This is a genomic window from Pedobacter sp., from assembly GCF_040513095.1.
GTDB lineage: Bacteria > Bacteroidota > Bacteroidia > Sphingobacteriales > Sphingobacteriaceae > Pedobacter.
The window spans coordinates 1-57,671 of record NZ_JBEVDX010000158.1; the positions used below are offsets into that span (position 1 = coordinate 1).

Annotated in this window: 49 protein-coding genes (1 of these 49 running past the window's edge); 35 read left to right on the top strand and 14 right to left on the bottom strand. The window is 42.9% G+C overall.

The features are described 5' to 3' along the window. The 6 genes from ABWY16_RS17400 to ABWY16_RS17425 form a co-directional block, all read left to right on the top strand. Positions 1-940: S26 family signal peptidase (locus tag ABWY16_RS17400; RefSeq protein WP_353905932.1), on the top strand; the 940-nt coding region annotated here is incomplete at its 5' end. Positions 941-1,041: 101 nt separating this feature from the next. Next, complete coding sequence (locus tag ABWY16_RS17405; RefSeq protein ID WP_353905933.1) at positions 1,042-1,413, top strand: DUF6717 family protein; 372 nt, start codon at positions 1,042-1,044, stop codon at positions 1,411-1,413. A gap of 35 nt (positions 1,414-1,448) precedes the next feature. Further along, positions 1,449-3,005 (top strand): alpha-L-arabinofuranosidase family protein, encoded by a 1,557-nt coding sequence (locus ABWY16_RS17410; RefSeq protein WP_353905934.1) that lies wholly within the window; start codon positions 1,449-1,451, stop codon positions 3,003-3,005. Positions 3,006-3,109: 104 nt separating this feature from the next. Next, complete coding sequence (locus ABWY16_RS17415; protein ID WP_353905935.1) at positions 3,110-3,775, top strand: GIY-YIG nuclease family protein; 666 nt, start codon at positions 3,110-3,112, stop codon at positions 3,773-3,775. A gap of 241 nt (positions 3,776-4,016) precedes the next feature. Further along, on the top strand, positions 4,017-6,497 hold the full coding sequence (locus ABWY16_RS17420) for a TonB-dependent receptor domain-containing protein (protein WP_353905936.1): 2,481 nt from the start codon (positions 4,017-4,019) through the stop codon (positions 6,495-6,497). 104 nt (positions 6,498-6,601) lie between these two features. After that, positions 6,602-7,741, top strand: a complete 1,140-nt coding sequence (locus ABWY16_RS17425) for a PepSY-associated TM helix domain-containing protein (protein ID WP_353905937.1) — start codon at positions 6,602-6,604, stop codon at positions 7,739-7,741. A 4-nt stretch (positions 7,742-7,745) separates the two neighbouring features. Here the strand turns inward: ABWY16_RS17425 and ABWY16_RS17430 are convergent, their stop codons facing one another. Further along, on the bottom strand, positions 7,746-8,708 hold the full coding sequence (locus tag ABWY16_RS17430) for a TonB family protein (protein WP_353905938.1): 963 nt from the start codon (positions 8,706-8,708) through the stop codon (positions 7,746-7,748). 403 nt (positions 8,709-9,111) lie between these two features. Here ABWY16_RS17430 and ABWY16_RS17435 point away from each other — a divergent pair, with 403 nt between their 5' ends. After that, positions 9,112-10,293: a DUF1015 family protein gene (locus ABWY16_RS17435; protein ID WP_353905939.1), complete on the top strand. Its 1,182-nt coding sequence runs from the start codon at positions 9,112-9,114 to the stop codon at positions 10,291-10,293. Between the two features lie 16 nt (positions 10,294-10,309). Here the strand turns inward: ABWY16_RS17435 and ABWY16_RS17440 are convergent, their stop codons facing one another. From ABWY16_RS17440 to ABWY16_RS17455, 4 genes are all read right to left on the bottom strand, one after another. Then, positions 10,310-11,227, bottom strand: coding sequence for a DUF5777 family beta-barrel protein (locus ABWY16_RS17440; RefSeq protein ID WP_353905940.1), 918 nt, complete (start codon positions 11,225-11,227; stop codon positions 10,310-10,312). 67 nt (positions 11,228-11,294) lie between these two features. Beyond that, positions 11,295-11,837: a YceI family protein gene (locus ABWY16_RS17445; RefSeq protein WP_353905941.1), complete on the bottom strand. Its 543-nt coding sequence runs from the start codon at positions 11,835-11,837 to the stop codon at positions 11,295-11,297. A 41-nt stretch (positions 11,838-11,878) separates the two neighbouring features. Continuing rightward, on the bottom strand, positions 11,879-12,232 hold the full coding sequence (locus ABWY16_RS17450) for a cytochrome c (protein ID WP_353905942.1): 354 nt from the start codon (positions 12,230-12,232) through the stop codon (positions 11,879-11,881). An 18-nt stretch (positions 12,233-12,250) separates the two neighbouring features. Continuing rightward, positions 12,251-13,111: a hypothetical protein gene (locus tag ABWY16_RS17455; RefSeq protein WP_353905943.1), complete on the bottom strand. Its 861-nt coding sequence runs from the start codon at positions 13,109-13,111 to the stop codon at positions 12,251-12,253. A 229-nt stretch (positions 13,112-13,340) separates the two neighbouring features. Here ABWY16_RS17455 and ABWY16_RS17460 point away from each other — a divergent pair, with 229 nt between their 5' ends. The 7 genes from ABWY16_RS17460 to ABWY16_RS17490 all read left to right on the top strand — a co-directional run bounded on the left by ABWY16_RS17460 (position 13,341) and on the right by ABWY16_RS17490 (position 21,207). Then, positions 13,341-13,910 (top strand): RNA polymerase sigma factor, encoded by a 570-nt coding sequence (locus ABWY16_RS17460; protein ID WP_353905944.1) that lies wholly within the window; start codon positions 13,341-13,343, stop codon positions 13,908-13,910. A 2-nt stretch (positions 13,911-13,912) separates the two neighbouring features. Then, a complete protein-coding gene (locus ABWY16_RS17465; RefSeq protein WP_353905945.1) occupies positions 13,913-15,271 on the top strand; it encodes a hypothetical protein in 1,359 nt (452 codons plus the stop codon). 142 nt (positions 15,272-15,413) lie between these two features. Next, a complete protein-coding gene (gene fucP / locus ABWY16_RS17470; protein ID WP_353905946.1) occupies positions 15,414-16,658 on the top strand; it encodes an L-fucose:H+ symporter permease in 1,245 nt (414 codons plus the stop codon). 9 nt (positions 16,659-16,667) lie between these two features. Then, positions 16,668-17,498 (top strand): amidohydrolase family protein, encoded by an 831-nt coding sequence (locus ABWY16_RS17475; RefSeq protein ID WP_353905947.1) that lies wholly within the window; start codon positions 16,668-16,670, stop codon positions 17,496-17,498. A gap of 9 nt (positions 17,499-17,507) precedes the next feature. Further along, entirely contained in the window at positions 17,508-18,530 is a 1,023-nt protein-coding gene (locus ABWY16_RS17480; RefSeq protein WP_353905948.1) for an aldo/keto reductase, read from the top strand. Beyond that, positions 18,531-19,544 carry a zinc-binding alcohol dehydrogenase family protein gene (locus tag ABWY16_RS17485; protein ID WP_353905949.1) on the top strand — a complete coding sequence of 338 codons (1,014 nt, stop codon included), beginning with the start codon at positions 18,531-18,533 and terminating at the stop codon, positions 19,542-19,544. 16 nt (positions 19,545-19,560) lie between these two features. Beyond that, complete coding sequence (locus tag ABWY16_RS17490; protein WP_353905950.1) at positions 19,561-21,207, top strand: M28 family metallopeptidase; 1,647 nt, start codon at positions 19,561-19,563, stop codon at positions 21,205-21,207. Between the two features lies 1 nt (position 21,208). On the opposite strand, the gene ABWY16_RS17495 is transcribed toward ABWY16_RS17490, so the two are convergent. From ABWY16_RS17495 to ABWY16_RS17505, 3 genes are all read right to left on the bottom strand, one after another. Next, the gene (locus tag ABWY16_RS17495; RefSeq protein WP_353905951.1) at positions 21,209-21,394 is read right to left on the bottom strand and encodes a hypothetical protein; all 186 of its coding nucleotides are present in this window, start codon (positions 21,392-21,394) and stop codon (positions 21,209-21,211) included. Continuing rightward, the gene (locus ABWY16_RS17500) at positions 21,375-22,193 is read right to left on the bottom strand and encodes a TspO-related membrane protein (protein ID WP_353905952.1); all 819 of its coding nucleotides are present in this window, start codon (positions 22,191-22,193) and stop codon (positions 21,375-21,377) included. The genes ABWY16_RS17495 and ABWY16_RS17500 overlap by 20 nt, the downstream gene beginning before the upstream one ends. 74 nt (positions 22,194-22,267) lie before the next feature. After that, entirely contained in the window at positions 22,268-22,927 is a 660-nt protein-coding gene (locus ABWY16_RS17505) for a metal-dependent transcriptional regulator (RefSeq protein ID WP_353905953.1), read from the bottom strand. Between the two features lie 120 nt (positions 22,928-23,047). Here ABWY16_RS17505 and ABWY16_RS17510 point away from each other — a divergent pair, with 120 nt between their 5' ends. The 9 genes from ABWY16_RS17510 to ABWY16_RS17550 all read left to right on the top strand — a co-directional run bounded on the left by ABWY16_RS17510 (position 23,048) and on the right by ABWY16_RS17550 (position 36,574). Beyond that, positions 23,048-25,300, top strand: a complete 2,253-nt coding sequence (locus ABWY16_RS17510; protein WP_353905954.1) for a TonB-dependent receptor — start codon at positions 23,048-23,050, stop codon at positions 25,298-25,300. Positions 25,301-25,339: 39 nt separating this feature from the next. Beyond that, positions 25,340-25,549, top strand: a complete 210-nt coding sequence (locus tag ABWY16_RS17515) for a hypothetical protein (RefSeq protein ID WP_353905955.1) — start codon at positions 25,340-25,342, stop codon at positions 25,547-25,549. Positions 25,550-25,617: 68 nt separating this feature from the next. Beyond that, positions 25,618-26,868, top strand: coding sequence for a cation:proton antiporter (locus ABWY16_RS17520; RefSeq protein ID WP_353905956.1), 1,251 nt, complete (start codon positions 25,618-25,620; stop codon positions 26,866-26,868). Positions 26,869-26,963: 95 nt separating this feature from the next. Continuing rightward, positions 26,964-27,731, top strand: coding sequence for a TerC family protein (locus ABWY16_RS17525; protein WP_353905957.1), 768 nt, complete (start codon positions 26,964-26,966; stop codon positions 27,729-27,731). Between the two features lie 231 nt (positions 27,732-27,962). Then, positions 27,963-30,965, top strand: coding sequence for a SusC/RagA family TonB-linked outer membrane protein (locus tag ABWY16_RS17530; RefSeq protein ID WP_353905958.1), 3,003 nt, complete (start codon positions 27,963-27,965; stop codon positions 30,963-30,965). Between the two features lie 18 nt (positions 30,966-30,983). Beyond that, positions 30,984-32,582, top strand: coding sequence for a RagB/SusD family nutrient uptake outer membrane protein (locus ABWY16_RS17535; RefSeq protein ID WP_353905959.1), 1,599 nt, complete (start codon positions 30,984-30,986; stop codon positions 32,580-32,582). A gap of 57 nt (positions 32,583-32,639) precedes the next feature. Next, positions 32,640-33,704 carry a phosphatidylinositol-specific phospholipase C1-like protein gene (locus ABWY16_RS17540; protein ID WP_353905960.1) on the top strand — a complete coding sequence of 355 codons (1,065 nt, stop codon included), beginning with the start codon at positions 32,640-32,642 and terminating at the stop codon, positions 33,702-33,704. Positions 33,705-33,707: 3 nt separating this feature from the next. Then, the gene (locus ABWY16_RS17545) at positions 33,708-36,011 is read left to right on the top strand and encodes a GH92 family glycosyl hydrolase (protein ID WP_353905961.1); all 2,304 of its coding nucleotides are present in this window, start codon (positions 33,708-33,710) and stop codon (positions 36,009-36,011) included. Positions 36,012-36,043: 32 nt separating this feature from the next. Further along, positions 36,044-36,574 (top strand): hypothetical protein, encoded by a 531-nt coding sequence (locus tag ABWY16_RS17550; RefSeq protein ID WP_353905962.1) that lies wholly within the window; start codon positions 36,044-36,046, stop codon positions 36,572-36,574. A 45-nt stretch (positions 36,575-36,619) separates the two neighbouring features. Here the strand turns inward: ABWY16_RS17550 and ABWY16_RS17555 are convergent, their stop codons facing one another. Beyond that, a complete protein-coding gene (locus ABWY16_RS17555) occupies positions 36,620-37,093 on the bottom strand; it encodes a VOC family protein (RefSeq protein WP_353905963.1) in 474 nt (157 codons plus the stop codon). A gap of 122 nt (positions 37,094-37,215) precedes the next feature. Between ABWY16_RS17555 and ABWY16_RS17560 the strand changes: the two genes are divergently transcribed. Genes ABWY16_RS17560 through ABWY16_RS17570 form a run of 3 tightly spaced genes read left to right on the top strand, consistent with a single transcriptional unit; the run spans position 37,216 to position 39,865 of the window. Further along, entirely contained in the window at positions 37,216-37,470 is a 255-nt protein-coding gene (locus tag ABWY16_RS17560) for a hypothetical protein (RefSeq protein ID WP_353905964.1), read from the top strand. 26 nt (positions 37,471-37,496) lie between these two features. Further along, positions 37,497-38,996, top strand: a complete 1,500-nt coding sequence (locus ABWY16_RS17565) for an ATP-binding protein (protein ID WP_353905965.1) — start codon at positions 37,497-37,499, stop codon at positions 38,994-38,996. A gap of 47 nt (positions 38,997-39,043) precedes the next feature. Then, positions 39,044-39,865: a glutaminyl-peptide cyclotransferase gene (locus ABWY16_RS17570; RefSeq protein WP_353905966.1), complete on the top strand. Its 822-nt coding sequence runs from the start codon at positions 39,044-39,046 to the stop codon at positions 39,863-39,865. A 533-nt stretch (positions 39,866-40,398) separates the two neighbouring features. Here the strand turns inward: ABWY16_RS17570 and ABWY16_RS17575 are convergent. After that, positions 40,399-40,845, bottom strand: coding sequence for a GNAT family N-acetyltransferase (locus ABWY16_RS17575; RefSeq protein WP_353905967.1), 447 nt, complete (start codon positions 40,843-40,845; stop codon positions 40,399-40,401). Positions 40,846-40,993: 148 nt separating this feature from the next. Here ABWY16_RS17575 and ABWY16_RS17580 point away from each other — a divergent pair, with 148 nt between their 5' ends. Beyond that, positions 40,994-41,986, top strand: coding sequence for a glycerophosphodiester phosphodiesterase family protein (locus ABWY16_RS17580; RefSeq protein ID WP_353905968.1), 993 nt, complete (start codon positions 40,994-40,996; stop codon positions 41,984-41,986). Here ABWY16_RS17580 and ABWY16_RS17585 read toward each other — a convergent pair. Then, positions 41,980-42,360, bottom strand: coding sequence for a MerC domain-containing protein (locus ABWY16_RS17585; protein WP_353905969.1), 381 nt, complete (start codon positions 42,358-42,360; stop codon positions 41,980-41,982). The genes ABWY16_RS17580 and ABWY16_RS17585 overlap by 7 nt on opposite strands. Before the next feature lie 177 nt (positions 42,361-42,537). Between ABWY16_RS17585 and ABWY16_RS17590 the strand changes: the two genes are divergently transcribed. Further along, positions 42,538-45,612, top strand: coding sequence for a ligand-binding sensor domain-containing protein (locus tag ABWY16_RS17590; RefSeq protein ID WP_353905970.1), 3,075 nt, complete (start codon positions 42,538-42,540; stop codon positions 45,610-45,612). A 37-nt stretch (positions 45,613-45,649) separates the two neighbouring features. Beyond that, positions 45,650-46,003, top strand: coding sequence for a response regulator (locus ABWY16_RS17595; protein WP_353905971.1), 354 nt, complete (start codon positions 45,650-45,652; stop codon positions 46,001-46,003). Positions 46,004-46,083: 80 nt separating this feature from the next. On the opposite strand, the gene ABWY16_RS17600 is transcribed toward ABWY16_RS17595, so the two are convergent. The 3 genes from ABWY16_RS17600 to ABWY16_RS17610 form a co-directional block, all read right to left on the bottom strand. Further along, positions 46,084-46,803 carry a DUF4397 domain-containing protein gene (locus tag ABWY16_RS17600; RefSeq protein WP_353905972.1) on the bottom strand — a complete coding sequence of 240 codons (720 nt, stop codon included), beginning with the start codon at positions 46,801-46,803 and terminating at the stop codon, positions 46,084-46,086. Between the two features lie 155 nt (positions 46,804-46,958). Continuing rightward, on the bottom strand, positions 46,959-48,233 hold the full coding sequence (locus ABWY16_RS17605) for a rhamnogalacturonan acetylesterase (protein WP_353905973.1): 1,275 nt from the start codon (positions 48,231-48,233) through the stop codon (positions 46,959-46,961). 46 nt (positions 48,234-48,279) lie between these two features. Further along, the gene (locus tag ABWY16_RS17610) at positions 48,280-49,575 is read right to left on the bottom strand and encodes an alpha-L-fucosidase (RefSeq protein ID WP_353905974.1); all 1,296 of its coding nucleotides are present in this window, start codon (positions 49,573-49,575) and stop codon (positions 48,280-48,282) included. Positions 49,576-49,843: 268 nt separating this feature from the next. Between ABWY16_RS17610 and ABWY16_RS17615 the strand changes: the two genes are divergently transcribed. The 6 genes from ABWY16_RS17615 to ABWY16_RS17640 form a co-directional block, all read left to right on the top strand. After that, entirely contained in the window at positions 49,844-50,527 is a 684-nt protein-coding gene (locus ABWY16_RS17615) for a response regulator transcription factor (protein WP_353905975.1), read from the top strand. A gap of 5 nt (positions 50,528-50,532) precedes the next feature. Then, entirely contained in the window at positions 50,533-51,789 is a 1,257-nt protein-coding gene (locus ABWY16_RS17620) for a sensor histidine kinase (protein ID WP_353905976.1), read from the top strand. Positions 51,790-51,858: 69 nt separating this feature from the next. Further along, positions 51,859-54,309, top strand: coding sequence for a TonB-dependent receptor (locus ABWY16_RS17625; RefSeq protein WP_353905977.1), 2,451 nt, complete (start codon positions 51,859-51,861; stop codon positions 54,307-54,309). 240 nt (positions 54,310-54,549) lie between these two features. Beyond that, complete coding sequence (locus ABWY16_RS17630; RefSeq protein ID WP_353905978.1) at positions 54,550-56,406, top strand: LTA synthase family protein; 1,857 nt, start codon at positions 54,550-54,552, stop codon at positions 56,404-56,406. 29 nt (positions 56,407-56,435) lie between these two features. Then, positions 56,436-56,798: a hypothetical protein gene (locus tag ABWY16_RS17635; protein WP_353905979.1), complete on the top strand. Its 363-nt coding sequence runs from the start codon at positions 56,436-56,438 to the stop codon at positions 56,796-56,798. Between the two features lie 111 nt (positions 56,799-56,909). Beyond that, a protein-coding gene (locus ABWY16_RS17640) for a phosphatase PAP2 family protein (protein WP_353905980.1) crosses the window boundary here: on the top strand, positions 56,910-57,671 show its 5' portion. Its footprint extends 36 nt past the window's final position; the window shows 762 of its 798 coding nt (coding positions 1-762); its start codon is at positions 56,910-56,912; the stop codon falls past the right edge of the window.

Sequence of the window (57,671 nt, forward strand, 5' to 3'; positions counted from 1 at the left end):
GCTTACCGGTGATTATCTGTTTGTAAGCAAAATGAGCTACGGCGCAAGGATGCCATTCACACCGGTTCAGAATCCATTTTTAGAATCTACTATTACCAAATATCAGATCAAAACTTACTGGGACGGTATCCAGCTGCCCTATTTTCGTCTTCCTGGATTGGCTGCTATCAAAAAAGGAGATATTGTTGTATTCAATAAACCTGAAGAAGCAGATCTTTCCTATGACAGGCCGGTTGACGTGAGAACTAACCTGATCAAACGCTGCCAGGCCACCCCAGGAGATGTGCTCAGCATCATGAACGGGCAGGTGTTTATCAATGGAAAGGCTGCGCCAAATGCAGAGAAATCGCAGACATCCTATGAAGTAATTACTGACGGTAATACCATCAATCCTGAAGTATTTCATGATCTGGGGATCGAGATTATCGGTCAGACTGATCCTGAAAATTTTACGATGATTATTCCGGCAGCAAGCCTCGCAGTATTTAAAGGTTATCCGTATATCAGGAAGCTGACCCCAGTAATAGATCCCGCAGGACATTATGATGCAGAGATCTTTCCGCACAATGAAAAGTTCAAATGGAATATGGATAATTTCGGGCCGCTGATGTTACCCAAAAAGGGCATGACTATTACGCTGAACGAATCAACAATGATCTTATACCGCAGAGCGATTGAATTATATGAGCACAACAAGGTAGAAATGAAGGGAAAGAATATACTGATCAATGGTGAAAAAGCTGGCAGTTATACATTTAAGATGAACTACTACTGGATGATGGGGGATAATCGCCATAACTCTCTGGACTCTCGTTTCTGGGGTTATGTACCGGAAGACCATGTGATTGGCAAAGCCATGATCACCTGGCTGAGTATTGACCCGGCAGCGAACCTGATGAACAAAGTAAGATGGAGCAGGATTCTGAAACCTATTATTTAAGCGCAGGACTTAACCCGTATATATAGTCATAAAAGAATATTTTATCGGCTAAGGTATTGCTGGCACAGAATCTGATTGATCCGGGAATACGATGGTGTAATATGAAACGAACATTCAGATTTTATAAAACAGAAGAACAAAAGTGGTTTGTAGACCTGCCGGAATGGACCAAGTCAAAAGTTGATCTGGAGATGGTAGAAGGCGCAGATACCATGCTGGATAAAATATCAGGTAACCAAAACGAATGTTTCTTAAAAATGAGTGATGAACCGATTAAAGGGGCAGATCAGATGAAGCTCATCAAAGACAGGACAAACTGTAAGCTTGGCGGCGGCGATTATTTAATGGAAACCTACAGGGGCAAAGCTTTTAATCACAAATTGTGGTTATGCTCGGTTACCGAAAGCGTATTTGGTGATCTGCCAGAAGTAATTTATGTGGATTATCCGGTGAATTCTGCGCAGAAAGATTAATTTCGGCCTTTTAAGCTATTTACCCGTTACTAAAAATGAAGATTTCTTTTTTCTGCCTTTTCAGTCTAATTACCTTTTCTGTCTTTTCACAAAACATAAAACAGGCATCTGTCAGCGTTGATGCAGCCCAGCAAACAGGTTTGATCAGTCCACTTCAATACGGTCAGTTTATCGAACATCTTGGCCGTGCTGTAAATGGCGGGATCTATGATGAACATTCTGCCCTGTCCGATCAGGATGGGTTCAGAATGGACGTTATTGAAAAAGTAAAAGAACTGCATACGCCATTATTGAGATATCCCGGCGGTACATTTACAAAGATCTATCACTGGGAAGATGGGGTAGGGCCAAAAGCTGAAAGGAAAAAAAGGAAGAACCTGATCTGGGGCGGTGTAGAAGATAACCACTTTGGCACTACTGAATTTATTTCTTACTGCCGTAAAATTGGCGCTGAGCCCTTTCTGGTTGTGAATATGGCTACAGGGACGCCCGAAGAAGCTGCCAACTGGGTAGAATATTGCAACGGTACCGGGGATACTTATTACGCAAACTTAAGGAGGGCACACGGTTTTAACGAACCATTCAATGTGAAATACTGGGGCATAGGGAATGAAGAATATGCTGAAACGGATGCAGGTCGTGATCAGGATGTACAGCAGTATATCAAAGATACCTGGCTTTTTGTAAAACTGATGAAACTGCAGGACCATGACCTGAAACTTGTGCTGGTTGGTAACCAGGATGACACGGAATGGAGCCGTCAGGTCCTGGAAAAACTAAACCCTGTATGCGATTTCCTGGCTATCCATTTGTATTCAATTCCTGCTGATACTTCTTATACTACGCTGATCAAATCTATAGATCAGTTTGAAAAACCGCTACTGGATATGGAATTGCTGCTGAGCAAGTTCCCCGCTAAAGTCACTAATTTCAATGCATGGTACCGCTTCCCTGCGCGGACAGCACCCATACAGCTGGCCATTGATGAGTGGGGGATATGGGATATCAACTCCAAAAAGGGGAAAGGTTTATTCCAGATGGAATATCAGTACAACTGGTCGCACGCCCTTGGGGTAGCCACATTTCTGAATTTGTTTCAGCGGCACAGTTCATCTGTAGGGATGGCAACATGGGCACAGACAGTGAATGTACTTGCGCCGATTATGGCCGATTCATCCGGCTCGTTCAGACAAACAGTTTTTGCCCCGCTGAAAGCATTCAGGGATTATTCTGGTAAATATGCGTTAAAAGCAGCAACAGTATCGCCAGATATGGCACCAGGAATTAAAGCACTTGATGTTTCATCCAGCATAGCTGAAAATGGTAACCAGATCATATTTACTATGGTAAACCGTGATGCAGCGCATTCGGTTAACACGTCGATCAAAGTGGATCACCTGCCCCTGGCTTTTAAAAACGGAACGATAAGGCAACTCACATATACCGCAGGCAATCTTTACGCGGCAAACACGTTCAAACGCGAAAATGCGGTCATTAAAAAAGAGACAGCCAGAAAAATTAATCTGGATAAAATGAATGTTATGCTCGCCCCTGCATCATTCACCGTCCTGATTTTGGAAAAGCTGCTGTAATTTACAGTTAATTGTTACCAAAATAGTTGAAAATCACTGTGTCGCGGATGACCATTCTGAAATGAACATCCATTGAATGCCAATTAATATCAGTAATATTGTACATGATTATTAAAACGCCGTTGACTAAGGAGCAGAAAGATTTTATAAAAAAACACCAGATTTCGGAAGATGTACTGATTGATGCCAATGGTGAGGCAATGTCAGACGAATTAAAACAAAGAATGTTGGAAACCGAAAAGGTGATTGCCTATAATGTCAGCGGATGTATAGAAAACAGTGATTATAACTTTACAGATATTGATGGTGTTTTTGTACAGGGCGATACAGACAGAATCCCTTTTGCATTAAGGACCTATAAAACCGGCTATATCTACATTGCCGGATCCAAAAAGAACCACCTGATTAAAGTGGGCTCTTCAAATGAAGTGAAAGACAGGATCAAAACATTGAATATTGCCACTTCCAAAAGCGGCAACATCGATGATTGGGAATTGATCTTCCAGGCTAAAACTCAAACCTTAGGCAAAGTTGAAAGGATGTTTCAGCAAAAACTAAGCGACTATAAATCATCTTCCCAATACGAAAAAGGAAAACTGCAGAATGGTGGAGAGCTTTACAGGTGCTCTTATAATAAAGCCAAAGACGCAATGACCGCCGCTGAAGGTGAAGAACAATTTGAATTTACGCAGATCAATGAGAAAAAGCATATGATCTCTGAATATCTGTTCAAAAACCTGAAAGTTAAATCTGATACGGTCAACGCCTAGTCTATTTTTAATTATTTTTTCTCATTTCTACTGGCCGGACTGTTACAGGATGTTCAAAATCCCGTTATCTGGCTGGTTAAACTTGCGGTTTATGTTTTCTACGTCAAAATGATGGATTGAGCACACATATATGTGCGTAATCAATTTTTTTTGCTCCTTCAAATGTTAAATTATTATTTGATATCCTGAAAAACTTGTAGTATTGCGGACTATTTATAATTAGTCTAATATTACACATAGAATGAAAACACCATTACCCAATCTAAAATCTATAGGTCTGAAAGCAGTTTTGATGCTGCTTTGCTGCTTTTCCATAGCTGCTGCTGATGGGCAATCCAGATACGGGACAATCAAAGGGACTGTAAAAACTTCAGATAATAAAGCCGGAGAATTTGTAAATGTTTACATTAAGGCACTGAAGAGAAGCACTACTACTGATGAAAACGGAAAATACGAAATTCAAAAGGTAGAAGCAGGTACACAAACTGTAACGGTAAGTTACGTTGGCCTGACTACCAAAAGCCAGTCCGTAGAAGTTATTGCCAACAAAACTGTAACCAGCGATTTTATGCTGGAGCAAAGTAAAGGCGAGCTACAGGAGATCATGGTAAACGCAAGTAAAACGAATAAGTACAAGCGTACCAAGAGTGAATACGTTGGTAAAATGCCCCTCAATAATCTGGAAAATGCTCAGGTTTACAATACCATCACCAATCAGCTGATGCAGGATCAACTTGTATACTCTGTTGATGATGCGATGCGCAATGCCCCGGGTATAACAAAATTATGGGAAGCTACAGGCCGTGGTGGTGATGGTGGTGCATATTACAGTTCACGTGGGTTCGTTACACAGGCTAATATCCGTAATGGTATCGCAGGTAATGTGACCAGCACAATTGATGCTACCAACCTTGATCATATCGAAATCATTAAAGGCCCATCAGCTACTCTTTTTGGCAGTACACTTACCTCATACGGAGGTTTAATCAACCGTGTTACAAAAAAAGCGTATGATTCTGTAGGCGGTGAAGTTGCCGTAAGTGCAGGAAGTTATGATTACTTCCGCACAAGCGTTGATTTTAATACACCATTAGATGCCCAGAAAAAAGTGTTGTTCCGTCTGAATTCTGCTTACAATTACAAAGGAAGTTTCCAGGATGCAGGATTTAACCGTAACTACACAGTTGCGCCAACACTTACCTATAATCCAAATGATAGACTATCGATTACTTTAGATGCAGAGATCATGGCAGGCCGTTCACAGATCTCTCCATATTACTTCATCACATCTACAACAGGCTTAGGTACTGACCGTGCGGATGAACTTCAATTCGATTACAAAAAGACTTATCTGGGTAATGACCTGAGCCAATTTTCGAGAAGTGCCAACTTCTTTGGACAAGCTACTTATAAGATCAGTGATTCATGGACTTCAACTACCAACGCTACTTTAACAAATAGTTATAGCGATGGATTCGGGCCGTACTTTTATATTTTATCTGCTGAAACAGCCACTCAATTTGGTTATCCAAACGCCGTAGCCGGAACCCAGTATATTGCACGTAATGATCAGTCGACCGCAAAAAGTAAAGACCAGACTTTAGAGATCCAGCAAAACTTTAACGGCGATTTCCGTATTGCCGGATTAAGGAACCGCATTGTTGTAGGTTTAGACTACCTGAGAAGAAATTCCGATCAGCATTACCTTGGGGCATCGTATGACATTGTACCTTTGAACAATTCTTCAATTAACTATGGGGCCTTTAATGCTGAAGGGCTCAACGCAGTATATACTGCAGCCTTCGCAAATGGAAGTGTAGGGCAATATCCTTATATTTATACCACCAATACTTACAGTGCCTATGCATCTGATGTCCTGAACATCACAGACAGGTTAATTGCCCAGGCAGCGATCAGAGTTGACCGTTTTAAAAATGGAGGCAGCTACTATCCACCAGCTACTGATCCGGTAGGCGCATTTAATCAAACTGCTTTTTCACCAAAGTTTGGATTGGTTTACCAGGTAATTAAGGATGTGGTATCGGTTTTCGGAAACTATCAGAATGGTTTCACCAACAGGGCAGGCAGTGATTACCAGGGCAGAGCCTTTAAACCGGAACAAGCGAACCAGATTGAAGGCGGTGTAAAACTGAGCGCTTTTGATGGTCGTTTAAGTTCTACCATCAGTTACTATGATATCAAGGTAAAAGATGTTGTTCGTACGGACAATACGCTTCCTGCACCAAACAACCAAGTTCAGGACGGAACACAGTTAAGTAAAGGTTTCGAAGCTGAGATTACTGCCAATCCTTTTTCAGGATTTAATGTAACTACAGGTTTTACCTACAACGATTCCAAGTATGAAAAGACAAGTGCTGATCTGGATGGTTTAAGACCAGGTACGGCAGGTTCTCCTTACCTGGTTAACTTCTGGGCGAGTTACAGACTTCCCGCACATATTGTTAAAGGTATAGGTTTCGGTATCGGTGGAAATTATGCAAGCGATAATAAAATCATCAATTCAAGAGCTGCAGGCCAGGGCGTATTTATCTTACCTGCCTATACTTTACTGAATGCATCTGCATTCTGGGATTATGACAAACACTTCAGGTTTGCAGTAAAAGCAGATAACTTTACGAATAAACAATATTTCATAGGATATTCTACAGCTAACCCTCAGCAATTGAGAAGCTTTATCGGAACAGTATCTTACAAATTCTAAACTATAAGGTTAGAGTAAACAATGAAGCCCCTGGATATTCCGGGGGCTTCATTGTTTGTATTCAATCTAATTAACCCTATATTTACTGTTTTAGCAGCATCCTCATGGCAAAAAGTAGAAGATTTAAAACTGCAATTCTGCAAATACATTTATGGCTGGGTCTGGCAACAGGTTTGGTGGTATTTATAATTAGTGTTACAGGTTCTATCTATGTTTTTGAAGAGGAAATACGGGATTTTACCCAGCAGGAAAAACTTTATGTTCCGGCAGAGCAAAAACCTTTTGTTGGCCTTGCAGCCATCATTAAAAGCTATCAAAAGGTTAGTAAAAACGCAAAGCTGACCACGATAAGAATTAATAACAGCCGTCCGGACGCAACGGTTATGGTCGCCGGCGGTAAAAAAAATGAGTACTATTTTAACCCCTATACGGCAGCACTGGTAAAAAAAGCGCAACCCGACTGGCTTGATATTGATGAGGATCTGCACAGGACATTGCTGCTGGGCGAACCTGGTAAATTTATCATGAACTGGTCCGTCGTCATCTTTGTCATTATGCTCATCAGCGGATGGATCCTCTGGTTCCCCAATCAGATGCGTCTGCTCAGGCAATCGCTAACTATCAAATGGAATGCTTCAGTTAAACGGGTAACCTACGATCTGCATAATGTTCTGGGCTTTTATGCTTCCGGGATTTTAATCGTTATTGCCCTTTCGGGATTATACTTTGCTTTTGACGGTTTCAAAGCAGGGGCTACTTTTTTAACAGGAAGCAAATTGACCAAGCCTGTTTCGGTGGGGCCTGTAAAGGCCACATCATCTGAATTGGATAACCTGCCACAAAAGTATGAAAGCATATATTCAGCAGCTATTGCTGAATATCCAGGTGCAAAGGAAACAGCTTTATCCATCAGAAAAACAGGAGAGCTCCGTTTAAGAATCATTTATCCTTCTGAATGGTTCAGAAAACAGAATGTCTTTTATTTTGATCCTGCCACGCTGCAGATGTCTAAATATAAGCTATACAAAAACTTTAAACTGGCAGATAAACTGGAGTCGACCAATTATGATCTTCATACCGGGCAGTTATTTGGCATTTTTGGGAAAATAGTAGCTTTTATAGCTGCTTTAATTTCGGCGAGTCTTCCTATCACCGGGCTGATGATCTGGCTCAGGAAGCAAAAGAAAACAAAGAAAACGGGAGTTGTACCTATACGGAAAGAAAAGCCTGTTTATTCCGCTTAATCTATTACCTGCTCAGGGTAAATGATATAGGCACATTAAACATCACCCGCACCTTTCTGCCCCGCATCGTTCCAGGCTCCCATGGTGGTGATTGCTGAACTACCCGCAATGCTTCTGCCGCCAGTTCCTGATCTGCATAATTGAACACTTTTAAGTCATTTAGCGAGCCATCTTTTTCTACCGCAAAATTAACAAGTACTACCCCCTGTTTCCATAACCGCTGGGCATTTGGAGGATAACGTATACTCCTGGCTAAATACCGGTAAAAATTGGCTGCACCGCCTTTAAATTCGGGCTTTACCTCTGGTTTGGTATAGCTGACAGTCACATTTTCCAAATCAGTGCTTTCACCGGATATGATTTTGCCTGCTGCATAGGTTTCTTTATAGGTTATACCCAGGTTTCTGTCTTCGCCGGTCCACAATCCATCATATTCCCCATTCTTAATCATTCCTCTGCTGCTGATATACCTGAAGTCGTTATCGTAAAACTCACAGAGTCCGTTACCATCCTTCACCAGCGATTTCCCGGTAGAATCGTTCACCTGCATAACCTGATAGGGTGCCGAATCGGAGCCTGGTGCAGCATCATTATAAATAAGGCAGGAATAGAGTTCTCCGTTTGGATAATAATTCAATACCTGTCCGGTCAGCTTTCCCTTTGCAAAATTTGCTATCTGCTTTTTACTGCCATTGTCATACATGGAGCGGTAAGTCCCTTCATAAAGCGGGGGGTCAACCTTTCGGGACAGTCCGAGACTTTTTAGTTTTCCGTCCTTATAATATTCCTTGACGATGAACAATTCAGATCCTGTATCGGGCTCCTGGACAATGCGTATAAAATCTGCACTATCCTGTTTCTCTACATATTGACCGTTGTTTTTGATCAGATAAACATTTTGTTTCTGTGCAAAAACACCCGTGTAAATAAACAGAAGGAGGAAGAGCAGAAAATCAGATCTTTTCATAGGGGAGACAATTTCATTGCAAGATACTTTATGATCCTTTAATATAAAACTTTATTTACTTAAATTGTAAATGCCACAGAATGAACGCTTAGTGTATTAAGTACGCCTTGTGCCTTTTTTTACATCTACCAGAGAAACTTTATTTTGCACAAGAAAATTAATGTCCTTCCAATCAGTTCTAAATTTTGTCGGATAATGGCTATTCAGTATAATTTTCTTTATTGGAAGACCGGTAATAATATCCAATAATCTCTGTGGAACTTTGTAGTCATACAACCAATCTAACCTTCAAATGACCAGCCAATCCACTCACAACTCTGATGCAGGACAAAATTGTTCCTGTTACAGCGCTTGTATAGGCTGCAATGCAATAACAAACTTGTACGACAATAGCTAGCAATTTATGGCAACAATCAGACCCTTCATGGCCTTGAGGCCTCAGGACGTTTACGTTGATAAAATGATCTCTCTGCGCTCTTCAGCAGTATCCGGCAAATGCAATGGAATAGTTGCGCAGAAACTGGATAAAGGGCACGAAGCCAACAAACATTTAACTAATGATCATATTATTGGAAATCTTAAGAAGATGATCAATGAGGGCGACTTCTATCAGGAGGAGCATCCCTGTATATTTATTTACGAGATAACCGAAGGTAGTAGTATCCAGACAGGTGTCTGGGCTGTGACCGACCTGGATGATTTTGAAAACGGACATATCAAAACCCACGAGGCTACCCTGGAAAGCAATTCTTCAGGACTGGTCAATTACAGGGACGAAGTGGGGCTGGAAGGAGGTCCCTTGCTGATCACCCACCGCCCTACAGCAGCAATCCGCGCAGTCTTGCTAAGAATCAAGCAGGCTGAAGCAAACTCCGTATATTATGCAAATAAAGTATTTCACAGAATCTGGACGGTATATGATATCAAGACCATCCAGCAACTGAGCAGCTGTTTCTCGGAGCTGCAGAATGTATACCTGGCCGACGGGCATCACCGCCTGGCAGCTGCAGTGCATTACCGTAAAACAATGCAGAAGGCAGGAGCAAAATCAACAGATTTCAATTATATCTCTTCTTTTTACCTGGCGAGCGACCAGCTGAGGATCAAAGAGTACCACCGGGTGATCATCCCCTCGGAAGAGATCTGTTTAGATCAGGTTTTCAGGGACCTGAAGAAATCATTTTCTGTCACCAGATCACAGCGCAACGAAATGGTCATGCCAATGAAAAAACACGAATTTGGCTTGTTCATTTCAGGCAGGTGGTATAACATGACCTGTAAGCTGAAGGATACCGGCTCGCTTCCCGATGCCTGTCTGCTCCAGGAAATGGTATTCAGGCCTTTCTTTAATATCGAAAGGCCCGAAACTGACCAGCGGCTTATACCTGTGGGCGGTGCAGGTGCTATCCTGGAACTGGAAAAAATCCTGCTGGAAAACCCTGACGCAATTGCTTTTACTATGGCCGCCATGAATGCAGAACAGCTGATAGAAATTGCACAGCAGGGGATCATGCTCCCTCCAAAATCTACCTGGATAGAACCCAAAATCCCTTTTGGTTTGCTGTTGAGAAAACTTAAAAATTAAGTTGCTGAACAGCAACTTAATTTTTGGCCTTACTTTTTTTATGGAAGGAGAATCTTCTTGCAATGCTGAAACCCCAGCGGAACTGGCCTTTTAACCAGTTGCTCGTAGTTTGAGGGATAAACTGCATTTCTTCTATAGCTGTAGCATTGGTAAAATTGAGATTAAAGACGTGGCCGCCCGTTTCAATTTCCAGACCTGCTCCCAATGCATTACGGTATTTCACTCCGCTGAGGCCTTCCAGATAATCCTGGTCGGACCCATTACGGAAAGGCATGGTATAGTCTACCACCAAAGCCAATCTGTTACTGATCTTGGCCCGTCCGCCGGCACTAAGCGCAAAGAGGTCATTCTGATCCCTGAAGGCGGTAAAATTGCGGTGTACATAACTTGGGGTAAGGGTAAAAGAGAAACTGGAATTAAATTTCCTTGCAATAATTACCTGGGTAACAAAGTTAAGCCTGTCACTAAAATTGCGATAGGCGGTGCCAGAAGAGGGGTCGTCACTTGCGGTAACACCGGTGGCAGTGGTACTTCCAAATAAAGTAACAGCAACAGGAATATAATCATCAGTGGTTTGTTCCAGCAAACGGAATTTCAGGTTTCCTTCGTACAGCTGCTGGACATCAGTGGCACCTTTAGCTCTTGCAAAGCCAACGCTCAGCCGGTCGCTCAGTCCATATTCAAAACCTATCCTTACATCTGTTGCATTGTCTAAACCAAAGAACCGCCTGATGCCGCCGTTACTGCCGGCGATATCTCCAAAGCGGTGATCAATCCTGAAATCAAGCTCGTTTTTAAAAATGGTTTCGTTGGTATGCAGGTTAATGAGTTTGGTAGATTTAAAGGTTGCGCTTACTTTTTCATGTAAAGGGGCAGTACTGCCCAGTTCTTTCTCCAGGTCCTGCTGCCCGAAACTTTTTAAGGTGACCAGCATTAGTATGAAGAATAGAAGGCATTTTTGTTTTAGTAATATCTTTTGAATCATCATGTCGGTTTCCTGATTATTTTGGTTGATAAACAGCTGATATGTGCACATCTACGATCTGCGCAATTTTGGCGAACACCAGGGTTGGTATCTTGATCTGGTGATCTGCTACCGTAACTTTGAAACTGGTTTTGGCAGTGATTGTTCCTTTGCTCACTATAAGCGTGGCTGTCGTCTGATAATTCTTTGTTATTCCGTGAATATCAAGGCTGCCATCTATAGTTACGGTATAGGTACCGTCTTTCTCCAGGTCAATGTCATCCCTGATCTTTCCTTTAAAAGTGGATGCCGGGTATTTATCGCTTTCCATATAGTTTTCATTGAAATGCTCCTGCATTAATTTCTTTGGAAACTGGAAAGTAGTATTGCTGACCTTAAAAATAAGGTTGCGTGTTTTGGTGTCAATCACCGAACTTGCTTTGGTGCTTGTGGCCTCAACATCTTCTGCAGGAGTACTTGCAAAAAAGGAAATTGAAGTGCTTTTGCTCGTGTAAAGGTGTTGTGCATGAACTGAAATGCAAAAGAATGCGCAGATGAGGGTAAACAATAGTGTTTTCATAGTCTGAAGGTTTTGAACTTGGGATTTGTTGTCTGTAGATTTTAGGGTTGCATTCCCTGGTCAAACCAGTCCTTTATCGACTGCAGGTCTGTAGCAGACAGACTGCCGCCCAGTGGCATGGATTTTTTAACCAGAACAGCATTTTTGATTCTGTCTGCGTCGGCAGTCACTGAACTGAGGCCACTGAAAGTCCATGCTACCGAACCAGACCTTCCGGCACTATGGCAGCCATTACATCTGGCCTTAAATATCGGATCTATCACAGCTGCATAACTGACTTTAGCACCGGGTGTTTCCGGTGCTTCAGGTTTAAATTCTTCGGCCTGCTTTTTTGTGCAGGCCATGAGCAGGAGATAGGCCAATACCATTCCTGCGGAGATTTTTCTTTGTTTCATGATCATATGCGTGCTTGGTTAAGGAGTGAGTGCCGGGGTTTTTGGTGTAAGTACAGGCCATGGTGCAGGTCGTGGCTGATTGATGCCGGTTGTCTGGCCTCTTTGTGTGTCTCCCACATAAAAATATAGGGGGTGACCTTTGTAGGACAGTTGCTTTTTGCCCACGGAAGTGATTGTTGCAAACAGGTCTTTCGAAAAAATGGAAGGAACATTCATCACGTCCGACTGATATATGGGCCAGAACCTGTCATTACTTAAATCTGCGGCAGTATATGTATTCAGGTTAAATTTATCCGGCTGATAACCGTACAGGGTTAATCCGGCTCCGTCCGTTAAATACACCGTGTTTGCTGTTCCCTCGACCAGTGCATCTATATAGTTTTTCCCGTCAGAGCCTACCAGTTGTTTGTTGGCCAGCATAATTGAATAATCTGGTTTTGCAATAAACCATATGCCTCCTATACCATCGCCGTTAACGTCGCCTTTAACTTTATCACCTGCATAATAATACAATGGCCATTTCTTGTACGTGGTTTGTTTGGTGCCGTCCGCATGTGTAATCGTTCCGATCAGTGCGGGATCTATTCCAGCCGGCGGAGTTTCACTGCCGGCGCTGTAGGAAGGCCAGGTTACAGCACATTGTCCGGTTTCACAATTTGAAGTACCATTGGGGTCGTTGGCGAAGAAATATAATGTTCTTCCGTTAGCATCAGTCAGAATAGTTCCAAATTTTGCATCAGCTGTAATTGTAAGTTTCAGGGGGCCGGTACTACCTCCGCCGTTTTCGGGAGGCATTGGTGTTTTATTACTGCAGGCAGACAGGAACAGGCTGAAAGCCACAAATACAGGCAGGATTGTTTTTCTTAAAGTTCTTACCATTGTCTTGTTTTTAATTGAATAATAATTTGTCTTAATGTTAAAGCGGTTACGGCAGGTTTTCCTTTAAGGTTGCGTGGATACGAGAAAAAATCCTCAGAATAAAAAATAATGCGCTCTTATACAGTTATTTGTGGTAAATAAAACATTTTTTTATTACGTTTGGCAACCTATACATGGTTTTCGCCGTAGTAGGGGTAAGTAAAATGCGCAACTTATAATCAGGATTAATTTGCAGGGAATAATTAACGGTTGCATCAGGCAGGACAGATCCAGTCAGTACGTGCTCTATAAAGAATATTATAGTTATGGCATGGCTATTTGCCGGCGGTATTCCCTAAACGATTATGATGCTGCCGATGTCCTGAATGATGGGTTCCTGAAGGTCTTTACTCATATTGAAAAATATGACCCGGAAAAGCCGTTTAAATCCTGGCTTGGCAGGATCATCACCAATACGGCAATTGATCATTACCGCTTAAACCTGAAGTTCTCAGATCATGATGATGTAGATACGCATCAGCATATAGGTGATGCAGCCGCCATATATGATCAGCTGGCTTATAAGGATCTGCTTACTTTAATTCAGGGTCTTTCACCAGCTTACCGCACCGTGTTTAACCTGTATGCAATTGATGGGTATTCGCACGATGAGATCGCTGAACTCTTAAAAATATCTGCCGGTACTTCCAAATCGAATTTATTCAAGGCAAGACAAAAACTGCAGGAGAAACTTGCACTGCTGGGGCATAAAAAGACAGCAGATGTAGCTGTTGATGATGATAATAATATTAAAAAATAGGGATGGAAACCGAGAACGAGATAGATCAGTTATTTAAACGCGGCCTGAATGACCCCCAGATTCCTTTCAATGAAATGGACTGGGAAAAGATGGCGCGTAAACTGGATGAAACAAAGAAAAAGAGAATTGTACCCATCTGGGTATTTACAGCAAGCGGAGTTGCCGCCGCATTGCTGATTTTCCTTTTCTGGTTTTTATTAAATCCCTCTGTCTCTGAAACAGGTGTAAATAACCCGGTGACTATTAAAAGGATAGCACCAGGACTTAAAAAACATAAGCAGGCTACGGGAGCTGATGCTGTAACAATCAACCCCAAAGGGCTTTCAGCTGAAAGTACTGCCTCCAATGCAACAGGTACCCCTGCTGCTGTCAGCTCCCCTGGATATCATGGTCAATGGACCGGTAATAACAATGGGGATGCCTGGGCTGGTTATAATGTGATCTCCAGGGATGCTTTTGCTTCAGCACCAATAGTAAAAGACAATATCAAAATCAGCCAGATAGCTCCGCTTAATACTGCAGCCGCTCCATTTAAATTGGCAAACCCCATTGCTGTGAAAACCCCTGAACGGCCTGCTGCTGCGGTCTCGGACAGCGCAATCATCGCACAAAAAGCAATGGCACTGGCACTCAGCAAAGATCCCCTGGAAAAGCTCAATCATACAGCAATCGCAAAAAGTGTACAAAAGAAAATGGACGAAGCCTTCTCTCAGCGGCCTAACCTGATCTTGACTGCCATGGCTGCTCCTGATATTTCTTCAGGGCCATCAGGTTCAAACAGGTCTTCAAAAGTCAGTAAGAACTTTGGTGTACTGGCAACTTACGCCCTTGGTTCAAAATTCAGTCTTACTTCGGGAGCAATTTATGCCAAAAAATATTACAATTATGGCTCAAACCCCGCAGGGGATAATATTTATTCGTCTCCTGCAGGAACAGACTGGGAAGTGAAAGCCGACTGTAATGTAATTGATGTCCCGGTAAACGTAAATTATAAACTGCTGGATAAGAGAAAGTTCTCGGTGAGTGTCAATACCGGTCTTTCGAGCTATTTTATGCTGAAAGAAAAATACGATTATATTATTGACAGGCCGGATCAGCCACAGCAGGTAAGTACTACGGTGATCAACAACCAGAACCAGCATGTTTTTGGTATTGCCAATGTATCTTTAAGCCTGGATCACCAGATCAGTAAAACCATCAGTATTGGTGTGCAGCCCTTTGCAAAATTGCCCCTTACAGGTATAGGCAACTATGACGTAGACCTGAAATCCACAGGGGTCTCCTTTTCTATCAATATCGGACTCTTCCCCTCAAAAAAACCAGGCAAACTGGCGGCAAACCGCTATTCTTCATTATATTAGTCACCATAGGTGCTAGTTATCCGTTTAAGAGGACAAAATAGCTTAATAACTGGATAACCTTGTATTGCTTTTTTTAGCAAAAACAACCTTTCTTTAGCCTGAGCCAATATAAATTGTAAAACCTGTATACAAACGATAAAAAATGAAAAAGAATCATTTTGCTGTAGTACTGATCATCTCCCTGTTTTTCCTCTGGGGATTTGCATTAAACTTAAACCCTATCCTTATTCCGCATCTGAAAAAAGCATGTCAGCTTACCGATACACAATCGGCATTTATTGACTCTGCATCCTACATCGCCTATTTTCTGCTGGCACTGCCTGCAGGCTGGTTTATGAAAAAATTTGGATATAAAGGCGGGATTGTATTCGGGCTTACCCTTTTTGCTATTGGTGCATTTTTATTCTACCCCGCTGCAGCTACCCGGTCATATGTGTTTTTCCTGATAGCCCTGTTTGTAATTGCCAGTGGCCTTACCTTCCTGGAAACGGCTGCCAATCCTTATATCACTGTTTTGGGCGATCCTGAAGGTGCTACGCAGCGACTAAACTTTGCGCAGTCTTTCAATGGTCTGGCGGCAACTCTCGCACCATTACTTGGAGGAATGTTTATCCTTTCAGGACACACACTGAGTGCTGATGCACAAATAGCAATGAGCCCTGAACAGCTCAATACCTATCTGGATAATGAAGCTTCTGCGGTGCAGATTCCCTTCCTGATCATTGGAGCCGTAGTACTGCTGATCGCACTTTTCCTGATCAGAACCCCCTTGCCGGAGATTGAGGACGAAAAAGGTCACCTCGAAGCTACAGGCTCACTACTGAAAGAAAAAAACCTGATGCTTGGCGTTACGGCGCAATTTTTCTATGTAGGTGCCCAAACCTGTGTAAGCAGTTTCTTTATCCGTTTCTCCTCACATGTTGCAGGGATTGAGGAAAAGTCGGCAGCCCTGTTTTTATCTGGCGCCCTGCTTGGATTTATGGCGGGCAGGTTTATCGGAACCTTTTTAATGAAATATATTGCGCCTTCAAAACTGCTGGCAATTTACAGTATAATTAATATTGCGCTGATCGTTGCAGCGGTGATGCTGCATGGCAAAGCATCGGTTTATGCACTGATGGGTGTTGAATTCTTTATGTCTATTATGTTCCCAACCATCTTCTCCCTGAGTATCCGCGGACTGGGATCGAGAATGAAAGAAGGGTCCTCGATGGTCATCATGGCAATCGTTGGCGGCGCAGTTTTCCCTGTGCTGATGGGCAGATTATCTGACCGTACCAACATCCAGGTGGCCTATGCGGTTCCTGCAGTTTGTTTTGCAGTGATCTTTTATTTCGCGCTCACAAATATCAGGGTAGGAAAGATTAAACTCAGTGTGGCCCATTAAGTAAAACATATGGTAACGATCGACTCGCATCAGCATTTCTGGATATATGATCCTGTAAAGCACGACTGGATAGGTGACGATATGGCTGTCATCAGAAGGGATTTTTTACCCGCAGACCTGGAGCCTGTGCTGCAGGAAAATGAAGTACAGGGCTGTGTTGCTGTCCAGGCAGACCAGACTATGGAAGAAACAGATTTCCTGCTGGCATTAAGTGATCGGCATGATGTCATTAAAGGCGTAGTGGGCTGGGCAGATTTGCAGTCGCCAGCCATAGAGGAAACATTGAGTGCATACGCACAGATGCCGGCGCTAAAAGGCTTCCGCCATATCCTGCAGGGAGAAAAACAGCGCGACCTGTGTCTGCAACCCGCTTTTTTAAATGGGATATCCCTGCTGGAAAAGTATAATTTCAGTTATGATATCCTGATTTTACAGGATCAGCTGCGCTTTATCCCTCAGCTGGTTTCCAGGTTTCCGAACCAGCGTTTTGTAATTGATCATCTGGCCAAACCAGGTATCAAAGCCGGCGAGATCAGCGACTGGAAGAGGGATATCGGGCTGGTAGCCAAACATGAAAATGTGCATTGTAAAATTTCTGGTATGGTAACCGAGGCTGAGCTCCAAAGTTGGAGATCTGAGGATTTTATTCCTTACCTTGACGTAGTTTTAAATGCATTTGGCACGAAGAGAGTAATGTATGGCTCAGACTGGCCGGTATGTCTTGCCGCAGGGAATTACACTGAGGTTATCCAGATTGTAAGATCCTGGTTCAGTTCATTTACAATAAATGAACAGGAGCTCTTTTTCGGAAAAAACGCAATAGATTTCTATCATTTATAAAAAACTCCTATGGACAATGCCCCTTCAGCAAGCCTGTCGCTGCCCAAAGTCATTTTTGGTACCAGTGGTTTAGGTAATCTTTATCAGGCTGTTCCCTATCCGGAAAAAAAGGAGATCGTTCGTCAGTGTATCCTTCATTCAGCAGGTAAACCTGTATTTGATTCTGCCGGTAAATACGGCGCAGGCTTATCGCTCGAAGTGTTGGGAGCCTGTCTTGCAGAACTGGATATTCATCCCGAAGATATTTTGATCAGTAATAAACTTGGATGGCTGCGTACAGAGCTGTCTGGTCCGGAGCCTTCATTTGAAAAAGGAGTATGGGTGGATATAAAACATGATGCTGTACAAAAGATAAGTTACCAGGGCATCCTGGAATGTTTTGAGCAGGGAAATGCACTGCTTGGTAAATACAGCGCGCAATTGGTTTCCGTTCATGATCCAGACGAGTACCTGGCAACTGCCAGCAGTAAAGGACATGAAGATGAACTGTATCAGGATATCCTGGATGCTTACATCGCATTGGCAGAACTTAAAAAAAAAGGTAAAGTACTGGCAGTAGGAGTGGGTTCAAAAGACTGGAAAGTGATCCGCAGGATTGCGGCAGATGTGCCATTGGATTGGGTGATGATCGCCAATAGCCTGACCGTGCTTTCCCATCCGCAGGAATTGCTGGATTTTATTGCTTTACTGGCCTCACAAAACGTCCGTGTGATCAACTCGGCGGTATTCAACGGCGGGTTTTTAACCGGGAGCGACTATTTTAATTACCAGCTGGCAGACCCTGATTCGGCCAGCGGAAGGTTGTTATATGATTGGCGCGACCGCTTTTATAAGCTTTGTCTTCAGTATAACATCCAGCCGGCCGAAGCATGTGTGGATTTCGGACTGCATATTCCCGGTGTGGAAAGTATTGCGATGAATACAACCCGGCCGGAAAAAGTACAAGTAAATATTGCTATGGCCAACCAGCAGATACCAGAGGCATTCTGGAAGGCTATGCAAGAGGAAGGATTAATAAACAGCTACAGATAAATGAAAACATTGATTTGCAATACCCCCGGTGAATTTGAATATATCGTTACCGAAATGCCCGAAGAACGGGAAAGTTACAGTTTGTTAAAAGTGTTGCGGGTAGGTATTTGCGGAACGGATATCCATGCTTTTGAAGGCACACAGCCTTTCTTCAATTACCCAAGGATACTCGGTCATGAAATTGCCGCCGAAATTGTACACACCCAGGAAGGCAGTGGATTTAGTACCGGCGAAATTGTAAGCATCAGTCCCTATTTCTACTGTGGCAGATGTGTAGCCTGCAGGAACGGCAAAACCAATTGCTGTGTGAAGATGGAAGTATTTGGTGTGCATATCGATGGCGGTATGAGGGGATATATTTCGGTGCCCAATTATGCGCTTGTGCGCGGGGAAGGATTATCTGCGGACGAGCTTGTCCTTGTAGAACCACTGGCAATAGGTGCCCATGGGGTGAGGCGTGCTGGTATAGAAATGGATGAATTTGTGCTTGTTATGGGCGCAGGCCCCATTGGACTGGGTACCATGGATTTTGCCGCCATAGCCGGGGGAAGGGTAATCGCAATGGATGTGAATCCACAGCGGCTTGAATTCTGCAGGGATACCTTTGGGATTCCATACACGATAAATCCGCTTACTGAAAATGTAATGGAACGTTTAATGGAGATTACCGGCGGGGATATGCCAACAGTTGTTATGGATTGCACAGGAAACCTGAAGGCAATTAACTCCGGTGTGCAGTATCTTGCCCATGGAGGAAGGTATGTGCTTATTGGCCTGCAGAAAGAAGAATTGGTAATCAGTCATCCCGAATTTCATAAACGGGAAGCTACCCTGATGAGCAGCCGTAATGCACTGCCCGAAGATTTTGAGCAGGTAGTATCCTGTATCAGGGACGGTTCTGTTCAGCCTGAAAATTACATTACCCACAAGGTGGAATTTGATGAAATGAAGTACCAGTTTTCAGAACTGATCAATCCTGCAAACGGAGCAATAAAAGCCGTAGTAGTTTTTTAATACATAAGATTATCACATGAAAAAGACCATATTTTGCCTGGTTGCTGCCGGATTTTGTTTTACTGCCTGTAAGCAAAAAGGAAGTACCGAATCTACAGCTGCTGCAGATTCTGCTATCGTTAAAATGATCAGTGATTCCAGTTTTGTGAAACACCTGAGTGTGCTGGCTTCTGACGAATTCATGGGCAGAAAACCTTTTACCATCGGGGAGACAAAATCCATCAATTACCTGAAAGAGCAGTTCAGTGCTCTGGGATTGAAACCGGGCAACGGCGACAGTTATTTCCAGGCAGTACCTATGGTGGAAATAAAGTCGGTGCCTGAGAGCAAAATGGTTTTTAAAGGAACCTCCGGAAGTGTAACGGCAAATTACCTCACAGAATTCGTAGCAGGGACCAGAAGGGTTTTACCAAAGGTAAACCTTGAAAACTCACCGCTGGTTTTTGCTGGTTATGGCATTGTGGCCCCGGAATACAAATGGAATGACTATGCCGGACTGGATGTTAAAGGCAAAACTGTAGTAGTGATGATCAATGATCCGGGATTCTCGGATTCCACCCTGTTTAAAGGCAAAAGCATGACCTATTACGGTCGCTGGACCTATAAATTTGAGGAAGCCGCCCGTCAGGGTGCTGCAGCAATTCTGATTATCCATGATACTGCCCCGGCAGCTTATCCATGGTCAGTAGTGCGCAGCGGATGGTCTAAATCAAAGCTGCAGCTCGAAGAAAAAGACAATAATATGTCAAGGGCAATTGTGGAAGGCTGGATCACGCTGGATGTAGCCAGGCAGCTATTTAAACTCAGCGGACAGTCGGACGCGCTTTTCGCACAGGCGCTAAAGCCTGGTTTTAAAGCAGTAGATTTAAAAACAACAACTTCATTAACAGTCAATAATACCATCAAAAAGTCTGTTTCAAATAACGTGGTAGCCGTATTGCCCGGAACAAAAAGACCTGATGAAAACATCATTTATTCCGCACACTGGGATCATTTGGGTACCGGCGAACCCGTTAAAGGTGATTCTATTTATAACGGAATGACAGACAATGCCACGGGTGTAGCTGCCCTGCTGGATCTTGCTGCGGCTTTCCAAAAAGCAAAACCTGAACGCTCGGTAGTGTTTGTTTCCTTTACCGGTGAGGAACAGGGATTACTGGGCTCTGAATATTATGCCAAACATCCGGTTTTTCCGGTGGACAAAACGGTTGCCGATATCAATATGGACATGATGGGACTTGCGGGAAAAACCAAAGACATTGTGATATATGGGTTTGGCCAGTCAGATCTTGAAGATTATGCTGCAGTGTCTGCTAAAAAACAGGGCCGCGTGACGGTTAAAGATCCAAAACCTTCTACAGGGCTATACTATCGCTCTGATCACTTCAATCTTGCCAAGGTAGGTATCCCTTCTTTATTCACAGGTTCGGGTGTCGATAATCTGGAACATGGAAAAGCCTGGGGACAGCAACAGGCTGATGATTTTTTTAAATCACGCTATCACTCACCACAGGATAACTTTGATCCTAAAGCCGATGTATCCGGCATGGTAGAAGATGTGAGGTTGTTATTCGATCTGGGTTTCCGGTTGAGTAATGAAACAACCTTCCCGAAATGGAAAGAGGGCTCAGAGTTTAAAGCAGCAAGGGAAAAAGGGAAGTAGTTTATACTTCCCCTTCATCAGACTGATCACCGCTGCCTTCTTTTTCAGAAAATTCCCTGGCCTTTTCATCGGCGGTTACATCACCCTCTTTTTCAGGTTCCAGGTTCTCGTCCAGGCGGTCGTTCCATTGATCAATTCCGTCAGGTTTTACCTGATCTTTTTCTGTTTTATTGTTCTGATTCTCCATAGTCGTTTAATAATTTACTTCTGTCTCTCTTCGTAAAAGGCCCGGTAGCCCTGTTCATATGTCCATGTGCTGAGGCACTGATAAATATCAATAGTGATACAGCAATGGCTGTCCAGGTAACCAGGGGGTGTTCGCCCCAGTTTTTTACAGCAATACCAACAATTCCCCAGACACCTACATTCGCGTACTCTCTCATGTTACGTGTCCATGTCATAGCTATGAATATAAATGCCGCTACCAGTAGCACAAGTACTGCCCATATCTCAGTGCTTACAGGTGCGCCCGTCCATTGAATAGCGGTCAGGTAGGCTGATATATTAACGATCAACGCAACATTGATCCAGCCAAAATAGAGGCTGAATGGCCACCAGATATAAAATATGACGGGATTGGGGGCGTCCCATTTCTCCATCCGGGTATTGATAACGATTTTAAGCAGGGCGAAGAAAATTACCAGCATGATCAGGAGCGACAGACCCGGCTGATCACTCGTGAAGGCCCATACCCATGCTGCATTAGCCAGATTGGCAATAATAAACCACCACCCAATTCTCAGGATGAAGTCTCTCTTAAGGTCTTTTCTGAAAAGATCTGCAGCCTGATAAACGGCAAAAATAAGCAGTGCGATATAAATTAATCCCCAGATGCCAAAAGCATATCCGGCAGGCGTAAGCAGGTTATCGTACTTTGCTGAAATATCAGAAATGGAGGGTTTTCCCTGCTGACCGTTAAAAAGGTAGTTGATGCCAATCGTAAATAACAGGGTAACAATGTTTAAAACCTGAAGGATTTTTTTCATGCGGGCTGGGAAGGTTAATCTTCATTTAGTAAACAGCAGCGGGGCTACAAGGTTTTATAATTGCGAAAAATCGTTTACTCCAGGATGACGAGAATGTTATCGGTCATCTTGCTGGAAACTGTTTTTGGCTCGCCTTCATCAATAGAAATGATCATCGACTGATCAAATTCCATCTTTTCGATTACCCTGATGCTGGAACCCAAACCTACCTTCAGCTGTTTCAGATATTTTAGAAATGCGGTAGAAGTATCCCTTACGCTTCCAACTTTACATAACTGGTCGGCCTCAGTATCACTCAACCTTGTGCTTGCATAAACCGGCATCTTCCCATTTTGTGCAGGAATAGGATCACCGTGAGGATCAAAAGAGGGGTTTCCTAAAAAGTCATCCAGTTTTTTTGCCAGCTGCTCATCGTGGATATGCTCCAGCTGTTCAGCAATAGCATGCACTTCATCCCAGCCATATTGCAGTTTCTCTACCAGAAAAACCTCCCAGAGCCTGTGTTTGCGTATAATATCCAGTGCAGCGGCTTCACCACTGTGGCTCAGAATTGCGCCCTGTACCTTATCATAACTGATCAGGTCTTTATCCTGCAGCTTTTTAAGCATATCAATAACCGAAGCCGGATTGTTCTCCAGCGCATCTGCGATAGCCTTCGGGCTTACTTTATTATCACTTTTACCAAGATGGTAAATGGCTTTAAGGTAGTTCTCTTCGGAGTAGGTTTTCTTCATGTCTGAGCTGATGCATCAAAAGTAAATAAATATTTGTCCAATTACATAAATTAGTCATGTCTAATTATATATATTTGTCAAACCAAATTAAAATAGATTGATTAGGCTAATATATATTGCATGAAACAACTAATTACTCTTCTTTTCCTATGCCTGTCGCTTTCAGTTGCGGCCCAGCAGGGAACACTTGCGGGAAAGATCAGTCTAGGCGAAATAGCCCTCAAAGGTGCCACTGTACTTTTAAAGAAAACTACGCATAAAACGCTTTCAGATCAGGACGGCCTTTACAGCTTAAAAAATGTACCTGCGGGCAACTATGAGCTCAGCGTTACCGCTGTAGGTTATCTTACGCACCATCAGGAAATCAGTATCCTTGCGGATAGCACCCTTAAACTGGATATTGAACTGAGAGAAAAATCAGACGATCTGAATGAGGTAGTTGTTACCGGCACCATGAAAGCGGTGCGTAAACTGGACAGCCCTGTGCCGGTAGAAGTTTACACACCTGCATTTTTTCAGAAGAATCCTACGCCAAACCTGTTCGAGGCCCTGGGACTGATCAATGGGGTACGGCCGCAGTTGAACTGTAATATCTGCAATACCGGTGATATCCATATCAACGGACTTGAAGGCGCATACACGCTGATCCTGATTGACGGCATGCCCATTATCAGCAGTCTCTCTACGGTTTACGGGTTAAGTGGTATACCCAACAGCCTGGTAGACCATATTGAAGTTGTAAAAGGCCCGGCTTCATCGCTGTATGGTTCTGAGGCGATGGGAGGCGTAATCAATGTGATCACCAAAAATGCAGTAAAAGCCCCCTTGTTTAGCTTTGATGCTTTTGGCACTTCCTGGCAGGAGTACAATGTAGATGGCTCCGTAAAATTCAGCGGAAAGAAATTCCAGAGTTTGCTGGGTGTAAATTATTTCAACTATCAGCATCCCACAGATAAAAACGGTGATGGATTTACTGATGTAACCCTGCAACACCGGATATCTGTATTTAATAAATGGAATTTTGTCCGTAAGGAAAAGCGTGAGGCCAGTCTGGCTGCCCGTTTTGTAAACGAAGACCGCTGGGGCGGGCAGATGAACTGGAATAAGCAGTACAGGGGATCCGACAGTATTTATGGGGAGAGCATCTATACACGCAGGTGGGAGCTCATCGGGTTATACCAGCTGCCGGTAAAGGAAAAGATTATGGTGCAGCTTTCGTACAACTGGCACAACCAAAATTCTTACTATGGTTTTAATCCCTTTATGGCTAACCAGCAGGTTGGATTTGCCCAGATGTACTGGGACAAGGAATTAAGCAAAAAACATAACCTGCTGCTGGGAGCAACCTACCGTTATACCTGGTATGATGACAATACACCAGCGACAGCATCCGCAGACGGACTGAAAAATTTGCCTGCAAAAACTCCACTGCCGGGGATTTTTATCCAGGACGAGTGGAAATTTACAGAAAAGCAGACCTTGCTGGCAGGCTACCGCTACGACTATGACCAGTACCATGGCAGTATCCATTCCCCGCGGCTGGCCTACAAGTTTTCCCCCAACCCCATGAATACCTTTAGGGCAAGTTTTGGAACGGGCTTCAGGGTGGTCAATTTATTTACCGAAGATCATGCCGCGCTTACTGGAGCGAGGCAGGTAGTGATAGCAGAAGAACTGAAACCAGAACGCTCCTACAACGGAAACCTGAATTATGTACTCAAGGTACCTGCAGGATTTGGTTTACTGAATGTAGACGCCACGGGTTTTTACTCTTATTTCACCAATAAAATTACTGGCGATTTTGATCAGGACCCAGACAAGATCATTTATGCAAACCTCAATGGGCATGCAATATCAAGAGGGATTGCTCTGAACACAGAGATGACCTTTAACTTCCCTTTGAGGATTTCGGCAGGGCTAACCTGGTCAGACGTATATCAGCTGGATGATAACGGGCGCGGAACCGAAAAAACAGCACAGCTGCATGCACCGAAATGGAGCGGGAATTACCTGATATCTTATACATTTCCAGGTGATTTCGTCATTGACCTTACCGGTGTATATACTGGCCCCATGCGTTTGCCCGTACAGCCCAAAGATTTCCGCCCGGAATATTCACCCTGGTTTACGCTGGCCAATATCCAGTTCACTAAAAAGTTTGACAGCGGGCTGGAGATTTATGCGGGAATAAAAAATCTTCTTAATTTCATACCAAAGTATGCTTTGATCCGTGCTTTTGATCCTTTCGATAAAACTGCGGGCGATCCGCTGAGTAATCCAAACGGGTATACCTTTGATACTGAATATAATTACGCGCCTTTGCAGGGGATCAGGGGATTTGCGGGAATACGTTATAATTTATTTAAATATTAATTTTATATTTACGGCCAGTACCTGCCAATCATCCTTAAAATGCAACCCGATCCAAATAGCGACGCTGAAAAATCAAAACAAGAACAGGACGATCATACCCATATCCCGTATGATGGTTTTGTTAATGTGAATGATATTGTCAGAAAAAGGCGTCAGCTGCGGAATGCAGAATTCAATGTGGCAGACGAAACCTGGGATGCTGATTTGAATCCCATCCCCAGGCAGGATCCTGAAGATAACCCTCAATAGGCTTTAGGGGCATTATTCCCCTAACAAAATATCCTGTTCATTGTTATCATTGAATAGACTATTAGCCCATGGATCATTACCTTGTTATTATAACGATTATAGGGGTAGGAATTCTGGGAATGGCATGGATGCCTGCGTTAACTGCAAAAACAAGAATTTCTTACTCCGTTATCTACCTTCTTCTGGGAATATTGTTATACAGTATTTTCGATTTTTTACCGGCGCCAAACCCCAGGGAATATCCCGGGCTTACCATGCATCTGACAGAACTGGTGGTAATTGTCTCGCTGATGTGTACAGGGTTAAAAATAGATCAGAAATTTTCATTTCGTGCCTGGCGCATCCCTTTCAGGCTGGTGACTATTACCATGATGCTGTGTATTGCAGCAGTAACAGCTTTAGGAGTATACTATTTCAATATGCCCCTGGCTACAGCATTGCTGCTGGCCGCAGTATTATCACCTACCGATCCGGTACTGGCAACTGATGTACAGGTAGGGCATCCGAACGAAGAAGACCGAGATAACGTAAAGTTTTCCCTTACAGCAGAAGCGGGATTTAATGACGGAATGGCCTTTCCTTTCGTATGGCTGGCCATTCTTATTGCTATGCACTCTTTTGATGCGCAGTCTTTTATGGTTACATGGGCATGGAAACATGTTGTATACCAGATTCTGGCAGGACTGATAGCAGGCTATTTACTGGGGAAATTACTGGCTTATATCCTGTTTACGCTGTCTAAGAAATTTGAATCATTTGCCACGCAGGATGGTTTTGTATCCATTGCCGCTACGCTGACTGTTTACGGTTTGACAGAGTTCATTCACGGGTATGGATTTATAGCTGTATTTATTGCCGCCTTAACGCTCCGTGCTTCTGAAAGGGAAGACAGGTACCACAATAGGCTGCATGCTTTTTCTGATCAGATAGAGCGGATCCTGGTGGCTATCATGCTGATCTTATTTGGCGGGAGCCTGGTGAGAGGTATCATGAACAGCCTTACCTGGCCGATGGCTGCGTTTGGTGTGGCCTTTATCTTTGTGATCAGGCCGCTTTCCGGTTTAATCGGGCTGATCGGTACCCGGCTTAAGATACAGGAAAAGCTTGTCATCAGCTTTTTTGGGATCAGGGGGATGGGATCGCTCTATTATCTGGCCTTTGCATTCAGTACCACCTTCTTTAAGAACCAGGACGAATTGTGGGCCATCGTTGCATTTATTATCCTCATTTCTATAGGAATACACGGCCTCACTGCCGGTTTTACCTTGCGTAAGCTGGAGGAAGTATTGCCGGAGGACAATGAAATTCTTGCTAAATAGCTTTAAAAAACGGTTTAGCAACCTTCCCATTTCTAAAATAATAAGAACAATAAAGCACGAAGCAGGTTTAATCTTCTAAAAAAGAAACACAATTAATGGAATTTTTGCATACCCTGTTGGGCGAAGACATGAAAGCCGGTCTTTTAATTATTTTAAACCTTATTGTTATTGAAAGCTTGCTTTCAGTGGATAATGCGGCAGTTTTAGCAACTATGGTAATGGATCTTCCAAAAGACCAGAGAAGCAAAGCATTGAAATATGGAATTATAGGCGCCTATATCTTCAGGGGTATTTGTCTGCTTATTGCCGCATGGCTTGTTAAAATATGGTGGTTAAAACCACTTGGCGGCTTCTACCTTTTATATCTTGCCCTGTCTTATTTTTTTAAAAAGAAAGATACCGCTGTGCAGGAAGAGGATACCAATAAAAATAAAAACTGGTTTTACCGGTCAACGGTTGGCCTTTTAGGCGTATTCTGGGCTACTGTTGCCCTGGTAGAAGTAATGGACCTGGCGTTTTCAATCGACAATGTTTTTGCTGCGGTAGCGTTTACAGATCATATCGGTCTGATCTATATTGGTGTATTTATCGGGATTCTGGCGATGCGTTTTGTAGCGCAGGCTTTTGTTAAACTCATGGAGAAGTTCAGCTTTCTGGAAACTGCTGCCTTCACAGTGATCGGTATCCTTGGCCTCAAACTTACCTCTTCACTGCTTACTCATTTTTATCCTCATGCGCCCATTTCGCGCTTTCTGGAAGGCGAGCAGGCAGACCTGTTTATTTCCCTGCTAACCGTTGCCATATTCCTGCTGCCGGTACTTTCCTCCCTTCTTTTTAACTTCCCAAAGAAACATACTTCATAAACAGTTGGTTATATCAAATATTATTTGCTAACTTTCTTTGATGTTAAACCATCCGGTAACAAGTATTTAGGTCTCTCATTCAAGCTACTCCATTTTTTTAGGTATTATTTCTTAACCTAAACGTCCAATCCGATCCTTTTTCTTTACAATTTGATAATACCGTAATAGAGTTGTGTTAACCTAAGAGGAACACCTTTGTGCAAAATTACAGGGTTTCAGATAAAACGATTTATGGAAAAAAACTACACACTAATTTCCCGGTTAAACAATCAAGTTCAATGGAGAGGTATCTTTTCATTGATTTTGGCTGTGTTGTTATCGGTAAGCGCCATTGCACAGCAAACAGGCAGGATTATAAAAGGAAAAGTTACGGATGCGGCCAACGCCCCTCTACCAGGTGTTATTGTTCGTGTAAAAGGAACAGCAACTGCTGTTACAGCTAACCAGGATGGTGAGTATTCCATCAGGGTAACAAGCGGTCAGGATGTACTTACGTTTAATATGCTTGGAATGGTTGTTCAGGAAATACCTGCCGGAACCAGATCACAGTTGAACATTGTACTGAAAGAAAGCAGTAAAACACTGAGCGACGTTGTTGTTATCGGTTACGGTAGTGCAAATAAGAAAGACCTTACAGGGGCAGTAGTATCTATAGGCTCTGAGGATTTCAATCAGGGTGTATTGGTAAGTCCTGCGCAATTACTGCAGGGTAAAGTTGCCGGTTTAAACGTTACCAAGAGTGGTGACCCGAATAAACAACCCTCTACAACACTTAGGGGACCATCTACATTCCGTACAGGAGCTGCACAGGAACCTTTTTACGTGATTGATGGTGTACCCGGAGCGTCAATCGACCTATTGGCTCCGGCAGATATCGAAACGATTGACATCCTGAAAGATGCATCTTCCACTGCAATTTACGGTTCAAGGGCGTCCAATGGTGTAATCATAGTCACCACAAAAAAATCAAAAGCAGGACAGTCGAGATTATCTTATAGTGGCTACGGAGCTGTTGAAAATGTATCAAAAACCTATGATATGTTAACAGCACCTGAACTGCGCAAGTATCTTGCGGATAATGGTCAGGCACCGCTTAGCGCCCTTGATGATGACGGTTCTGATACCGACTGGCAGAAACTTATCGAAAGAACAGGTTTCTCACAAAACCATAACGTTTCATACGGCGGTTCAGGACAAACTTCTGATTACGGTGCCAGTGTCAATTACCTGAATAATGAGGGGATACTGAAAAACACTTCATTGAAAAGAACAATTGTAAGAGGATATATTAACCAGCGTTTCTTCAATGACAGGTTAAAATTAGGTGTTACGGTTTCCAACAGTTCTTCAAACAGTGAAGATGTTTATTCACAAACTACCGCACTTTCAAACATGTTGTTCTTTTTCCCAACTGTAAGCCCTTTTAATGCAGACGGCAGTTACAAGGAAAATTATCTGAGAACAGGCAGCGGAACACGTAACCCGCTTTCTGTTGTTGACAACAACCTGATAAATAACAAAAATGAAAAAACACTGATCAATGGTATTGCATCCCTGAATATCATGGAAGGATTGAAATTCACTGCAAGTTTATCAACCCAAAAAGATCAGACTAACAATAAAACCTATTTAAACAGTCAATCCGGACTGGCAAGAAATGCTAACGGAGTAGCTATCAGATCAGAAATATTAAATACCACCAAAATTGCTGAGGGGTACTTTAACTATGATAAAACATTCGGCAAGCATAGCCTTAAATTTCTGGCAGGTTACTCCTGGCAGGAAGACAAAACCAATGACGGTTTTGGTTTACAGACACAGGGTTTCTCCAATGATCAGTTAGGTGCGAACAATCCGGCACTGTCTAATCCTACAGGGCTTTCACAGCTGATTTTAGATCAGACACTGGTAAGCTCTACACTTAGATTAATCTCTTTCTACGGAAGGGCACAATACAATTTTAACGAGAAATACCTGTTAAACGCTTCATTAAGGAATGATGGTTCATCTGCTTTCGGATTAAACAGCCGATGGGGATTGTTCCCAGCAGTATCTGCAGGCTGGAGAATTATTTCTGAAGACTTCATGAAAAGTGTACCCGTAGTGAGCGACCTGAAGTTGAGAGCTGGCTGGGGTAAATCAGGAAACAGTCTTGGTTTCAACGCCTTTTCATCATTACTTGTTTATGGTGCGGGCACTAAGTTTTATAACAACGGTTTGATCAGCAATGCAATCGGGCCTGTTAGAAATGAAAACCCTGACCTGAAATGGGAAAGTACAGCAACTTCCAACATTGGTGTTGATTTCGGATTGTTCAAAAACAGGATCACCGGTTCCGTGGATTATTATATCAAGAAAACATCTGACCTGATCTATGACCAGTATGCGGTTTCAACAACACAGTATCCTACAAACGTGATTACTGCAAACGTTGGAAAGATTAAAAACTCAGGTATCGAGATCACTTTAAATGCAGTAGCAGTTAAAACCCCGAATTTTACCTGGACCACCTCGCCAAATGTCTCACACAATAAAAATGTTGTAGAGGCACTTTCAGATGCCATCTATAAGATCGACTTTATCCAGACTGCACAGCTGGGCGGTAAAGGACAGTCTGGAAATTACAGCCAGATCATCCAGCCAGGAGAGGCTTTGGGTACTTTCAAACTGTGGAATTATGCAGGTAAAAATGCTGCAGGTATCAGTACTTACATCAATGCTGCCGGACAAACTATAGCAAGTCAGCCTTTAACAACTGACATGAAAATTGCCGGTAATGCACAACCTAAATATATCTATGGATGGAACAACAGTTTCAACTATAAAAAATGGGATTTAAACTTCCTGGTTCGCGGAGTACTGGGCAATAAGATCCTGAATGCAACAGCTGCAGGATTAAACACACCGGCAGATGCCAAGCTGCAGAATATTCCAAGATCAAGCTTAACTGAATCTTTCGCTGATGTGAATGCTTACCTGATCTCAGACAGATACCTGGAAAGCGGTTCTTACCTGCGTATGGACAATGCTACACTAGGGTATACCATCAAACCTAAGTCACCAACAATCAAAGCTATCCGTCTTTATTTCTCAGCGAATAACGTATTCGTGATCACGAAATACTCAGGAATTGATCCGGAGATTGATATGGGCGGAGCAACTCCAGGTATTGACAACAACAATTTTTACCCAAAAACACGTACGCTGAGCTTCGGTGTTAACGCATCATTTTAATCATTTAGCAACTTAGAAATGAAAAAAATATATTTATTAACTGCAGCATGTGCTGCAATTTTAGCCGCCACATCCTGCACTAAATTGGATGTGAGCGTAGACTCCCAATACGTAAAAGAAAACTTTCCGGTAACTTCTGCAGATTTTGCAGCATTTTACGGTACCATGTATTCCAACCTTTCTTCATCTTATGGAGTTCCTTACTGGAGAATGCAGGAATTATCTACTGATGAGGCCATCCTGCCTGCAAGGGACGGTAACTTTGATGACGGTGGACAATACAGGCAGCTGCACTACCATACCTGGACATTTGACCACGCCAATGTAAAAACCGTATGGGAATGGGGATTTGGTGGTATCAACACCTGTAACCGTCTGATCGGGGCAACTGCTGTTGCACCTTCATCTGACGCAATCAAACTTGCAGGAACAACAGAAGTGAAGGCAATGCGCGCATTATACTACTTCATGATGATGGATATTTATGGTAACGTACCTATCATAGAAACTTTCCCTGTTCCGGCAAATGCTTTACCGGCTACGGTAAGCAGGGATAAGGTTTTCGAATTTATTGAGAAAGAATTGCTTGCAGTAATTCCGAATCTGCCGCAGAAAACCAACTCCAACAGTCAGTTATATTATGGTAAACCAACCCGCGGTATGGCTTTCGCATTACTTTCTAAAATGTACCTCAACGCTGAGGTTTATACAGGCAGATCAAGATATCCTGAAGCAGTAGCCATGGCTGATAGCGTATTGAAAAATACCAACTATGCATTGGATGCTAAATATTCTGATATTTTCGATGTCAACAATGGTCCTCAGATTACTGAAACTATTTTTGCTATCCCTTACGATCAGCAGATTCCGGGTAACCAGATCACCAGGTTTGGTTTTTACCCTGCGCTTGCCACTGCTTACGGCATCCCTGGTGTTGGTTTCAGTATCTCTATGAGTACTACTCCTGAATTTTACGACAGGTTTAACCTGACCAACGATATCCGTACTTCATTCTGGCTGATCGGTAAACAATACGCACCTGATGCAAACAGAAAACCTGATTTGTCGAAACCAGTATATAATGCAGGAACAACTACACAAATTGAGCTCACCAGAGATCTGATCCTGAAACCGGGTAAACCTATGGACGTTGGTAATACTGTAGCCGACCAGGCGAAAGGTATCCGTTCTGTAAAATACTGGCCGGATGTAAATGCTATCCAGGCAACCCGTCTGAATGGTAATGACATGCCGTTTTTACGTCTTGCCGATGTGATGCTAATGAAAGCTGAAGCTATCCTGCGTGGTGCAACTGCAACCACAGTAAATGGTGAACTGCAAACTCCGCTGGCCCTGATAAACAAAGTACGTACAAGAGCAGGTGCATCTCTGGCTACAACGGTCACCCTGCAAAGCATCCTTGATGAAAGAGCAAGAGAGCTTTCATGGGAAGCATGGAGAAGGAATGACCTTATACGTTACGGACAGTTCGAAACAGAGTATCCTTTACAAAACGACGTGCTGACAATGGATAAAAGCACAACAAAAAGAATCTATCCTGTTCCTACATCGGAGCTGAGATTAAATACCAACCTTAAACAAAATCCAGGTTATTAATAACTTAACTTTAACAGCCGGTCAAGTACCGGCTGTTTCTATTTCAAAACAAATCGTATGTTAAAAACTCTATCCTGCGCAAGTCTTTTCATTGCGCTTTCTGCGTTTACACCAGGTGATGGTGATAACCTTCCTATCAATAAGATCCAGGTGATCGGTTCGCATAACAGTTACAAAGTAGCTATTGACCCGCACTTGTTTAAAACCTTCGCCAAGAAGGATTCAGTTTCAGCAAGCAGAATCGATTACGAACATATCCCAGTTACCCAACAGCTCGACAAAGGGCTGAGGAACCTGGAGATCGATGTATATGCGGATGCCAAAGGCGGAAAGTATGCACATCCACGTGGGCTCGACTGGGCGGCTGATCAGGCGCCATATGATGTAAACAAGGAAATGAATGCACCCGGATTTAAAGTTTTTCATATCCAGGACCTGGATTTCCGCAGTGACTTTCTTACCTTCAAAGGCGGCCTGGAGAAACTGAAACAATGGTCTGAAGCCAACCCTGACCACACACCAATCTTCATTACGCTTGAAGCAAAGGATAATATCATGAAAGGGGAGGGCTTTAGTGCTCCCGAGAAATTTACTGCTGAAACATTTGATCAGCTGGATAAGGAAATCATAAATACCCTTGGCAAGAACAAGGTCATCACTCCGGATCAGGTACATGGTCAATACAAAACTCTGGAGGATGCGGTGTTACACGATAACTGGCCGACATTGAAAGCGGCAAAAGGCAAGTTTATATTTATTCTGGATGCTAAAGACGAAAAGATGGAACTGTATATCAAAGGCCATCCTTCGCTGAAAGGGAGAACGCTTTTTGCTAACGCCGCTGCCGGCAGGCCGGAAGCAGCAATGATGATCATCAACAATGCTAAAAGTCAGGAAATACCTGCATTGGTGAAAAAAGGATATATCATCCGTACCCGTGCAGATTCTGACACCCAGGAAGCACGCGCAAATGACCGTTCTGCCTTTGATGCTGCCTGTGCATCAGGTGCCCAGATCATTACTACTGACTATTACCAGAAAAGTACCCATTTTAAATCTGACTATGAAGTGAGCTTTAAAGACGGCAAATATTTTAGATTAAATCCCTTATTTAACAATTAGAACTTGAAATACCAGGCAATCAGTACACTGATCATCGCTGCAGCTTTGTGGTCAGTTCCAGGCAAAGCGCAGGATCAGCATTCCTACGGAGATGGGGAAAAACATTATTCGTTTGTAGATCCAATGATTGGTTCCGAAGGATTAGGACGGGTCTTTATCGGCCCTTCTTACCCCTTCGGTATGGTAAAACCCTCACCGGATTGTGGTACCGCTCCAAATAGCGGATGGCTGCCGGAACCTGTACCCGTTACCGGATTTAGTCAGCTTCATGTGAGTGGAACCGGGGGCGGGCCTAAGTATGGCAATATCCAGGTGATGCCCTTCACCGGTGCGCTGGATAGTCAGGAGCAGTCATCGCTCCGCGAAAACGAAAAGGTAAAATTGGGTTACTACAGCGTAGTATTAAAGAAAAATCAGGTTAAAACAGAGATTACCACTGCAGATAAAGCCTCATTTTATAAGTTCAGTTATCCGGCTGCCCAAAATAAATCACTGAAGATTGATGCCGGGTTTTTTCTTGGCGAGCAGCCGGTACCTGATGCCAGGGAAGCACAGCAGTTTGTTGGATCAGAAATAGAACTGGTTTCGCCTACGGAGATTCGGGGTTACAGCCGTATCCGTGCAGGATGGAACAATGGAAGGGCTTATACAGTTTTTTTTTATGCTGTGCTTGATCAGCCGGTAACTTCCTATACCAGCTGGAAGGGCGGGAGACTTTATCCGGGTGTTGCTGTACAGTTTGACAGTAACGAGAAAACAGGATTGCTGCTGGCCCTGGGTGGCAGCACCACGCAGCTGAACATGAAGATCGGTATCTCTTTCGTAAGTTCGCTGAAAGCGAAAGCCAACATCATGCAGGAGCTCCCTGACTGGAATTTTGAGCAGGTCCTGACGGGACTGCAAAACAAATGGGAAGCTTTGTTCAGCAGAATTGCGATAGACCCCCAGTCTACCAATACGCAGAAACAATTGTTCTACACCGGGCTCTACCATACGATGCTGATGCCGGTTAACCGTACAGGCGAAAATCCTTTATGGACAAATGATCAGCCTTACTATGACGATTTTTACACGCTCTGGGATACCTTCAGGACTTCTAATCCCCTGATCACACTGATCTCGCCCAAAAGGGAAGCGGAGATAGTAAACGCACTCATCGATATTTATAAACATGACGGTTATCTGCCCGATGGCAGAAGTGGTAATGCCAACGGAAGAACGCAGGGCGGATCGCATGGCGAAGTGGTGATTGCAGATGCATATGTAAAAAAACTCGAAGGGATTGATTATGAACTGGGTCTTGAAGCGATGCTGAAAGATGCTACAGTACCTCCTGGAGGAAATGAGGAGCAGGAAGGCCGCGGCGGTTTAACAGCATATAACCGTTTGGGTTATGTTCCTTTTTCAGTAGTCAGATCTGGCAACCGTACTGTAGATTATGCCTATAATGATTATAACATTGCAACAGTAGCAAAGGGGCTGGGACACAAAAGAATATTTGACCGTTTCATCAAACAGTCCGCCAACTGGAGAAACCTCTGGCGTGACGATTACACCCATGAAGGTTCCAAAGGGTTTATCCTTCCCAGGGATGCAGATGGCAAATGGCTTGACACTATCCCTTACGGGAATTCTGAAATACAACATCCCACTTATATCTATACACCGCTTACGCACGAAACACCATGGTATGCCTGTCACTGGTGCGGGTTCTTCTATGAAGGAACTTCCTGGGAATATTCATTTAGTATCCCTCATGAAGTACCGGCCCTTATCTTAAAGTCGGGCGGCAACGATGCCTTCAGAAAAAGACTCGATACCTTCTTTGATAAAAAGTTTTATAACGTAGCGAATGAGCCTTCTTTCCTTACACCTACTTTATACCACTGGATAGGTAGGCCAGACCTGAGTTCGGAGCGCATCCGTCAGATCATTGCCGCAAGTTACAATACAAGCCGCAACGGACTTCCAGGAAATGATGACTCAGGTGCTATGTCTTCCTGGCTGGCTTTTCATATGATCGGGCTATATCCCAATGCCGGTCAGCCTTATTACCTGATCAACTCTCCCTTAGTGAAACAGACTGTTTTTCACCAGGAGAATGGTAAGGATTTTAAAGTGACTGCCCGCGGCTTGTCCGGCAGGAATATTTATATCAAGTCTGCGAGACTAAATGGTAAGGTATTTAACCAGGCCTGGATCAATCATGAGGATATCCTGAAAGGCGGCGAACTTGTGCTCGAAATGGACGCCAGACCTTCAGCCTGGGGAACCCGGATTTTACCACCTATAAGCCTTAAACCATGATCAGGAGATTCACATATCTATTAGTGCTGAGTATGTTATTTACTTCAGCTATTGCACAGCAGCAGGGTACCACCATTCAACCGGCTACAAAACTCGATTATAAGTTTTTCCTCTACGGACAGACGGTAGCCATCGGCATGACGGTTAAGTCTGTCACGGATAGTGTTCAGCTCGACTGGAACCTGAGGGGAATGGCCTTCGGAAGTTATCTGGTTTCCAAAAAAGGATTTGAGAATGGAACTAAGCTTAATTTTATACAGCCCGCTGCCTCAACGGTGTTGCGGCTTGCGCCTGATGAAACTTTTGCAGTAATCTCAAAAGCTGCATTCAGGGCATTGAAAAAGGACAAAAAATTCATTTACAACAATACCACTTATGTGCTGCAATCCAGCAGAAATCAGCCGGTATTTAAAGCAGGTGACAGGGAACTGGATGTTTTACATGTTGTGGGTGTGGAAGAACACGGAGAACTGTGGATACTCAATGATCCGGACTTTCCGCTGATCTGCCAGGTAAAGAATAATCCTGTAGGGATTAACTTCACAATCACAGCAATAAAGTAGCTGCCAGAAATGCCTGTGATGAAATCATTACAGGCATTTCCTTTTTTACTGGAATTTCTTCTGATCATTCACTTCCAGCCAGTGCCCGTCAGGATCCTGGAAATAAATCTGCTTCACACCATCCACCCTGACCGTAGGTGTTTTTGCTGTTCCTTCCCAGTTGATATAATCGATATGCTGCTGATCCAGCTTTGCGATAAAATCACTGATCGAAGAAACACTGAAACATAGATGTTCGTTCTTATCATAGCTGGCAGAAGTTTTTGCCCCGCTGATTAAATGTACCTGCCCGGCTGTTCCAAGGGTAAACCACACATGCCTGCCATCTTTAAAAGGTTCTTCTATCTTTTGGAGATTGAGCACGCTGCCGTAAAAAGCAGCACTTTTATTCAAATCAGACACATATATAGCGATATGATTCAAAGTGGCGCTGGGTTGACTGGAAGTGGTCTGGGCAGCAGACCTGCCTGCAGAAAGAAAAATAATGGCGGAGATAATGGTGACAGCTATTTGGTTCATGCTGTAATTTACAAAATTCTTTTTTATAATTTATCTGTTCATTATGCTTTCCTGAAAACCAATATATATAATCTTTGTTATCATTCTGATACCATTTAGCAAAGGAAATAATCTATCAAGATATGGAAGATCATAATGAAGACCCAAAAAAAGACCAGTTGAAAGAGCCGGAAGTTCCATCTAATGCTGAAGAGCAGGAAGAAGTTGAATTCGAAAACCCGAGCGTAGATCCGGGCTTTGATACCAGTTATGAATCACCGGATGAAAACGAATCTCCGGAAAATACTAAGCCATCAGAAGAGAATGCAAAGGGCAATGATGCGCTGAATTATAACAATGACCGCGAAAATGGTGCCTATAACCCCAAGAATATTTAATCTTATCACCATTTTTTTATCAACCTATGGAAAATATTCGGACAGAACTCAAGGCCGCAGAAGAGAGGTATAAGATCCTGTTCGAAAATATCCCTGGTGCTACAGCTATTTATAACGGTCCTGAAATGGAAATTGTTATGGCTAATGCAGCTATGATCGGCTTTTGGGGCAAGGACCCCTCTGTGATTGGTAAACCACTGATGGAAGCAGTGCCCGAACTGGAGGGGCAGCCTTTCATAGGCTTGCTGCAGAATGTATACCATACGGGCGAAACCTGTTCTGCCAAATCAGCTGCTGCTGTATTAGAAGTTGATGGCCGGCTGCAAACATTTTATTTTGATTTCACCTACAGGGCCTTAAAGGATATGCATGGAAATATAGAAGGTATCATCCATTCTGCCACAAACGTCACTGAACTGGTGCTGGCCAAACAAAAGATTGCAGCTTCAGAGGAAAGACTTAATTTTTCCCTTCAGTCTGCCGGAATTGGTACCTGGAACTTTGACATGGAGAATAACTCTTTTGTACTGGACACTTTTGGGCGGGAACTTTTTGGCCTGGATGATGAGCTTGGACTTACCTTTGAAAACACACTGAAAAATGTTCATCCAGACGATGTCAGAGATGTGTATAACGCTTTTATCAATACATTTCACAGCGAAAGTGAAGGGAATTGCGACTGCCGTTTCAGGGTAATCCTGCCCGGTACTGAATTGAGGTGGCTGCATTTTACAGGCAAAGCCTTATACAAGGATCTACACACCATAGAGAAATTTGCGGGTATAGTAACAGATATCACCAAGGAAACTGCAGGGATAGAAGCACAGCGTAAATTGCAGTATCAAAAAGATAACTTTCTCAGCATTGCCAGTCATGAGCTCAAAACTCCTGTAACAAGTATTAAAGCCTACGCCCAGTTACTGGAAAGGATGCTAAAAAAAGAGGGCGATCTGCAGAAGGCCGATATGATGACACGCCTTACCGGACAGGTGAAAAGGCTTACGATCCTGCTCGAAGATTTGCTGGATGTAAGCAAGATCAGTAATGACCGGCTGGATTTCAAGCGGGACTATCATTCTTTCAATGAAATCGTCACAGACAACATCCGGGATTTGGATTTTCAGGAGAATGGCCATGCGATTGAAACGGACCTCACATTTATGGGCAATATCTTTTGTGATAAAATGCGCATCAGCCAGGTGATGAACAATCTGATCTCCAATGCGATTAAATACTCACCTGACAGGGATAGGATACTGATCACTACTGCTCAGCGGATGACAGATGTAGTATTCTGTGTCAGGGATTTCGGTATCGGGATCAGCAAGGAAAATATTGGCCGGGTATTCGATCAGTTTTACCGCGTGAGTACAGCAGAATCCTATTCTTACCAGGGCATGGGGCTTGGCTTATTTATCTCTGCTGAAATCATCAGGCAGGAAGGCGGCAAGATCTGGGTAGACAGCGAGGAACATTCAGGTTCCACTTTCTGTTTCTCCCTGCCGCTGAATAACAATATCAGATAATATTAATATATTTCCGGCAGCTTAGCAAGCTCCGAAATCAGCATATAATGTATAAAAAATATAGTTTTTTACTTTGGTCAGCAGTGGTTGTCCTTGTTTCCTGTCAGAATAAGAAATCAGATACACAAACTACTGCAGTCACTGCAGACAGCAGCCTCGTTCCAAAAGTAATAAGTTACAAAATGGTGGGTACGCTGCCACATGATACTGCGGCATATACCGAAGGCTTTGAACTGAATGGCAGCAAGCTTTACGAAGGCACAGGAACTTTTGAAAATTCGTTTATTTCCATCGCTGATACCGCAACTGGAAAGGTGCAGAAGAAATTTCCGCTTAAGGATAAGTCAATGTACGGGGAGGGCATCTCTATTCTCAATAACCAGCTTTTCCAGCTTACTTATCAAAACCATATAGCGTATGTATATAACCTGAATGACCTTAGTAAAAGCGTAGGTACGTTTAAGTGGCCGTATGAAGGATGGGGGATGACCAATGATGGTAAAAACATTTATGCCAGTGTAGGCAGTTCTATCATTTACAAACTTGATCCGCAGTCTTTCGCTGTGGTTGGGCAGATTCAGGTAACTGATGACCTGGGCACTGTAGATAATCTCAATGAGCTGGAGTATGTAAACGGGTTTATCTATGTGAATAAATGGCAAACCACAAAAATTTTGAAGGTGGATGTGGCTACCGGTCATGTAGTTGGGACGATTGATTGCTTTGGGCTGCTCTCTGAATATGCTCCGGCTTATACTCCCAAATCCAGTGATAGCGTGCTGAATGGCATTGCCTGGGACAAAACAAATCAGCTTTTATATGTCACCGGTAAAAACTGGCCGCTGATCTTTAAACTGAAGCTCGACTAATTTTTGAACAAACGTATCACCCCAACGGGGGGTGACACATTTACATCAGCTGTACTATCTAGATTGCTGTTTGCTTAAATACTTTGACATAATCAACAGTGATGCCTGCAATTTGCTGTTCGTTTTAAGGTTGATGCGGCATCGCTTTTCGGGGTTACTGAAACCTCTGCATTTTGATCACTTTCTTTTTTTTCGCACGCAGAGGCCACAGCCAGGATAAAAAGCACCGTCATAGTACTTTTAAAGCCAGATAATTGTTTTTTCAAGATGTTTAAATTAAATATGAATAATAATTGTTAATTCTCAGTACTAAATTTTGTTCGCGAGAAAGTATTATATTTAAATGAGAGAGTTTTTGATTCTTTCAGTAAAAATATGGAAATAATACCTGTAGTAAATGCGCTGTGTTCTCCTACGCGTAATGGTGAAGATGAGAATTGATTATCTATTCATTGATATTCAATGTGTTGTAGATTTAAATTTGATTTGAAACTGATATTTGGAAGGTAAAAATCCCCTTATTAGGTGAGGATTTACGCGCCCAGTTTCATGGATAGTACAGGATAGGGCTTTCCTATGGCATCTGTTTCTGACCTTTCAGTTACCTCAAAGCCCAGGTGCCTGTAAAAATCATAGGCCCTGGTATTTTGCTCATTTACATCCACTTCGGTGATGTGCAGATGCTGGTATACATAGTTTACAAGCGAGAGTCCTATGCCCATTCCATGAGTGTCTGGCAGGACAAACAGGAGTCCGATAGATTTGTCGCCCACGCCAATAAACCCAAGAAGGCGATTTTCTATACGCACACCGAATAACTGCAGCTGCTCCAGATAGGTATTTTCGATAACCGATTTATAAGTCAGTATGTCGGCTTCATTTAAAAAATCGTGACTTGCCCTCACAGAGGTTTCCCAGACATTCAGAATTTCAGAATAGTGACCGGCATGTAATTTATCAATTGTATAGTTCCTGAACATCGGCTAAAATAAGGCTGCTTCAGTACTTGTTCAATTGTTATGCCTAACCTTATAAATTCCTGAATTAATCGCATATCAATGATTTAATATTGCCTTAACCTTTATCAAACAGGATGTTCAGTAGTTTAGCGCTGTGAAAAACCTGGCTATGAAAAAAATATTTATTACACTTGGTGCAGTGATCCTGGTTGCAGGAACTGCTTTTGGACAACAGAAATTAGATGTTCAGGGACATCGCGGCGGAATGGGCTTGATGCCCGAAAATACAATTCCTGCGATGCTCAATGGTATTAAAACAGGCGCAAAAACACTGGAGCTTGATGTAGTGATATCTGCTGATGGCAAAGTTGTAGTTTCACATGATGCCTATATGGCTTCTGATTTTATGCGTAAGCCTGACGGCACTGATATCAGCAAAGAAGAACAGATGGGAATGGCACTGTACAAGATGAACTATGACAGTATCAGCCGTTTTGATGCAGGGAGCAAGCCGCACCCTCATTTCCCGCAACAGGTAAAAATGAAAACCTACAGGCCCTTGCTGGGCGATCTGATTGACAGCGTAGAAGCCTATGTAAAAAAGAATAAACTTAAACCTGTTTTTTATAACATCGAGACAAAAATCTCTCCTGCAGGAGATGGTATTTACAATCCTAAACCGGATGTTTTTGTTGCTGCAATGATGGGAGTACTCCGTCCTAAGAACCTGGGCAAACGTTTGACTGTACAGTCCTTTGATATCAGGACACTGCAGATCCTGCATCAGAGGGAACCAAAAATCAGGCTTTCATTACTGGCTTTCGGTAAGATGGACCTGACAGCAGAGCTGAATAAACAGGGACTTGATTCTGCAGGTTTAAAAAAGGTGAAACAGGCGATACTGGCTTATGGAAAAGGTGGAGTGGATGCAGACCTCCAAAAACTTGGTTTTACACCTGATATTTACAGCCCATATTATACCTCTGTAGATAAAGCCATGGTTGATAAAGTGCATGCCATGAAAATGCAGATTCTGCCATGGACGGTAGATGAGGTAAAAGATATGGAGGCCCTGGGTGCATTGGGTGTAGATGGCATCATTTCAAACTATCCGGACAGGCTGGTCAAGCTGTTTGGAAGTTACCAGCAAAAATCTTATTGATGTTTACAGCTGCGGCTGTACCTCCAGTTGAGCAGGTGCGCCGCCGCAATGGTAAACCCACCGATAGGCACAATTACCGCTTCCAGGCGTTCAAATACGAAATGCCCGGTTCCTATGAATAGAAAACCCATCACAAGTATCAATACCGGTAACACTTTCTGATGTTTTGGATAAGAGAGGCGTAAGGACAAAATCCCTATCAGGAGGGAAAGGCAAATCATTGAAATCTCTACCCAGATATTTGCTAAAAATTCCAGTCCAAGCATGGGCAGCGCAGTAATCGCTAAGGGCAATGCAGCGCAGTGTACCGCACAGGCGATAGAAGCTGTTATTCCCAGGTGATCCAGTCTGTCATGTTTTATAAATGATTTCATGCCGCAAATGTAAATGCAATTATATTGCTTTTGTATAGCCTGCTGATTTTTTTGAATTGAAACAGCTTTTTATGACTGAGAAATTATTATTTAAATATCCCCGTTAAAGGGGATGTTCCTGCCATTAAATAATAGCTACTTTTCTCAAATATTTGAATAGCAGCAGCTGTGTTTACCATGCATATAAGATTTTTTTTAATTGGCATCCTTTTGTGTCATACTGTTTTAGCCCAAAGGTTTGATCCGTATTTTACAAAAATAGGAACAGAAAAGGGGCTGTCACATAAAAAAATCAACTGTATCCTGCAGGACAAGCGGGGTTTTATGTGGTTTGGCACTGAGGATGGTTTAAACCGATATGACGGCAGATATTTCACCGTCTTCAGGAGCGAACCAAAAATAGCTTACGGACTTTCCGGGAATATCATTACAGATCTTTATGAAGACAAAAGCGGGCTGCTCTGGATTGCAACAAAAGATGGCGGAATCACAAGATATGATTACAGGCTGCCCCCTTTGAGGCAGTTTAAGCAATTTAAGCATGATAGAAATAACCCCAAAAGTATAGCTGAAAATGGCATCAACAAAATCACAGAGGATGCCCAGGGCAACTTATGGCTGGCCAGCAGTGACAGTTATGCTCTTAGGTTCAATAAGAAAACAGAAAAATTTGATGTTCCCGTACCCGGAGGGGCAAAATGGATTCTGTCATTTGCAAAAGGTGATAAGGATATATTATGGGTTGGGCGTGCCGGCGTAGGCCTCCTAAAGATCAATACAAAAACTTTGATGGCCCGCGAAGACAGACGTTATTATAATTTATACGGCAGTTTAGCACATAGTGCTGTACCTGCAATTTATAAGGACAAAACCGGAACATTCTGGCTGGGATCCTGGGACAATAAAGTCTATAACTATTCGCCGTCGAACCCGCTTGATCTTGGTGTTACCCCGGAAAATGCGCCGGCAGGGATTCCGGCTGATGAGTTTGTTTCCTTTGCCGAAGACAACAAAGGCCAGGTATGGATGGCAGGTAAAAACACCGGGCTAACGGTATATAACCGTTTCACACATCAGGTTTATAACCTCAGGCATCATCCCTTTATTGAAGGTACACTGACTAACGATCACGCCAATGTGGTGTATATTGACCATAAAGGTGTAGTTTGGGTGGGTACAGATAACGGGCTGAACAAGTATAATCCACTGTTCTCTCCTTTCGTCAGATACTGGCTGCCAAAAACAAGCAGTAACAATATTGTAGTGTACGATTTTTATAAAGATGCCGGGAAAAAACTATGGATTGGTACCAGTGAAGGCATATTTACCAAAGATCCTGAAAGCAATTTGCTGGAGCACAGAGAGGTAAAATATAAAGGACTGAAACTTGCCGTTACAAAGTTCTTTATAGACAAGGACAATACCTTTTACATTGGTACTGATTATACTTTGTTTCAATACCATCCTGAATCCAACACGGTGACGGAACTTCCTCATACGGAGGATGATCCTGTAATGTCCAAACTGTTCAGTTCGCGCATTGTTTCTATTGTGCGCGATACGATCGACAAACATCCGGTACTGCTGGTATCGCCCTATGGCCATCATGTTGCATATTATGATTTGCAGGACAGTAAATGGATATCAAGGGCTGATCCGCAAAAGAATATCATTGCCAGGTTCAACATCAAAGATAACCTGATACGGAAAATCTATAAAGACCGCAAAGGCGATGTCTGGCTGGCTACCAATAAATTTGGCCTGGGGAGCTGGCAGCGGAATGGCAATCCGCCTATCAAATATTTTTCAACTGATATTAAAAACAGATACTCGGTTAGCGGTGATAATGTACAGGATATCCTGGAGAACAAAAAAGGCGATCTTTGGGTAAGCACCTATGGCGGAGGCCTCAATTTCTTTAACAGAAAGCGGGGAGAGTTCACGCATATCAGTTCTTCAAGCAATCTAATAGAGGGATTAACGTCAGACAGCAATAATAACCTGTGGATGATCTGCAACGGTCAGGTACATAAATATGATACAGGCACAAAAATTTACTCGAGTTATGAGCTTCCCTTCCTGCAAAGCTCAGAAGGGCTCAGGGGCTTTATTTATAATGACAAACAGGGCCACATGTATGCTGCGGGGATCAATTATTTTATCTCATTCGATCCTGAAAAAATTGACGGGATAACCACTTCTCCTGAAGTGTTTTTTACCGACTTTAAGATATTCAACAAGTCGTTCAGTCACTGGCTCAACCAAAAAACTATAGTTTTAAATTACTCCCAGAATTTTTTCTCCATAGAATTTTCGGCCCCGGAGTATACCGGCGAAAACGTTACTTATTCTTATATGCTGGAAGGGGCCGACAGATCCTGGATCCGGGCAGGCAAGCATAATTTTGCAAACTACTCCAACCTTTCAGGCGGTAAATATCGTTTCAAAGTGAAGGCCAGCAACTGGAAGGAAGATGATTTATCAAACTATAAGTCGATAGTCATCATCATCAATCCTCCATTCTGGTTAAGGTGGTGGTTTTCTGTCCTCATGATTTTTATTACCTGTACTATCGCCTATTTCTTTTACCAGTACCGGGTAAATAACTTACTGGAGCAACAGGCCATCAGGAATGGAATAGCCCAGGACCTGCATGATCAGATCGGGTCTACCTTAAGCAGTATTTCTGTGTACAGCGAGGTGGCCAGGATCTACCAGGGGCAGGAGAAGGCAAACCAGTTAAATAATATCCTGGAAACCATCAGCGTTACGGCAAATGAAATGATCAATGATATGGCAGATATCGTATGGGCTATCAATCCTAAAAATGATAACCTGATCAGTATTATATCCAGGATCGAAAGTTATGCAAGGCCTTTGTGTAATGTAAAAAATATCAATTTCAGTTTTAAACATAGTCTTAAAGGTCAGGAAAACATTGCGACAACCTGGATCCGGAAAAACCTGTACCTGATTCTGAAAGAGACGATAAATAATGCCATCAAACACTCAGAATGTAAAAACCTGGAAGTGGAGCTCAAAGTAGTGAATGATACGATTGAGGTGCTGATCAAGGATGATGGTATTGGCTTTGTATCAGATGCCGATTATAGCGGTGACGTAACAGGATCAATGGGAGGAAACGGAATGAATAATATCAGGTTGCGGGCTGAAGAGCTCAAGGCAAAACTATCTATCAGCAGCAGGCCTGGTTCAGGGACGGTTGTTCAGCTGCTGGTAAGGATAAAGTAGAATTATAAATATTTGTCATATATTAAAATCAAACGACATGAGGACTCGTATAGCAATTTTTGATGATAACAAAAACATTCGGAACAGTATTATTTTACTGTTAAAAACAGACCCTTCATTTGAGGTGGTAGGCAGTTATGGCAATGCGCTGAACTGTGTGGAAAAAGTGCTGCTGTCCAAACCGGATGTAATCCTGATGGATATTGAAATTCCGGAAATTGATACCATCAAACAATTAAAAAGGGAGTTGCCGGAAATACACATTCTTATCCAGACAGTCTTTGAAGATGAAGAGCGGATTCTTGAGCTGATTACTGCAGGAGCTTCGGGCTACATTTTAAAAAGCAGCCTTAACCAGCGTTTGCGCAACCTGATATTCAGCTTAAAATAAAAGGCCATCCCTGGTTTCAGGCCCAAATTGGTATGGGGCCTGCAATCAGGAATGGCCGTCGTAATTAAATTGCCCGTTATTTACTGATTGTTTATTACTCCAAGTGCAATCTGTGTACCTCTTTTGGTTTGTACCGGAGGCCCTACAGACCAAAGGGTTGTAAACTGGCCTTCTTTCACATCTACTGCTGCAGACTTAGCCAGGATCTGGTCTGTACCGGTTTTTCTGATTTCAAATGTTGCTCCCTGTACAGGATCTATTTCAACAAATGAAGTTGCTTCTTTAAATCCAATGCCTGTTGCGGTTTTAACTGTTTTACCGTTTACAAGCAAATCGAGGTTTTCTGAATCGGGGCTCAGGTTCACAAAACGGACTTTAGCTTTGTTAGCTGTAACATTATTCAGGTCGTCTGCGATCAGAAAGCTGGTAGCTTTGGATGTTGCAGTTTGCGGAACAAGGTAAAATGAAGCACTTGTACCTTCTGCTATTTTTAGTTTGCTGCTTACAACCACGTTATTGGTTCCTTGTTCTGTTGCAGTTAATACCTGACCAGAGGCTGGGATAGCTGTGTACGCTGTTGATTTCCTGTAGGCGAGCGGAATACTGCTAAGTATTTTACCATTTACTTTGATCACATAACCCGGATTATCATAGATACCGTTAATGACTTTTACTTTGGCTTGTCGCAATGGAGGAATGTCATCATCGTTTTTGCATGCACTACCGATCATCAGCGTAATTACCAGCACGGCAACACCTGCCAGTTTAAGGAAAGAAAAATTGTTTTTTGAGACTTTCATAAGGGTTTTATTGATTTTTGAAATGCTTAAACATGCATGGTAACTCTTATCACCATATTCCTAAATGTTCCTGGCAAAAGAGAGGTTTCCCCTTCTAAAAAAAAATCCCCAATAAAGGGGTTTTTATCGGGGCACGTTCTGCATTTCAAAAACTATTAATTCCCGTCGGGCTTTACAAGGCTGGCTTTAGGGCTTGCCGGCCAGCTAAATAAGGCAAAAGGATCAGGGTGTGCGGTATCAAAAGCTGGCACTGCATAAAGATGCGCTGCCAGCTCAGGTACTTTGGTTTTAATCTCCTGTACTATGATCTTCGCAATTTCATAGGCTCCATAGGGGTTAAAATGTGTATTGTCGTTCAGCTGCTGTTCGGGATAAATCACAAATGCTTTTTTTGAACCTTCGGGACCCAGCGTTTCATACAGTTTCGTTGTGATTGCCGTCAGGTCTATAAGGGGAAGTCCTTCTTCCTGAGCCACCTTTCTGGCTGCGTCAGGGTAATCGCCATGAGAATTTTCCATTACTCCGGCAGCATTGAATGACCTTCGGGCGGTAGGGGTAAGAATAACAAGATGGGCATTTTTGCTTTTTACGGATTTTGCAAACAGGTGCAAGCGCGCAGTGTAAGACTTATAGGGGCCGTCTTCAGGGCCTTTCTCCTTTTCGTCATTGTGTCCGAACTCAACAAACACATAATCACCAGGTTTGATAATGCTCAGTATTTTCTCCAGTCGTTTACTCCCGATAAAACTCCCCAGGGATAAACCTGACTCGGCATGATTGGCGATGGCTACCCCGGGTTTAAAGAAGCGCGGAATCATCTGCCCCCAGGAAGCCCATGGTTCTTCATCCTGGTTTACCACAGTAGAGTTGCCTGCCAGGTAAACATTTACCTGATCGTCAGTTTTACGGATGTCGATACTCTGTACAGTGCTTTTCAGATCAAATTCAAGAGTAAGTTTATCATCCCAGTCGAGCTTGGTCAGTTCCCTGGGTTTCAGGCTTACCTGTCCGCCACCGGCAATTCTGCGGTCTTTGATATTGACGGTAAATGTTTTGGTGATATACTTTCCGGGGGCAGTGGATACATTTTCAAGCATCAGCCGGCGGGATTCTGCCTTTACGGTACTGAGGGTTGCGCTTGCAGGGTTTCCAAGTTTCAGGGTAACACTATAATTACCTTCCGGTACCTGTACTGAAAAATAAAAGGCCTGGGTTCCCGGTTGAGTACCCAGATCATATCCATAACCTTTTGCTGCTGAGTAAATGTCTCCAGGACTTACCTTTATGCTTCCTTTACCCGCTTTACCCTTGCTAAAATTGTAGCTGAAGGATGTCTTTGCTTGTTTCTGTACCCCATTCGTTTCTTGTCCGCTGCCGGAGAGTGGCTTCAGCAAAAACAGCAGGCAAATGATCCTCAGGGGCTTTATCATATATTCAGTTTAATACCGCAGGTTATTCTGCCGGCTCTGGTAAATTTTAATTTGTAGTCAGCTGGATTACAGTATCGTAAGGGGCGGGTTTAATTCCATCTAAATATAGAAACGCACCTTCTTCCTGTTGTTTATACCTCACAGCAGTTTTTGTGGCCAGCAGTACAGCTTTACTGATCTTTGCCTTTAATTTCGGAATAAAAATATAGTTCTCCTGCGGCCAGACCATGATATGCGTATACAAGGTTTTGTTTTTATAGGTAACTACACCCCATTGCTGCGGTGCAACAATATTTCCGCGGGTACCATAAATACTTTCGCCGTTCTGTTTCACCCATTTTCCTACGATAGCCATTGTATCCGTAAATTCCGGCTGGATCTTTCCATCAGGCATAGGGCCGATATTCAGCAGGAAATTAGCGTTTCTCCCTGCAGCACCTACAAGGTAGTGTATGAGTTGTGTTGTAGATTTGTAGTTATTGTCTGACAGGTCAAATCCCCAGCTTTTGTTGATGGTTTCGCAGGTTTCCAGCGGCAGTTCCCCGATTTTTGCTTCTCCGCTAAAGCCGGTGAGGTTATTTCCCGGAAGGTCCTTTTCAAACATCTGGAAATCTTCTCCGGGTTTTGGTTCAAGGTGGTGGTTGTTGCCTACTAAAATTGAGGGGTTCAGCTTGTGGATCAGGCCATAGATTTCATCATAATGCCAGTCCACATTTTTGCGTTCCCAGTGTCCGTCAAACCAAATACCCTTTACGCCCGGATATTTGGTAATCAGCTCAGTCAGCTGTTTTTTCATAAAACTGATGTAGCTGTCCCAATCGCCTTTTTCCGGTTTACCGTCCACAATCCTGCTCCCGTAGGCATAGTCGGGGCGGCCCCAGTCGAGCAGCGAGTAATAAAAGTGGAGTTCGATTCCTTCTTTTGCGCACTCCTTAGCCAGTTCCATCATAGGGTCTTTGTGGTAAGGTGTAGCATCTACAATATTATAGGCTGATTCTTTGGTACCAAACATGCTGAAGCCGTCATGGTGCCTCGAAGTGACAGTGATGTACTTCATTCCTGCATTCTTGGCAAACCTAACCCAGTCGCGCGCACTGAAAGACTGCGGATTAAAAAAATCTGCAAGCTTTTTGTAGTTATTGTAGGAGATATGGTCGGTGTTCATCACCCATTCGCCCCGCCCTAGTTCACTATAAATTCCCCAGTGAATGAATAACCCGAATTTCAGGTCCTGAAAAGTCTTTCTGGCGGCGAGATTTCCGGCCGTGGGTGTATAGGTTTGGGCTTTCGTTTGTACAGCAAATGCCAGACAAAGGCCGAGAATGAATAGTAGTTTTTTCATCAGTTCATATTATAGTTTATCGTTGGTGTTGGCATTACAGAGAATAACCAAAAATAAAATAAAAATCGAAGTTTCCCGATTTTGAATGTAACAATACGCCTGTAGCTGCGGCTTTGTGATGATTGGCAGCTCCTACACTTATGCGAGTGTCCAAATATGCAGAGGCCTGGGAATTCCTGATGTAAAATCAGAATAAATTCAGTTTTTGATGCTTACTTTGTCAGATAGTACATACAATTACTCCATACCGGTAATACATTAAAGAAGGATGAAGATATTAATTATAGAGGATGAAACTGAACTTTCGGATAGTATCAGTAAGTATCTGACCACGGAACAATTTACCTGTGAAGCTGCATATGACTATCATAGTGCAATTGAAAAAATCCATTTAAATGAGTATTCCTGTATTATTCTGGATATCACATTACCAAATGGAAACGGCCTTGATATCCTGACTGAGCTAAAATCGATGGATAAGGCTGACGGGGTACTGATCGTCAGTGCAAAAAATTCGATGGATGATAAAATCATCGGCCTGAATACAGGTGCAGATGACTACCTGGCCAAACCTTTTCATTTACCGGAACTTGGGGCCAGGGTTTCTGCTATTATCAGGCGCAAATCTTTTGGCGGGCGCAATCAGATCAGGATTGGCGAATTTGTGCTGGATATTTCAGATAAATCATTGAAGTACGGAAAGGATACTGTACCCCTGACGCGCAAGGAATATGAACTGCTGCTATACCTGATCAGTAATAAGAACAGAGTAGTAACAAAAGAGGCAATTGTTGAACATCTCTGGGGCGATGACATCGATATGTCGGATAATTATGATTTTATTTACTCCCATATTAAAAACCTGCGTAAAAAAATGATGAATGCCGGTTCTCCTGACTATATTAAGGTGGTTTATGGCATGGGCTATAAATTTATTATGCCATCAGAATAAAAAGGATGAAATTATTTACAAAATATAACCGCATAAGTATGGCTGCAATGGCAGGCTTATTCTTAATTGTGGGTATTGTTTATTACATATTGCTGAGTAAAGTTCTTGTCCATGAGGTAGATGAGGCACTGGGAAAATATGAAAAACAGGTACATAAATATGTAAGTAAAAATGACTCTCTGCCTGTTTTTAAGAATTTTGAGGAGGTGCAGGTTGAATACCATGTAACAGGACATTACCGTGAAAAAGTGATCAGCCAGGCAGTGATTTACAATCATGATGACCGCAAATCTGAAATGTTCAGGCTAATTGTATTTTCACAGCGCGTGAATGGGGTATGGTATGAAGTTACTGTTGCTAAACCGCTCGAGGGAACCAAACTGCTCACAAGAACGTTGGTGTACAGTACTTTGGTTATTCTCTTAGCGATGATCAGCATTACTGTTTTGCTCAACCGTTTGATATTGAAAAAGCTATGGCGGCCCTTTTATGCATCTCTGGATGAGATGAAGGGATTTAGATTGGGCAGCCAGCAGGCGCACATACTGCCTGAAACAAATATTGAGGAGTTTGCCGTGATGAACGCAATCCTCTCACAGGCGATTAGCGGCGCTAAAGACGACTACAGAATTTTGAAGGAGTTTACCGAAAATGCCTCACACGAAATACAGACGCCTCTCGCTATTATCCGCTCAAAGCTTGATCTTGTCATCCAGGATGAGGACTTATCAGAAGGACAGAGCGACAGCTTAAAAAGTGCTTATGCCGCGGTGACGAGACTTGCAAAACTCAATCAGTCGCTGCTGTTACTTGCGAAAATTGAGAACCAGCAGTTTACTGGTGTAGAGCAGATCAGTCTGAAGGACAAACTGGAAGAAAAACTGGAGCAGTTCAATGAATTCTGGAGAGGAAACCACATCAGCGTTCATACTGTTTTAAATACGGCCAGCATCGTCGCCAATCCGGAACTCATCGATATTTTATTGAATAACCTTTTAAGTAACGCCGGCAGGCATACCACTGAAAAGGGGCAGATTGATATCACGCTTGCACCCGGAAAATTGCGGATTGCAAATACAGCTAAACTGGATGGCCTGGATACCACAAGACTATTTGGCCGGTTTTATAAAGAATCCCAGTATAGCAAGTCTAATGGTCTTGGGCTTTCAATCGTGAAACAAATCTGCGAGCATTCCGGTTTAAATATTCAATACGCTTTCGCGGGTCAGCAACATGTTTTCACTGTAACCTGGGATGTTTAAAAAACTTGTCCCCACCTACAGAAACTCTACAGATTTGTATGGTTTTTTTGTTTCAGACAAACCTGCATAATGAAATATCTGCTCACATCCCTTTTTATTGCCTGTCTGTGTTTTGGTCTGAGGGCCCAGCAACAAACAGCCGCCGGAAAAATATCATCCAGAATTATAGATGCTGATACAAAGCTCCCTATAGATTATGCAACGATATACATTTATCTCCAAAATAGCCAGACTGTTGTAAAAACCACAGCATCCGATCCAAAAGGTTATTTCACAGTCAGTAACCTGCCTTTTGGAGAATACAGGATCAGCATCGGATTCATGGGGTACCGGTCTTATGCTGCAGAACACATCATCATCAGCCAGCAGAAACCCATTGCGGCCCTGCAGGGTATTGCGTTGAGCAGTACAGAGAAGGCTTTGAACGTAGTTCAGATTACAGGTAAAACACCAACGGTGCAGAACAAAATTGACAAGCTTGTCTATGATCCTTCAAATGACCTGAGTGCGCAGGGAGGTTCGGCAATTGATGTCCTGAAGAAGGTGCCTACCCTGACTGTGGATATTGATGGGAATGTAGAGCTGTTGGGCAGTCCCGGAATAAACTTCCTGATCAACGGCAAACCTTCCAGTACATTTGGCGCGAGCCTCAGTGATGCACTTGCCTCTATCCCTGCAAGTCAGATCAAAAATATAGAGGTAATTTCCAATCCCGGTGCCAGATACGACGCACAGGGTACCGGCGGTGTAGTCAATATCATATTAAAGGATAACAACGTCAGTGGCGTAAATGGAACCGTCAATCTTTCCGCAGGAACAAGACTGAGCAATGGGTCTTTTAACCTGAATGCCCGTAAAAACAATTTTGGGATAAACACTTTTTTTAGCGGCAACAGGCAGAGCAACACAACTTCTTTGAATGAGAAGCGGCTGACTAACAGTGATGGCCTGGATTTACTTAACCAGAGTGGGTCTAACAGGGCGAAAAGAAATGGTTACCAGACAGGGATCGGTTTCGACTGGAATGTTAGCCCAAAAGATAACCTGACAGCTTCGCTCGGGTACAATGAGACTGCCAACAACAGCAGGGACCTGGCTGACCAGCTGCAGACGTCTCTTGGCAGCGATGGTTTGCCCTTAAATGTTAGTTCTAACCGTACTGCGGGCAGCCGCGCTGATGGAAATACAATTCAGTGGAGCCTCGGGTACAAGAAAAAGTTCAAAAAAGAAGATCAGGAACTTAATTTCCTGTATCAGTCCAATGTAGAGACCAATCATTCCAGCTTCAACCAGATCCAGGATTATACAAACCCGGTATCCCCATCTTCAGGAGCCAGCAGCAGCAGCCCAGGAAAGGTAAGGGAAACTGGTTTCGAGCTTAATTTTACGCATCCGGTTACCAAAGACTTCAGCATAGAGACGGGAGGAAAGGCCTTTCTGAAAACCATCAGCAGTGTGATAAATGCGCAGTTATATGATGCACCGTCGCAGTCTTACGTTCCTGATCCTTTACAGTCGTACGGCTTTAAGTACGACAGGAATATATTTGCCTACTACCTGTCAACTTCATTTAAAGCATTCAACGCATTGGATATCAAAGCCGGCTTAAGATATGAATATACGGTCAACCATACTGACTTTGCCAATACTACTATCCCCAACTTTGGTTTCCTGAGCCCCTCACTGGTAATCTCCAGAAAGATTGATGAATCGCAGTCGTTAAAAATCAGCTATAGCCGCCGGATGGAGCGCCCGGATTATGATGAACTGAACCCTTTCGTCAACCGCAGTGACCCCTATAATATTTCTTCCGGAAATCCGGCACTTAAACCGGAGATCGGCAATAATTTTGAACTGGGTTATAGTAAATCGTTTAAGGATGGAACTTCATTGAATGTTACGGCTTTCTACAGGCATAATGGTGACGATTTGAAAACTTTTACAGATTTCTATCCCAGTTATTCAGAGGGGGACATTACTTATACCAATGTTTCATACACCAGCAGGATCAATACCGGCGGCGAGAACAGGTTTGGCCCTAATGTATATCTAAGTGTTCCGCTAACCAGTAAGCTTACCTTGCGTTCCAACGGGATGATTATCCGCAAAGCGATCATCTTCAATTATAAAGGGCTTGAACAGAATACAGATGGAATTGAATATAAGATTAACCTCAACGTAGCCTATCAATTCCCAAAAGACCTTTCAGCTGAGGTTTTTGGAAATTACAATTCTCCAAGGGTAGGTATTCAGGGTACCAATGCTTCCTTTCTGTTCTATACCCTGGCTGTACGGAAGCAGTTGCTGAACAAAAAAGCAAGTATAGGGCTGAGTGCAACTGATCCTTTCAATAAGTATATCAATCAGAATACTGCTATTATTCAGGCTGGTAACATGCAGTATGCTTTAAGACAAGTTCCTTACCGTTCCTTAGGTATTACCTTCAGTTATAAGTTTGGAAACCTGAAATTTGATCATAAAGAGGATTCTGCAAAAGACCCGGAGATCCCTGCCTATTAATCCAGGGATATTTTAGTTGATGCCGCAATCTGTCAAGTAAGTGATTTTCCACAAGGGCTTGAGTTGTTTTAGCAGGAGCAGCATATCTTAAATCCAGAATTTGTACAGAATTGGATTTTACCTTGCCTCATTATCAATTTATCTGTTAAAATGATCTTTAGAGGTAGGTACAGTGTACTGTTTTCGTTCTTTGCGACTTTCATATTTTGTTCATTCTTAGTTAGAACAGGGCTTTTATTAGTGTCGCTGCCGAAAACCAGTTTTGGTATTTTATCAATAGTGCATCTTTATGTCCTGGGTTTTGTTTATGATATTGCAGTGGGCTTATTTCTGGTCGCTGTTTATAATCTCTATTTGTTGCTGCTTCCTTCAAGGTGGACGGGTACAAAAGGCGATAAACTGGTCACTTACACCTGGCTGTTCCTGCTGCTTTTTATCTCTTTCTTCACTTTCTTTGCGGAGATCACCTTCTGGCAGGAATTTGAAAGCCGCTTTAACTTCATTGCTGTAGACTACCTTATTTATACCTATGAAGTAATCAATAATATCAACGAATCTTACCCCTTGCCGCTATTGATTGCTGGTGTATTGCTTAGTGTTCTGGTACTCATCTGGTTTTTTGCCAAAGCGAAAGTATTCACTTTAGCATTTCATAACAGATTACCATTCAGGACAAGAGCAGTCTTCTCAGGAAGCCTGTTGGTACTTACAGTTAGTATACCCCTTCTACTAAGCAATTCTTTTGCTGACACCAGTTCCAACAGATACCAGAATGAATTGTCAAAAGCGGGTATATATTCGTTTTTTGCTGCCTTCAAAAATAATGAGCTCAGTTACAACGACTTTTATTCGTTACTGCCAAAGAATGAAGCTTACCATGTAATCAGGACAGAACTTAAAGAGCATAACAGCCGCTTTCTGAAAGCCGGTCATTCCATCAGGAGGATTATTTCAAATCCGGGGCCAGTATATAAGCCAAACATAATCATGATTACCGTAGAAAGCCTGAGTGCAGATTTTATGCAGCATTTTGGCAATAAGCAAAAACTAATGCCCGTGCTTGATTCCTTGGCTGATACCGGGGTGTCATTTACCAATATGTATGCTACAGGTACCAGAACAGTAAGGGGTATGGAGGCTTTAACCTTATCTGCTCCACCCACTCCGGGAAGTAGTATCGTGAGAAGGCCGGGCAATCAAAACCTGTTTACCGTAGGACACGTTTTTGAACAGGAAGGATATCACCGGACATTTTACTACGGCGGGGATGGTTATTTTGATAATATGAACGAATATTTTGGAAGCAATGGTTTTGACATTACCGATCGCGGAAGGAATTTTAAAATGGGAGATACTTATAAAACGAAAAGGACAATCATTGGAGATAAACAGGTACATTTCGAAAATGCGTGGGGTATCAGTGATGAGGATTTGTTTGATGCAGTTCTCAGAGGTTCTGATCAGCAGTACAAGCAAGGGAAGCCATTCTACGATTTTATTATGACTACCTCTAATCACCGTCCATTTACCTACCCCTCCGGTGAAATCACTCAGCTCTCGGGCAGCGGCAGGGAAGGAGCGGTCCGCTATACTGATTATGCAATTGGGAAATTTATTGAACATCTCAAACTGAGGCCCTGGTTTAAAAATACGGTAATAATCATCGTTGCAGATCATTGTGCCTCCAGTGCAGGTAAAAATGAAATTGATATCAGCAAGTATCATATCCCCTGTATCATACTTAACCTTCCACGGGATGGCAGGCAGGTAATTTCTAAAATGTGTTCGCAGATTGACCTTTACCCAACCTTATTTAGCCTGCTTGGATGGACGTACCAAAGTAACCTTTATGGTAAAAATGTTCTCGATGCTGGTTATCATCCCAGGGCAGTGCTGGGAACTTATCAAAAGCTCGCCTATCTGAGCCAGGACAGCCTGGTCATTCTTGGGCCGCAGCAAAAGGCAGACACCTATATCTATAATAAAGAAAAAAACGAACAAATACCCGCTAGGTTATCCTCAAATGTGGTGGATAGAGCGATTGCAAACTATCAGACTGCCTATGACCTTTTTAAAAATGGCGGCATGCATCAATAATAAACCTTCAAAGAGAAACTTATACTGCTATGAAAGAACGAATTGGAATGCTAATCTGGAAGGAAATGAATAAACAGGGCCTTTCTCATGGCAATTTCGTTAAGGCAATGCGCCATAAAAATGTTTACCTGAAAGATTTCTTCAAAATGGAAACCATTGACGTCAATTCCCTGATTCAGATTTCCGTTTTTTTGAAGACAAACTTCTTTCAGTTTTTTGAACCCGATGATTTGATTACTGTACTGAAAAGCCCGGAAATGGATGCCGGCAAAACTACTTCAATACAAGATATAGTTAAAACTCAGCACAAGCTTTTACTTGCCCATAAGAAAATCATCATGCAGCAGGACAACTTGATAGTCCAGCTTACAAATCATTACTCGGAAAAGTAATATTAAGCATTGCTGATTATTTTTAACTGAGATCCCAAATCCAGAGTTTCTTCAGTATTCTGCTGTTCCTTTACTGCCAATCGCAGGAAGCGAGTTTATAAACATCAGTACATGAAACTCTTAAGCTACATTAAAAACCACATCCTTATCCTGGTAACTGTTTTGCCTGGATTGGTTTCAGCCCAGACTATTCCCTCAGGGCAACAGGATTCTGTTGTCGCAAAACAGGAATCAATCCTAAAAATGCGCGGTCAGAATCCGCCTAAACTTAAGTCATTTATTGTCCCTGCAGTATTCGTTTCTTACGGACTTTTGTCCCTGGGCAATAACGCAATCAGGAAGCTGGACTTTAGTACCAAAGCCGAAATTCAGGAAGATCATCCTTTGTTTGCCCATCACCTGGATAACTTTCTGCAGTATGCACCGATGGTCGCAGTTTATGGATTAAACCTCGCTGGAGTGAAAGGCAAGCACAATATTGCTGATCAGACTGCATTATATGTGTTGTCGGTTGGCATAATGGGTGTTTCTACAACAGTTGTTAAACATTGGGCAGACAGGCCCCGTCCGGATGGTTCCAATAACTATTCTTTTCCATCAGGACATACTGCGAATGCATTTGCAGCAGCCGAATTTTTAAATCAGGAATACCGCGATGTTTCGCCATGGATTGGTTACGCAGGTTATACGGTTGCGACTGCAACCGGGGTACTCAGGTTATACAATAATAAACATTGGCTTAGTGATGTAGTAGCAGGAGCGGGATTCGGTATCGCGTCAACCAAAGTAGCTTATTTGCTCTATCCGCACCTTAAAAAATTTCTAATCGGTAAGCAGAGTATGCGTTATTCAGTGGTGCCAATGTATCAGCAA

Bases quoted from the DNA above. Each gene is read 5' to 3' on its own strand.
- fucP (WP_353905946.1), top strand. From the start codon at position 15,414: ATGAAAAAGAATCATTTTGCTGTAGTACTGATCATCTCCCTGTTTTTC.
- ABWY16_RS17500 (WP_353905952.1), bottom strand. From the start codon at position 22,193: ATGAAAAAAATCCTTCAGGTTTTAAACATTGTTACCCTGTTATTTACG.
- ABWY16_RS17590 (WP_353905970.1), top strand. From the start codon at position 42,538: ATGCATATAAGATTTTTTTTAATTGGCATCCTTTTGTGTCATACTGTT.
- ABWY16_RS17475 (WP_353905947.1), top strand. From the start codon at position 16,668: ATGGTAACGATCGACTCGCATCAGCATTTCTGGATATATGATCCTGTA.
- ABWY16_RS17575 (WP_353905967.1), bottom strand. From the start codon at position 40,845: ATGTTCAGGAACTATACAATTGATAAATTACATGCCGGTCACTATTCT.
- ABWY16_RS17565 (WP_353905965.1), top strand. From the start codon at position 37,497: ATGGAAAATATTCGGACAGAACTCAAGGCCGCAGAAGAGAGGTATAAG.
- ABWY16_RS17570 (WP_353905966.1), top strand. From the start codon at position 39,044: ATGTATAAAAAATATAGTTTTTTACTTTGGTCAGCAGTGGTTGTCCTT.
- ABWY16_RS17505 (WP_353905953.1), bottom strand. From the start codon at position 22,927: ATGAAGAAAACCTACTCCGAAGAGAACTACCTTAAAGCCATTTACCAT.
- ABWY16_RS17540 (WP_353905960.1), top strand. From the start codon at position 32,640: ATGTTAAAAACTCTATCCTGCGCAAGTCTTTTCATTGCGCTTTCTGCG.
- ABWY16_RS17530 (WP_353905958.1), top strand. From the start codon at position 27,963: ATGGAAAAAAACTACACACTAATTTCCCGGTTAAACAATCAAGTTCAA.
- ABWY16_RS17495 (WP_353905951.1), bottom strand. From the start codon at position 21,394: ATGGAGAATCAGAACAATAAAACAGAAAAAGATCAGGTAAAACCTGAC.
- ABWY16_RS17555 (WP_353905963.1), bottom strand. From the start codon at position 37,093: ATGAACCAAATAGCTGTCACCATTATCTCCGCCATTATTTTTCTTTCT.
- ABWY16_RS17580 (WP_353905968.1), top strand. From the start codon at position 40,994: ATGAAAAAAATATTTATTACACTTGGTGCAGTGATCCTGGTTGCAGGA.
- ABWY16_RS17490 (WP_353905950.1), top strand. From the start codon at position 19,561: ATGAAAAAGACCATATTTTGCCTGGTTGCTGCCGGATTTTGTTTTACT.
- ABWY16_RS17615 (WP_353905975.1), top strand. From the start codon at position 49,844: ATGAAGATATTAATTATAGAGGATGAAACTGAACTTTCGGATAGTATC.
- ABWY16_RS17585 (WP_353905969.1), bottom strand. From the start codon at position 42,360: ATGAAATCATTTATAAAACATGACAGACTGGATCACCTGGGAATAACA.
- ABWY16_RS17635 (WP_353905979.1), top strand. From the start codon at position 56,436: ATGAAAGAACGAATTGGAATGCTAATCTGGAAGGAAATGAATAAACAG.
- ABWY16_RS17425 (WP_353905937.1), top strand. From the start codon at position 6,602: ATGGCAAAAAGTAGAAGATTTAAAACTGCAATTCTGCAAATACATTTA.
- ABWY16_RS17535 (WP_353905959.1), top strand. From the start codon at position 30,984: ATGAAAAAAATATATTTATTAACTGCAGCATGTGCTGCAATTTTAGCC.
- ABWY16_RS17415 (WP_353905935.1), top strand. From the start codon at position 3,110: ATGATTATTAAAACGCCGTTGACTAAGGAGCAGAAAGATTTTATAAAA.
- ABWY16_RS17560 (WP_353905964.1), top strand. From the start codon at position 37,216: ATGGAAGATCATAATGAAGACCCAAAAAAAGACCAGTTGAAAGAGCCG.
- ABWY16_RS17595 (WP_353905971.1), top strand. From the start codon at position 45,650: ATGAGGACTCGTATAGCAATTTTTGATGATAACAAAAACATTCGGAAC.
- ABWY16_RS17525 (WP_353905957.1), top strand. From the start codon at position 26,964: ATGGAATTTTTGCATACCCTGTTGGGCGAAGACATGAAAGCCGGTCTT.
- ABWY16_RS17440 (WP_353905940.1), bottom strand. From the start codon at position 11,227: ATGCTGGTCACCTTAAAAAGTTTCGGGCAGCAGGACCTGGAGAAAGAA.
- ABWY16_RS17520 (WP_353905956.1), top strand. From the start codon at position 25,618: ATGGATCATTACCTTGTTATTATAACGATTATAGGGGTAGGAATTCTG.
- ABWY16_RS17455 (WP_353905943.1), bottom strand. From the start codon at position 13,111: ATGGTAAGAACTTTAAGAAAAACAATCCTGCCTGTATTTGTGGCTTTC.
- ABWY16_RS17405 (WP_353905933.1), top strand. From the start codon at position 1,042: ATGAAACGAACATTCAGATTTTATAAAACAGAAGAACAAAAGTGGTTT.
- ABWY16_RS17485 (WP_353905949.1), top strand. From the start codon at position 18,531: ATGAAAACATTGATTTGCAATACCCCCGGTGAATTTGAATATATCGTT.
- ABWY16_RS17480 (WP_353905948.1), top strand. From the start codon at position 17,508: ATGGACAATGCCCCTTCAGCAAGCCTGTCGCTGCCCAAAGTCATTTTT.
- ABWY16_RS17550 (WP_353905962.1), top strand. From the start codon at position 36,044: ATGTTATTTACTTCAGCTATTGCACAGCAGCAGGGTACCACCATTCAA.
- ABWY16_RS17625 (WP_353905977.1), top strand. From the start codon at position 51,859: ATGAAATATCTGCTCACATCCCTTTTTATTGCCTGTCTGTGTTTTGGT.
- ABWY16_RS17620 (WP_353905976.1), top strand. From the start codon at position 50,533: ATGAAATTATTTACAAAATATAACCGCATAAGTATGGCTGCAATGGCA.
- ABWY16_RS17510 (WP_353905954.1), top strand. From the start codon at position 23,048: ATGAAACAACTAATTACTCTTCTTTTCCTATGCCTGTCGCTTTCAGTT.
- ABWY16_RS17465 (WP_353905945.1), top strand. From the start codon at position 13,913: ATGGAAACCGAGAACGAGATAGATCAGTTATTTAAACGCGGCCTGAAT.
- ABWY16_RS17600 (WP_353905972.1), bottom strand. From the start codon at position 46,803: ATGAAAGTCTCAAAAAACAATTTTTCTTTCCTTAAACTGGCAGGTGTT.
- ABWY16_RS17515 (WP_353905955.1), top strand. From the start codon at position 25,340: ATGCAACCCGATCCAAATAGCGACGCTGAAAAATCAAAACAAGAACAG.
- ABWY16_RS17605 (WP_353905973.1), bottom strand. From the start codon at position 48,233: ATGATAAAGCCCCTGAGGATCATTTGCCTGCTGTTTTTGCTGAAGCCA.
- ABWY16_RS17430 (WP_353905938.1), bottom strand. From the start codon at position 8,708: ATGAAAAGATCTGATTTTCTGCTCTTCCTCCTTCTGTTTATTTACACG.
- ABWY16_RS17420 (WP_353905936.1), top strand. From the start codon at position 4,017: ATGAAAACACCATTACCCAATCTAAAATCTATAGGTCTGAAAGCAGTT.
- ABWY16_RS17610 (WP_353905974.1), bottom strand. From the start codon at position 49,575: ATGAAAAAACTACTATTCATTCTCGGCCTTTGTCTGGCATTTGCTGTA.
- ABWY16_RS17450 (WP_353905942.1), bottom strand. From the start codon at position 12,232: ATGAAACAAAGAAAAATCTCCGCAGGAATGGTATTGGCCTATCTCCTG.
- ABWY16_RS17410 (WP_353905934.1), top strand. From the start codon at position 1,449: ATGAAGATTTCTTTTTTCTGCCTTTTCAGTCTAATTACCTTTTCTGTC.
- ABWY16_RS17435 (WP_353905939.1), top strand. From the start codon at position 9,112: ATGGCAACAATCAGACCCTTCATGGCCTTGAGGCCTCAGGACGTTTAC.
- ABWY16_RS17445 (WP_353905941.1), bottom strand. From the start codon at position 11,837: ATGAAAACACTATTGTTTACCCTCATCTGCGCATTCTTTTGCATTTCA.